This window comes from Brevibacterium sp. K11IcPPYGO002 (genome assembly GCF_050920635.1).
Classification (GTDB): domain Bacteria; phylum Actinomycetota; class Actinomycetes; order Actinomycetales; family Brevibacteriaceae; genus Brevibacterium.
This window is the reverse complement of the sequence record NZ_CP131929.1, coordinates 3215612-3273282: the sequence shown is the minus strand read 5'-3', so window position 1 is coordinate 3273282 and position 57671 is coordinate 3215612. Positions and strand designations below refer to the sequence as shown.

Here is a 57671-nt window from a genome sequence, read left to right as displayed (position 1 = left end):
CGCGTTCAACGCCGCCGCGGCCCGCGGTGTGGAGATCCATCTCATCTACGACGGCTTCGCCAACCTGTCGGTGCCCATCTCCTTCTACCGTCAGCTCTCCGAGCAGATCCGTGTGCTGCGCCTGCCGACGGTCGCGCGGAGGTTCTGGCGGGGCCCGTTGCGCCACTCTGGATTCAACCATTCGAAGATCCTCGTCATCGATGACGATGTGGCCTTCGTCGGTGGGTTCAACATCGGCTCTCTCTACGCCCGGCACTGGCGCGACACCCACCTGCGATCGGTCGGTCCCGGAACCTGGGGCCTGCGACAGGCCATCGCGGAAGTCTGGAACGAATTCCACGACACCGGCGAACAGATCGCCTGGGTTCCGCCCGCCGCCTGGGAATCGAAGCTGCGGGTCTCGGCGAATCTCCCGATCCACCTCGTCTATCCCATTCGCAGCATGTATCTCAACGCCTTCGCCCGTGCGCGGAAGCGGATCTGGCTGACGACACCCTATTTCATTCCCGACCAGCAGCTGCTGCACTCTCTCGTCGAGGCGGCGGAGCGTGGCGTGGACGTGCGGGTCATGGTTCCGCAGGAGTCGAACCACATCCTCGGTGATTGGCTCTCCCGCGGATTCTTCGAGCAGATGATCAATTCGAAGGTCACGGTTCTGCTCTATACCGCGAGCATGATCCATTCGAAGGTCGCGACCGTCGACGGCGAATGGTCGACGGTGGGCACGGCGAACATCGACCGGCTGTCGTTGACCTTCAACTACGAGACGAATGTCGAAGTCATCGACCGTGCATTCGCCGCCGAGATGGAGAAGGTGTTCGACAGCGACTCCACGCACTGTGTCGAACTCGGTTCGGACTGGCTCAACCGCCACCGGCTGACCAAACTCGCCGAACGCGCTCTTGTGCCGATGCGACCCTGGCTGTGACGACAATGCTCGACGTTCTCTCCGCCGCTGCCACCCGGCTCTTCGACTCGCAGGAGCCGCAGGATGTCGCCGTCGCGACGATCATCGCAACCGAAGGGTCGGTTCCGCGCCCGGCGGGAACCTCGATGCTCGTCGACGCCGCCGACGGAATCGTCGGCTCCCTCACCGGCGGCTGCGTCGAAGCAGCCGTGCTCGAGGCGTGCCGGGACGCGCTCGCCACCGGAGACGCCTCGGTGCAGGGTTTCGGCTACAGCGATGAGGATGCCTTTGCCGTCGGGCTCATGTGCGGTGGCCGCATCGACGTGCTCATCCAGCCCTTCCGCTCGGGCTGTCCCGTCCTGCGCTCGGACAGTGAACCGGCTGCCGTGGTGCTGAGGCTGCCCTCCGACGACGCCCGGGCCCCAGCGGCAGCTGTCTCCGCCGCCGCTGTGGACGGGAGTACCGGGCAGAGCACCGATTCGTTGGCCGTCAGCCTCGAGCCTCTGGTGCCTGACGCCGTGGTCGAGACCGCGGTCCAGCGCGTCGGGGCCTTCATCCGCAGCGGTCGCACCGGCAGGGTCCGGCTTGCTCCGCCGGAGGGCGGCCGCGAGCCGATCGAGCTGTTCGTCGAGACCCGCATCACCCCGGCCCATCTGCTCGTGGTCGGAGCCAACGCCTTCGGTCTCGCCCTCGTCGAGGCGGCCAGGCCCTTGGGACTGCGCATCACCGTGTGCGACCCCCGTCCGGCCTTCGCCGACCCGGCATCGTATCCCGGCGCCGAGGTGGTCCGGGCCTGGCCGCACCGATTCCTCGTCGAGGCAGCCGCCACCGGTGAGCTCGACGACCGGAGCATGATCTGCGTCCTCAGCCACGATCCGAAGGTCGACATCCCCACCCTGACCGCCGCGCTCGACCTCGACGTGGCCTATGTCGGGGCGATGGGTTCGCGTCGCAGCGACCGCGACCGCCGCGCGGCCCTGCGTGAAGCAGGAGTGGAGAGCCCGGCGCTGGCGCGGCTGCATTCGCCGATCGGTCTCGATCTCGAGACATTCACCCCCGCCGAGGTGGCTGTGTCGATTCTCGCGGAGATCCTCGCCGTCCGCGGCGGCCGTCGACAGGTCGTTCCGCTCAGCGGCGATGCCTGACGGCGGCCCGCAGCCGGTGCAGATCCGCCGGCACATCGACATCGGCACCGTCATCGAGATCGGAGCAGTCGATGAGGTCGACGACGGATCTGTGTGCTTCGAGCAGACCACGGGCACCGATGTCGCCGTGTGCGGCAGCCGCCGCCTGGCCCGTCCAACTCGCGTCGAAGAGCACGGGGTGACCGCGCCGAAGCTGCCCCTTCGAGTCTCGGTGGCCCGCAGCGGTGATCCTACCGGGACTGTGGGCAGCGATGACTCGGGCGACTTCGGCAGCACAGATGCCTGGACGGTCCACGGGCGTGACCATGACATCCGGTCCCGGCCCGATCGCCTGCAGACCCCGGCGCAGCGAGGTCCCCATTCCCGAAGGCCAGTCAGGATTGAAGGCGATGGACACGCGGTCACGCCCGGCAAGCGCACTCGCGACCTCCTCGCCACAGGCTCCGGTGACGACTGTGACATCCTGGCAGCCACCTTCGAGCAGGGCGAGGACGACCGACTCGATCAGGGTGAGGCCGTCATCGCACGGCAGCAGCGCCTTCGGCCCTCGGCCGAGGCGTCGCCCCGCACCGGCGGCGAGAACGAGACCTCTCGGAAGCTGGCCGGCGAAAGACTGACTCGGACGTGTCGCGTCGGCCCCGCCGTTCACGTGGGCAGGAACGCGTCGCCGAAGACCGGCAGATCGCGCACTCGCACTCCGGTGGCGTTGAAGGCGGCGTTCGCGATCGCGGCTGCGGCACCGACGATGCCGATCTCACCGATGCCGCGGGCACCGAGAGGACCGGCGTGCGGGTCCTCCTCATCGAGCCAATCCGCCTCGATGTCGGTGATGTCGGCGTTGACGGGCACATGATACTCCGCGAGGTCGTGGTTGACGACGTGACCGAAGCGGGGGTCGAGTTCGCCCTTCTCATGCAGTGCCATTCCCACGCCCATGGTCATGCCGCCGACGAACTGTGAGCGTGCGGTGCTCGGGTTGACGATCCGCCCGGCGGAGAACATGCCGAACATGCGTCGCAGCCGGATCTCACCGGTGGTCGGCTGGATGCGGACCTCAGCGAAATGGGCGCCGAAGGAGTGCAGGGCGAACTTCTCCGCCGCGGGATTGGCCTCGGCCTCACCGTGGGCCTCAGCGCCGACGGCGGGATCGGCTCCGTGCTCGGTACGGAGCGCCTGCGCTGCGGCGACGATTGCGGTACTCCAACTCGCCAGGCCCGTGGATCCGCCGGCCACGGTCGCATTCGGCAGCGCGGTGTCGCCGATTCGCAGCTCCACCTGCCCGAAGGGGACGCCGAGGGCGTCCGCGGCAGCCTGAGACAGAGCCGTCCACGTCCCGGTGCCCAGGTCGGCGGCACCGATCGAGACCTCGAAGCCCTCGGGCGTGCGGCGGATCCGCGCAACGGAGCCCGGCTGCCGGCCGGCCGGATAGGTCGACGAAGCCACCCCCATGCCGATGAGCCACCCGTTCTCCCAGCGAGTGCGCGGCTGCGGATTCCGCTGCTCCCAACCGAAGCGGTCCGCACCTTTCCGCAGGCAGTCGATGAGGCGGCGCTGGTTGAATGGCAGCCCGGTGTCCGGGTCGGTGGTCGGCTCATTGCGCACCCGCAGCTCAATGGGGTCGAGCCCGGCGGCCGCGGCGAGTTCGTCCATGGCGATCTCGAGTCCGACCATGCCCGGCGCCTCACCGGGCGCACGCATCCATGACGGCACCGGCACGTCGAACGGAACCACCCGCTGGGTGAGGCGGCGGTTGTCGCCGGCGTACATCATGCGGCCCGGCTTCGTCGCCTCCTCGGGGAACTCCTTGGTCTGCGAGGACATGGAGACCGCATCATAGGCGAAGGCCGTGAGCGTGCCGTCGGCTCGTGCTCCCAAGCGGATGTGCTGCAGGGTCGGAGCCCGATAGCCGGTGATCGAGAACATCTGCTGCCGGGTCACGGCGTATTTCACCGGCCGGCCCGGCACCGCCTGCGCGGCCAGGGCCGCAAGCATCATATCCGCATGGGGGACGCCCTTGGAGCCGAAGCCCCCGCCGACGTGCGGGGAGATGATGCGGATCTTCTCCTGCTCCACTCCGAGGATCGGCGCCAATGTCGCGCGAGCGGGATGCACCCCCTGCGTCGAGGTCCACAGGGTCAGTTCGTCTCCGTCCCAGCGGGCGACGGTGGTGTGCGGTTCCATGGGGTTGTTGTGCTCCATTGGAGTGCTGTAGCGCGCATCGACGCCCACGGCCGCCTCGGCGAGGGCCGCGTCGACATCGCCGGCGCGCACATCTCCGCTGCCCGACTCCGGTTCCCGGGAATCAGGATGATCTTCTCGCAGTTCGACATCGTGATCGTCCTGCACATAGGTGATCTCGACGAGGCCCGCCGCGTGGCGGGCCTGCTCGGGGGTGGTGGCGATGACGGCACCGAGGTACTGGCCGCGGAACCCGATCTCAGCAGAGCGCAGGATCGCGAGCTCACCGTCATCCGTGTTCGCCAGCTCGGGGGCGTTGTCGTGGGTGAGCACATGCTCCACCCCCTCCGCAGCTTCGGCTGCCGAGAGGTCGATGTGCGCTGCCCGCCCGCGGGCGATCTGCGCCTGCAGCGGGTGGAGGAAGAGCGGATCGTCGAGAGGGTGCTCGTAGGCGTAGGGGGCGAGGCCGCGGACCTTGTCGGGGCCGTCGAGGCGGACCTGATGGGTGCCGACGGCTGTGGTCGTGAGCAGGTCACTCATGAGTGTCCTCCGTGGTCGCTTCCGCCGTCGTCGCCGAGGCTCCGCTGAGCTCGGCGAGCACGGTGCTGATGGTGCCGCGAGTCATCTGGACTTTGAAGCGGTTGCCGGCGAGGGGTTCGGCCGCCTCGAGCTCGGCGTCGGCTGCTGCCAGGAACATCTCCTGGTTCGGTTCCGCGCCGCGCAGCACCGCCTCGGCGGCACGGGCCCGCCAGGGTTTGTGGGCGACGCCGCCGAGGGCGATCGCGGCCTCACGGATGACCGGTGCGGGCGCTGCCGTGTCGACGTCGACTCGGGCCGCGACGGAGACGAGAGCGAAAGCGTAGGAGGCGCGGTCGCGGATCTTCCGATATGTCGAGGCCCCGGGGCGCGGAGGAGGGAGCTCGAGGGCGGTGATGAGCTCGCCGTGTTCGAGGACCGTGTCCTGCTCGGGGCGATCCCCGGGCAGCCGATGGAGCTCGGTGACCGGGATACGGCGCTCACCGGTCGCACCGAGGATGACGACCGTGGCATCGAGTACGGTCAGAGCGACGGCCATATCCGAGGGATGCGTGGCCACGCAGTCCGCTGAGACACCGAGGATCGCGTGGTAGCGGGTGTAGCCGCCGATGGCCGAGCAGCCGGATCCGGGTTCGCGTTTGTTGCAGGGGGTCGTCGTGTCCTGGAAGTACACGCACCGGGTGCGCTGCAGCAGGTTCCCGCCCATCGTGGCCGCGTTGCGCAGCTGACCGGAGGCACCGGAGAGCAGGGCACGCGAGAGCATCGGGTAGTCGCGTCGGATGCGCGGGTCGGCGGCGGCGTCGCTGTTGCGCACCATCGCACCGATCCGCAGGCCCCCGTCGTCGAGTGCCTCGACCTCCGTGAGCTCGAGCCGGTTGATGTCGACGACGAGGTCCGGTTCTGCGACTCCGAGTTTGAGATGATCGACGAGGTTCGTGCCTCCCGCCAGGAACACCGCTTCGGGACGGTCGGTGACAGTCGTGACGGCGCCGGCGGCATCGGCGGCGCGTTCGTAGTCGAAGGGATTCATCGTGACTCCTCTGCGGCTCGGCTCACGGCCGCGACGATGTTGACATAGGCTCCGCAGCGGCAGAGGTTGCCGCTCATCCGTTCGCGGATCTCCTCCTCGGACAGCTCGACCGGTCCCTCGAGGTCATCGGTGACCACGCTCGGTGCGTCGTCGGCGGCTTCGGCCAGCATGCCGGCGGCCGAGCAGACCTGGCCCGGTGTGCAGTACCCGCACTGGAACGCGTCGTGGGCGAGGAATGCCCGATGCAGAGTGGAGAGCTCACCCTCGGGGGCCAGACCGTCGGCCGTCGTGACTTCGGCGCCGTCGTGGGTGAGCGCGAGCGCCAGGCAGGAGTTGAGCCGACGGCCGTCGACGAGGACGGTGCAGGCCCCGCACTGGCCGTGGTCGCAGCCCTTCTTCGCAGACATCACCCCCAACCGGTCCCGCAGCGCATCGAGAAGAGTGGTTCTAGAATCCACGACCAGAGTGTGCTCCTGGCCGTCGACGGTGAAGTGCAGCGAATGTCCCATGTGGGAGCCTCCAGACAGCATTGTCGACGTCCGCCAAACCTAACCCCGTTCGGAAGCCGCGACAAGAGGGGTCAGCTTTTGCCATCGCGGGGTCGGACTCCCACAGCGGCGATGGTCGGGCGCTCTCGCACCCCCTGTTGCCTATGACTGTCTCCGACTACCGTGAAAGGACGATCTTGGGTATGAGCCCGAACGGTGCACAGGAGGAGGTGCCCAGTGGCACGCCGCGAGCAGAAGGTCACAGCCGAGGGCCATCGGCTGACATTGAGCAATCTGGACAAGGTCCTCTACCCGGAGACCGGCACGACGAAGGGCGAGATCCTCGACTACTGCGCCAGGATCGCCCCGCACCTCATCCGCCATGCCCGGGACCGGATCGCCACGCGCAAACGCTGGGTCGACGGCGTCGGCACTCCCGATGACCCCGGAGAAGTGTTCTTCGAGAAGAACCTCCCGGACTCCGCCCCGTCGTGGATCCGCTCTCGCGCGATCCGGCACTCCACCGGCACCAAACGTTATCCCCTGGTCAACGATCTCGCGACTCTGACGTACCTCACGCAGATGGCCGCGCTCGAGATCCATGTGCCCCAGTGGAGGGTGAGCGCCGGAGCGAAGGACCCCGGCACGATCGGCTCGGAGACCCGCTTCCCCGACCGGATGGTCTTCGACCTCGACCCCGGCCCCGGGCGCGGCCTGGCCGACTGCATCGAGGTGGCCCAGCTCGTGCGCGAAGTGCTCGAGGGCATGGACCTCGAGATCTACCCGGTGACCAGCGGATCGAAAGGCGTCCACCTGTATGCACCGCTGGACGGTTCGGTGAGCTCTCAGCACGTCTCCGACGTCGCTCATGAGCTCGCCCGCAGCCTGGAAACCGACCACACGAAGCTCATCGTCTCGGCGATGAAGAAGACGCTGCGGGAGAACAAGGTCCTCATCGACTGGTCGCAGAACTCGGCGTCGAAGACCACGGTGGCTCCGTATTCTCTGCGCGGACGCTTCACCCCCATGGTCGCCGCACCGCGCAGGTGGGACGAATTCGACGACCCGGCCGCCGTCGAGCAGGTGCGCTTCGAGGAGATCCTCGACCGGATCGACGATGTCGGGGACCTCCTCGAACCACTCGCCGAGTCGGTCGGAGGAACCGCCTCGGCGCCGGAGTCGAGGTCCGATTCGGGGTCCCGAGCCGACCCGAAGTCGGACGAGGACCCGGAAGCCGAGCCCGACCGACTGGAGGTCTACCGCTCCAAACGGAACCCGAAACGCACGAGCGAACCCGTCCCAGCGAAACAGGGAACGAGCGGGGACGAACTGACCTTCGTCATCCAGGAACACCATGCGAGGAGCCTCCACTGGGACTTCCGACTCGAACACGACGGTGTGCTGGTCTCCTGGGCGCTGCCGAAGGGGCCGCCGACGGACCCGGGGAAGAACCACCTGGCGGTCCAGACCGAGGATCACCCCCTCGAATACGGCAGCTTCGCAGGCACGATCCCGAAAGGGGAGTACGGAGCCGGCGACGTCGAGATCTGGGACTCCGGAACCTGCGACATCGAGAAGTGGAGCGAGGGCAAGGAGATCATCGCGGTCCTCCACGGGCGTGAGAACGGCGGCCTCGGGGGAGTGCGGCGGTTCGCCCTGTTCAACACCGGGAGCCACGGTCCGAACAAGGACCCGGAGAAGAACTGGATGATCCACCTCATGGAGGACGAGCCGAAGAAGCAGTCGGCGCCAGCGGATCTGTCCCCGATGCTCGCGAGCATAGGAGACATCGATTCCGTGCGCAGGGAAGCCGAGGACTGGGCCTTCGAGATGAAGTGGGACGGCATCCGTGCCCTGGCCAGGGTGCAGCCGGGTGACGGGGACCGAAGCAGCATCGAGCTGACCAGCCGCAACGGCCACGATATGACGAGCACCTATCCGGAGCTTCGCGAACTGACCGACTGCGTCGATGTCGACTGCGTCCTCGACGGGGAGATCGTCGCCCTCGGGCAGGGCGGCAGACCGGATTTCGGGAGACTTCAGCGCAGAATGGGACTGAGCCGGGAGCGTGACGTCGAACGAGAACGGCGACGCACCCCCGTCTACCTCATGCTCTTCGACGTCCTCCTCGCCGACGGGACCTCGCTGCTCCGCGACCCCTACACGGAACGGCGCGAACGTCTGTTCGAACTCGTGACCGAGAGCGAGCACATCCATGTTCCCGACGCCTTCGAAGGAAGCGTCGACGCCGCCTTCGAGTCCAGCCGGAAGCTTCGCCTCGAAGGGGTGATGGCGAAGCGGACCGACAGCGTCTATCTCCCCGGAAAACGCACCCGCACCTGGGCCAAGCTCAAGCACGCTTCGACGCGTGATGTCATCATCGTCGGCTGGCGGACCGGAGAAGGCGAACGCTCGGACAGCTTCGCCTCACTGCTGGTCGCCGCCCATGACGACGACGGGCTCCACTACCTGGGCCGCGTGGGCACCGGGTTCGACGAGGCGGCCCTGCGGAGTCTGCGCTCCAGCCTCGACCGCCGGTCGCGGAAGACGGCGGCACTCACGGTGCCGGCCGCCGAGTCGCGAGATGCCCACTGGGTGCGACCCGACCTCGTCGGAGAGGTCCGGTTCTCGGGCCTGACCGAGGCCGGACGCCTGCGGCACCCGGTCTGGCGCGGCCTGCGCTCCGACATCGACGCAGAGGATGTCCGCGTCTGAGCTGCCTCGGCTGAAGTGCGGTCGCTCAGACCGAACGGAACGTTCCCGAATCGGCCCTGGACCAGTCGCTGCTCCAGGACTCGGGCGGCTGCGCCAGCAGCTCTCCTGGTTCGAGCCAGTCGTAGAGCTCGCCGTACGACAGGTGTTCGTTGCGGCCGATGTTGCGGTGGAGCTGCTGTGGGGAGAGCTCGGTGGGATCGCTGACGCCCATCGAGGCCATGATCTCCACGGCCTGCTGTACGGTCGCCTCCTGATAGTTCCGCACCCGTTCGCTCTTGTCACCCACGTGCAGCGCCCTCTGCCGCTTGGGGTCCTGGGTGGTGACACCGACCGGGCACTGTCCGGTATGGCAGATCTGCGCCTGAATGCAGCCGACAGCCATCATCATGGCGCGGGCCGAGTTCGTATAGTCTGCCCCCTGGATGAGGCGTTTGACGATGTCGTTGCCAGCGGCGACCTTCCCGCTGGCGCCGATGCGGATCCGATCTCGCAGGCCTGTTCCGACCAGCGCATTGTGGACGGTGAGCAGGCCGTCGGTCAGCGGAGTGCCCACGTGATCCTCGTACTCCAGGGGAGCGGCACCCGTGCCGCCCTCGGAACCGTCGACGATGATGAAGTCGGGTGCGGTCCCGACCTCGAGCATCGCCTTGCAGATCGCGAGCACATCCGTGCGGGATCCCACGCAGAGTTTGAATCCCGCAGGCTTGCCGCCCGAGAGCTCGCGCATCCGGGCGATGAACTCGATGAGTTCGACCGGGGTGCTGAAGACGTTGTGGGCGGCCGGGCTCACGCACTTCTCTCCCTGCGGGACGCCTCGGGTCCGGGCGATCTCGGCGTTGACCTTCGCCGCGGGCAGCACGCCTCCGATTCCGGGCTTCGCGCCCTGGCTCAGTTTGAGCAAGACGCACTTGACCTGGTCGCGGGAGCTTTGGTCGGCGAACTGGGCGGGGTCGAAGTCGCCGCTGTCGGCCCTCGCGCCGAAATAGCCCGACCCGATCTCCCAGACGAGGTCGCCGCCGTTCTCGAGGTGGTAGTCGGAGATCCCGCCCTCGCCGGTGTCGTGGGCGAAGCCGCCGAGGCCGGCACCGCGGTTGAGCGCCCTGACCGCGTTGGGCGACAAGGATCCGAAGCTCATGGCCGAGACGTTGAGCAGCGCCATGCTGTAGGGCTTGGCACAGTCGGGTCCGCCCACTTGCACGCGAGGCGTCTGGTGGGGAACCGCGACGGGTGCGGTGGAGTGGATGAGGAACTCATAGCCGACGGCGTTGACGTCCCGTTCGGTGCCGAAGGCCAGCTCTCCGTGGATTCCCTTCGCGCGTTCGTAGACGAGGGAGCGGATGTCTCGGTCGAAGGGCCGTCCGTCCCAGTTGCGTTCGATGAAGTACTGCTGGAGTTCGGGTCGGAGAGTCTCCAACAGGAATCGCAGGTGACCGACGACCGGATAGTTGCGCAGAATCGAGTGCTTGCGCTGCAGCAGGTCGTACGCGGCCACGCCGACGATGGCGAGCACCACCGCACCGAGAACCCACCACGCCCACGGTCCGACGGCTGCCGCCCAGGCCGCGGCCACCAGTCCGATCAGCGCTGACGTGATCGCCAGGAAACGCCCCATGGAAAACTCCTCACTCCGAGTACTGAGTCGAGGTCGAGACGACCCCGTCTCCCTCACTCCATCGTGGACCTCTTGAGAGCACTTGGGAAATGAACGGGAGCATCAGCGGGAAGCCTGCTTGTCTTCGGTGTCGTCGGTGCCGTTGTCGTTGAAGCCGATGAGGTCATAGCCCATCTCGGCGAGTTCCTCGTCCTCGGAACCGGGTGGAGTCGTGCCGTCTATGGGACGGCCGGCTGTCTCGTTGAAGAAGTGGATGCCGATGAGCCCGATGACTCCGGCGGCGACGAGGTAGACGGCGGGGAAGAGTTCGAAACCGGTCTTCTGGATGACGAAGGTGTTGACCGCCGCGGTCGTGCCGCCGAAGATCGCCGTGGAGATGTTGTAGCCGATGGCGAACCCGGAGAAGCGCACCTGCGTGGGGAAGATCGCCGGCAGTGTCGCCGAGACGCAGGATTGGAGCATGACCTGGAGCAGGGCGATGATGCCCAATCCCAGGACCTGCAGGCCGGTGCCTTCGGCCTGGATGAGCAGGAACGCGGGAACAGAGAGGATGATGAACCCGATCGCCGAGGTGTAGAGGACCGGTTTGCGCCCGATGGTGTCGGTCAGCCGGCCCAGCGGAGTGATGACGACCATCATCGACGCCAGCACGATGACGAGCGTGAAGTTGCTCTCGACCTCCGAATGGCCCAATGTGCTGCTGAGGTAGGTGGGCATGTATGTGAGCACCATGTACTGACCGATGTTGAGCAGAACCACGAAGGCCATGAGCATGGTGATCTGCTTCGAGTAACCGCGGAAGAGATCTCGGAAGGGCTTCTTCGTCGTCTGCTGCCGAGTCGTCGCCGCGGAGAAGGCTTCGGGCTCATCGAGCTTCATCCGCAGCCACAGTGCGATCCCGCCGAGCGGGAGCGTGAGCAGGAACGGCAGCCGCCACCAGCCGGCGTCCATACCGTCGCTGCCGACGAAGACGAGCAGAACGGTGCAGACCAGTGCCGCCGAGGCGGTTCCGGCCAAGGTGCCGAGCTCGAGGAACGAACCGCAGAAGCCTCGGCGCTTGTCCGGTGCCGACTCTGCCATGTAGACGGCCGCACCACCGTACTCTCCACCCGTGGAGAAGCCCTGGACCATCCGGCACAGCAGCAGGAGCACGGGAGCGAACGCACCCAGGGTGGCATAAGTCGGCAGGATGCCGATCAGCGTCGTCGGGATGGTCATCATGATGATGGTGAGGACCATGATGTGCTGTCGCCCTACCTTGTCGCCGAGGGGGCCGAGGACGAACCCGCCCAAGGGCCGGAAGACGAACGAGAGGGCGAGGAAGGCGAAAGTCAGCGCCACACCCCACTCGCCGGGGAAGAACGCATTGGCGATGTAGACGGAGACGTAGGAGTAGACACCGTAGTCGAACCATTCGACGGCATTGCCGAGGGCGGACCCGCTGATGGCTCGTCTGAGTGTGCGTCTGTCTCGGGCCGGCATCGTCTTGATGTCGATGCCGTCGGGCGTGGGGATCTTCTCATCGGATTCGTTCACGGCGTCTGTCCTCCCGTCTGTGGTTGTCTCAGTTCCGTGGTCTCTCAACGGATTCTGACCGGCAGGTTAGCACTGCGACCAGGGCGTCTGCGCCCCCTTACGGGAACGGGGCAACTGCGTTAGTCTCGGGGGCCTGTTTCCAGGGCGCGCTCGGGCTCGCAGGCAAGGAGCAGGGCGTTGACACGTCGAAGTTCGTCGTCAACTCGCAGGTCGGGATCGGTAAGGAGGGTGAGAGCTTCGGCCTGTCGGTGAGACTCAATGCCGCCCGTGGCACCATCCCCGTCGAGGTCGTCGTGGTCGGAGCCCGCCTGAGGACTTCATCCCTCCTCGCTGTCACGTCTGCATGGCTTCGACAGTGCCGATGCCTGTCACCGGCGCAGCACGGTCGACACCGAGTGCTCAGGTGTCGGTACGTGACCACACACGGTGTTCGGCCAACGATGCCGCGATGTAGTCGACGACCTCACCCAGCTCCGATCCGAAGCAGACCCCGGCGGCGGTGCGCTCGAAGTCGCAGTCGTCCAACAGAGTGCAGGCGTCGCCGTATGCGCCGATGGGCTTGAGATGTCGCCACGATTCCGAGACGAGCAGAGCGATCTCCGTGGTCGGCTCTACTCCATCGGCGAGGATGATGGAGTCGAACTCCACCGACCTCATCGTCGAATAGGTGCGTTCGACACGGATAGCTGAGTCCCCGGTTCCATAGTGGCCCCCGGACGGCGCGACGAGCAGCGGGAGCATCTTCTTCTCTCTGACGAGACTGTGGACGCGTTGGATTCCGTCGATCGGCGTGTCCGTGCCGACGACGAGTCCGACTCTCCGGCCGGCGATGGGCCATCGCCGGCCGACCTGCGACAGTGCCGGGCTGGGTGCGACGTCGGACGGAGCCGAGTGCTGCGGTGGATCGAGGCCCAGTCCCGCTGCCACGTCCGCGCACAGTCGAGCGTCGACCGCTGCGAGCACGCGGAGCTGACGCTTCCGAATCGTTTCCTCATAGCATTTCCCGAGTTCGAAGACGAAGGCATCGACCACGTGCTCTCTTTCGGTCTCGGACAGGCTCAGCCAGAACATTCGCGGTTGGCTGAAGTGATCATCGAACGATTCGGGTGATCTGCGTTCCCTGACCGACTCCGGCACTGTCTGCGGAATGTCGTTGAGGGCGTGCGCATCGGTCGCCGAGGTGGGATTGCCGCCGTCGAGCGAGTTGGGCTTGTACGGCGCCGCACCGGTGTGCACGGCCGACTGGTGCATGCCGTCGCGGAGCATATCGTTGACCGGGCAGCGCGGTCGATTGATCGGCAGCTGGGAGAAGTTCGGCCCTCCGAGGCGGGAGATCTGTGTGTCGAGGTAGGAGAAGAGGCGGCCCTGCAAGAGCGGATCGTCGGTGACATCGATTCCCGGCACGAGGTGTCCCGGGTGGAACGCAACCTGCTCCGTTTCGGCGAAGTAGTTCTTCGGATTGCGATCCAGGGTGAGGAGTCCGACAGTGTGGACCGGAGCGAGTTCTTCGGGGACCAGCTTCGTCGGGTCGAGGAGGTCGATGCCTTCGAACGTCTGGTCGTCGGTATCGGGCATGATCTGCAGGCCCAGTTCCCATCTCGGGCAGTCGCCGCTTTCGATGGCGTCGGCAAGATCGCGTCGGTGGAAATCGGGGTCGAATCCGTTGACCAGCTGCGCTTCTTCCCAGAGCAGCGAGTGCACGCCGTTCTCGGGCTTCCAATGGAACTTCACCAAAGATGTCTCACCAGCGGCGTTCTCCATTCGGAAGGTGTTGACCCCGAACCCCTCCATCATTCGGAATGATCGGGGGATCGCCCTGTCGGACATCTGCCACATCGTGTGGTGCGTCGCCTCAGTGTGCAGCGACACGAAGTCCCAGAAGGTGTCGTGGGCGCTCTGAGCCTGCGGGATCTCGCGGTCAGGCTGCGGTTTGGCCGCGTGGATGATGTCGGGGAACTTCAGCGCGTCCTGGATGAAGAAGACGGGGAAGTTGTTTCCCACGAGGTCGAAGACACCGTCGGAGGTGTAGAACTTCGTCGCGAATCCGCGCGTATCGCGTGCGACGTCGGCCGAGCCGCGTGATCCGACGACCGTGGAGAAGCGGGTGAACACTTCGGTCACCGCATCTTTCTGCAGGAATGTGGCTTTCGTCACCGCCTCGGCTCCGTCGTAGGCGCGGAAGAACCCGTGCGCGGCGGCGCCGCGGGCGTGAACGACGCGTTCCGGGATGCGCTCATGGTCGAAGTGAGTGATCTTCTCCCGCAGGTGGTGGTCTTGCATCAGCACGGGCCCGCGAGGCCCTGCCTTGAGCGAGTGGTTGGTATCGCGTAGACGACCGCCTTGGGCGGTGGTGTGGTAGTCGCCCTGTTGAGCCTGCCCCGAACCGGCGTCGTTGCTCTTCGCGCCTGTCGGCGTCGTCGGTTGGGGCCCGCGCTGGTCCGGCTTCGTCTCAGGCGGGCCCTGCGGGGTCGTGGGCTCCTCGAGGTTCGGGGTCTGTGATGTGGGTTTGCCGGGAACTATCGGAGTTTCGGATGACATGGCACCTGTCCTCATCGTTGAGTGATTCTTGTCCACGTGGTCACCGTATTTCCACGGGGGAAGACGAACAATCCCCCTTACGAAAGCCGGTTCCTTCGGCTATGGTGTTGGGGCTTGTGCTGGTTGGGTGGGAATGGTCCGATCACAATTCGGAACCTGCCGATCGCAGATCCGGACAGACCGGAGCCCCGGCGGACCGGGGATCCGCCTGCTCCAACTTTGCTGGCTGCAGACCGGCCCGCGGACGACGGGACTCATCTCCGCATGGCGGGCTCGCGATTCCCCTTATGGGCGGATCGCCCTTTCCTCGTTGCCGTGTCCGGGAGTGAGATCACCCAACTGTGATGGCCGCAGGGGAGTGAAGCCGTCCGCGACCTCCACCGAAGACACACGTGCCGTAGTGCAGACGTGATCGCCTCCGTCGTCAAGCATCGCGACTCGTTCGACGAGGAGGCGATTCGGAAGGTCTGCGAGCAGTGGAACGCCGTCGTCGGAGAGAGCGAAGTCCAGTCCGGTGAATTTGTCCATGTCCGATCCGGAACGCGACCCGAAGTACCGCGCCAGTTCGCGGTCGGCGGTGGTGGGGAAATGGACGGCGAAGTGATCGGCTCGCAGCGCCACCCGGTAGGTGTGGTTGGCCTTCGACAGCCAGAAGCAGTAGTGCTCCGGATCGATGCTCGCCTGCGAATGGAAACCGACCAGACAGCCGGCCCGTTCACCCTCCGCCGAGGTGGTGACGACGATGAGCGGGGAATCGACCGATCCCATGAGGTCGTCGAGAGCGGTGCTCATAACCGTCCGTCCTCCGGCGTCTTCGACTCATAGCGGAGGAAGAGGGTGTCGTCGGCGACCATCGTCGATTTCAGCGAGAAGTCTGCGATGCCGGCTCCCGGCGGCGCGACGCTCACGGGCAGCGGATCGCCTCCCATCATCGGTGAGATCGACAGGCACAGTTCGTCGAGGCGGTCGGCGGCGACGAGCTCTCCGAGCCATCGTGGCCCGCCTTCGCAGAGCACGACCTGGTAGCCGAGACCGGCCAGGGCCTGCAGGGCCTTCGCCGGTTCGACGCGATCTTCGCCGGCGATGATGATCGTGGCGGCCTGTTCCGCGGCGGCCAGCTGCTCGGGATCGGCCTTCGCACAGGTGATGACGATGGTGCGTGCGTGCTCCGGGGCTCCGGCGAAGACCGGTGAGGACCAGTCGAGGTCGAGGCTGCGACTGACCACCGCCACCGGCGGCATCTCGGACTGGCCCCGATCTCGGCGCTGCGCTCGGGCGGACTCGCTCAGCCGCATCGGCGCATAGCCTTCGCTGCGGACCGTCTGCGCGCCGACCATGACGACATCGGCGATCTGCCGCATCCGCCGAAACAGGTTCTGATCCGGTTCTGTCGACAGCGCGCCGACGCGTCCGTTGATGGCGGCCGTGCCGTCGAGACCGGCCACCATGTGTCCGGTCACCCAGCATTCGTGCCGCGGCTGGGTGCGGTCGACCTCGAGATAGGGTGTCAGCGGGTCCGGGAGCGGGGCGCTGCGTTCGAGTGGCTCCATCCGTGCAGTCTACTGAAGGTCGCAGTCACCGGAGCCGCCGATTTTCTCACTCTCACCCGGAGCCGCTGACTACCCGTTGGTCGAGGGACTCAGTTCGTCCAGGCGTCGTCGGTGAAGTAGCCGTCGATGAATCCGGGCAGTCGGTGCCCGTCCTTCGCGGTCTCGAGCGTATAGGGAGCGACGTGGAACCCGGCCTTGTCGAGCTCGCGCATCTTGTTCGTCGGCAGGTTCTTGCTCGGCCCGACCCATTCGATTCCGGCGTCCCTGATCTCGGCCGGTGATTCCTTCGGCATGGTCGACCCCATGAGGTAGAGCGAGGTGTAGCCGCGGTCGGCGATCGCCTTCGCCGCGTCGAAGTCGAACGACTGGACGACGAGGGAGTCCTTGAGCCCGCGTTCGTCGAATTCGTCGAGGACGCGGTCGACCTCGTCGGGGGTGGCTCCGGGCTTGATCTCGGGCACCATGACGACCTCGCCGCCCATTTCGTCGAGGAGTTCGTCGAGGGTGACGGTGGCGGCTTCTTCTCCGCCGGTCGGATGCTTGATGGTGGCGGAGTCCCATTCCTCACGGCTGAGGTCCCGGATGGGCCCGGTTGCGCCGCTGAGGGTGCGGTCGGCGGTGTCGTCGTGGATGAGGACGGGGGTGCCGTCTGCGAGGAACTGGATGTCCATCTCGGGGAGGAATCCGTCCTTCGCCGAGGCGGTGAACCCTTCCATGGATTCCTCCGGGTAGACCTCGGCGCCGCCTCGGTGGGAGATCGTGGTCGGGAAGTCGAGGTCGGCGACCCTGTCAGGGGCAGTGTAATCGCCTGCGGAGCCGAGCCCCGGAGCGTCACCGGCGGAGCCGAGCCCGGTAGCCGCCGCCGGGGCGAGACCGGCACCGACGGTGGCCGAGGCCGCGAGAACCGCAGCGGCGAGAATCGTGAACGGACGGGTGCGTGTGGATGTCTCTGTCTGTGTCTTCACGTCCGCGACGCTACGAAGCCCAAGTGATCGAGGGGCGACGACGCCGTGAACGTCATCGGCCCAGTGGGCGAACGGGTGGGAAATGAAGACCTGCGCCGAGGCGGCCGCCCCGTCAGGTCACCTCGTCACATCCACTTCTTGACGCGGAAGACGACATAGAGCACGACGCCCAGCCCGAGCATGAGCCCCAGCGCCATCGGATAGCCGAAGGCCCAATGCAGCTCGGGCATATCGTCGAAGTTCATACCGTAGATCGCTCCGACGAGGGTGGGCGCGAAGAGGATCGCCGCCCACCCGGAGATCTTCTTCATATCCTCGTTCTGCCGCTGCGCGACGAGGGTGGAGTTGACGTTGAGGATCTGCGACAGGGACTCTCGCAGCTCGCCCGCCTCGGCGAGAACCCGGGTGAGGTGGTCGGTGACGTCATCGAGATAGGCGCGCAGCTCATCGGGGATCGCGTACTTGGCTGCACCATTGCCCAGTGCCTGCGTCAGGCGATTGAGATGGGTCGAATTGTGGAGGACATCGATGACCTCTTGGCTGAGGAGGTAGATGCGCTCGGCTGCGGCGGTGTCCCCGCTGAACACCTGACGTTCGATTCCGTCCTTGTCATCCTGCAGTCCGTCGAGGACGGGGAAGTACCCATCGACTGCGGTATCGAGCAGGCGGTAGATGAGAGCCTCGGGGCCGAGGGCGAGCAGCTCGCGGTCTTTCGTCCAGCTGCGCTTCTCGTTCGTGAAGTACTCCTGGATTCCATCTGTGTCCGGCGGAATCGGAGTGCCGTCGATGAACCGGTCTCCCTGGCAGATGATGACGAGAACGTCGTCCTTCATCAGCAAGTGGAACTCGTTGAAATCGACTTCCTCTTTCGCGTCGATGTAGACCGCCGATTTGAGGACGACGAAGAGCACATCACCGTATCGCTCGACCTTGGCCCGCTGGTTCGCATGGAAGAGGTCATCGACGAGAACCGGATGCAGGTCCCACGTCGAGGCGACCTCCGCGAACAGCCCGGGAGCGGGCCTGGGGATGACGATCTGCGTGATCGAACCGGGAACGGACGAGCCGGAGCCGTCCGGGGCATGTGCAGACAGCGCGTCGGCGAAGGACCGGACGACGTTCATCTCCCGCGGTTCACTGTCGATGATGCGGCGGCTGAACAGCGTCGGTGCCTCGGTGGACTTCGCTTCTGACCCGACCGCCGGTCGCTTGCGCAGTGACGGTCGTGCGGGCTTGTCTCTGCGGACTCTTGCCATTGTGCTCCCTTTCCTCTGACAGCTCCTCAACGGTACTGCACACCTATGTCGTCCTCAGGACGCAGCAAGTGGGAGGCGAAATGCTTTATCGTCGAATTCTCAGACCGGGTGCGGTGCCTGCGCCAAATCTCTGACTGCGCCCGTGCGCAGATGGGGTTAGAGTGGCAACCGGTCGGCATCGTCGCGGACCGGAAGCCCACCACGAGGAGCATGAGAGCACGGAGCCGTAGATCATGCCACGAATATTCCTCCGCCTTTGGCGCCGCTACCGGGATACAGCACTCTTCTTGAAGATGACGGCCGGGTTCGTCCTCGGACTCATCGTTGCCTTCGTCTTCGGAGAGAAGGCGCAGGCGCTGTCACCGATCGGTGACATCCTGCTCAACCTCCTCCAGCTGATCGTCATCCCGATCATCATGGTGACGCTGATCGACGCGGTCAACAGCACGCGCCCCGGAAACCTCGTCAGGGTCGCCTTCAAGACCTTCGCCTTCTACATCCTCACGACGATCGCCGCCGTCGTCATCAGCCTGTCCCTGGCGCTTCTGGTCAAACCGGGGACCGGGCTCCAGCGCCCTGAAAAGGGCGCAGAGACACCCGAGGCCCCCTCATTCGTCGACCAGCTCGTCGGCATATTCCCCGAGAACATCTTCAAGGCTCTGGTCGACGGCAACATCCTCGCTCTGATATTCGTGGCCATGATCGTCGGCCTCACGATGGCAGGCATGCGCCGCTCGTCCGATTCGACGATCTCCGGCTTCGGGAAGCTCGTGTACGACCTCGTACTCGCGGCCAAGGAGATGACGTTCCGCATCCTTGCAGGGATACTCCAATTTGCGCCGTTCGGTATCGCAGCCCTGGTGGCGAGCGATATCGGCAGCCAAGGACTCGATGCACTGGCGGCCCTGGGCAAACTGACCGGCGTCGTCTACACCGGTCTGGCAGCGCAGATCCTCCTCGTCTATATTCCGCTGCTGCTGCTCAATCGGATTCCGGTCGGCGGATTCTTCCGCGTCGCCGGTGCGCCGATGGCCACGGCGTTCACGACTCAGAGCAGCTCAGGGACGATCCCTGTGTCGCTGGAGGCGACGAGGAAAGCAAACATCCGCCAAGAGGTCGCAGGCTTCGTCATCCCATTGGGTGCGACCATCAACATGGACGGGGCGGTCATCCGTCTGGGGGCGTCGGTGGTGCTGGCTGCCAATATCGTCGGCCATGACATGTCCGTGCTCGAACTCGGCGCGATCGTCCTCACGGCCACGTTCGTCTCGATCGGCACCGCAGGAGTCCCCGGCGCCGGACTCATCGGATTGACGATCCTGTTGCAGCAAGCCGGTCTCCCGCTCGAGACCGTCGCTCTGGTCGCCGGTGTCGACGTTCTGCTCGGAATGGGGGCGACGATGATCAACATCACCGGCGACCTCGTCGGAGTCCACCTCATCGACAAGAGTGAGAAGCGGATCAGCCAGGGCAGCCGAGGATTGTAGCCCTTTCACTCGAATCACGGGAGGGGTAGCGAAGGCTCCGTCATTCTGAAAGCGTGAGGGCACAGTCCGCACACGTGCTCACCCGAAGATACGGCGAGGAGGAGCTGCTCATGGACTACACCCGACTCGGGAACTCAGGCCTGCGCGTCTCACGGCTGGCTCTGGGGACCATTCCCTTCGGATCCGGTGGCGGATTCGAGAGGATCGCAGGGGTCTGCGGAGATGACGCTCGACGCCAGTTCCGCGAAGCCCTGGACCGTGGAGTGAACTTCATCGATACAGCCAACCTCTACTCGGCCGGGGACGCGGAAAGAGTCCTCGGCGAGATCATGGGCGACAAACGCGATGAAGTCATCCTCACCTCCAAGGCGCGGATGCCCACCGGAGAAGGCCCGAACGACTCCGGGGCAAGCAGACAGCATCTGATGCGAGCAGTCGAGGACAGTCTCGAACGACTGCGCACCGATCATCTCGATCTGCTCTACATCCACCAATGGGACGGGCAGACGCCGATCACGGAGACCATCGCCACCGCCAACGAGATGATCCGGGCCGGGAAGATCCGGTATTGGGGAGTCTCGAACTTCAGTGCCTGGCAGCTGACGAAGACCGTCTACGAAGCGCAGCTGGCGGGCCTCGAAGGTCCGATCTCCCAGCAGGTGTACTACACCCCCGAGGCACGCGAGATCGAATACGAGATGATCCCGGCTGCCCGTGACCTGGACGTGGCGACCTTCGGCTGGAGCCCGCTGGGGGAAGGTCTCCTCAATGGGAAGGTCAGACGAGGCCGGCAGACGCCCTCGGACACCCGTCAGGGTACCGGTTGGCCGGAGCCCCACGTCACTGATGAGAAGCGGGCCTATGATCTCATCGAACTCTTCGCTCAGATTGCGAACGAGCTGGACTGGTCGATCCCGCAGGTCGTGATCTCCTGGATCCTTGATCGCCCGGGTGTGGACGGCACGGTGATCGCGGCCCGGAAGTTCGACCATCTCACCGAGGATCTGGATGCCGCGGAGCTGACGCTTCCGGCCGAAGCCCGGGATCGGATCACCGTGGCGTCTCAGCTGCCTGCGTATTATCCGCATTGGCACAGAATGATGACAGCGCAGGACCGGCCCGAGCCCGCCGAGGCTGAGTTCCACGCCGAGCAGCGTCGCCATGTCTTCGGGGACGAGCAATAGTTCAACGCGACAACACAGATACGAATCACAGATGAAGGAGAAACACCGATGACCACACGTGACGAACTTCGTGCAGAGAAGGCCCTGCAGGGGATGGAATTCCCCGCTTCGAAGACCGAGCTCATCGACTATGCGACCGAACGCTCGGCCACGGCGAAGACGCTTCAGGCTCTGCGGGTTCTGCCGGATCGGCAGTTCGAGAACAAGGACGATGTCGTCGAGGCCGTGCCGCAGGAGCCCGAAGGCGACGCACCCGGAGGTGTGCACCGATGAGATCGGCCAGCGCACTGACGAAGTGACAGAAGACAGCGAATCGGAAGAAGGTGTTTGAATATGCGCAGTGATGAGTTCCTCAACCACGTCACCGAGATCGGCGGACCCAGCGATCCGGAAAGTGCTGCCGTCGTAACTCGGACGGTATTGGATAACCTCGGGAAACAGCTCAAAGGCGGAGAGGCGGCCGATCTGGCCGCCCAGCTTCCTGCCGAACTGCAGGAGCCGCTCCAACGGCACGGTTCGGAAGCCCCGCTGACCGACGACGTCGATGATTTCCTCCGGCGTCTGGCTGACCAGCTGGGCGAGGGGGTCGATCCTGAAACCGCCCGTGTCTATGCGCGTGCGGTGCTCTCGACGCTTGACGCCGCGGTCTCAGAGGGCGAGGTCGACGATCTCCGCTCACAGCTGCCCGCGGGCTTCGCACCGCTGTTCGAAGCCTGATCTCTGCTTCGCCCCTCACTCTGGTGAAGGCACGGTCTTCGCCGGAGTGAGGGGCGATCTGTCTCCGGCGTGATGGCCGCCTATGAAGCCGCCGCCGCCAACACCGGCGAGACGAACGAATCACAGGGCCCAGTGGCAGCGCACAGCGGGCGGATTCCATCCGATTTGTCGAGGGCTGCGAATACGTGAGTATGGACGAGGGCATTCAGCCAAGAGGGGCGAAGCTGGCCGAGGTAATTGACTACTGGAAGCTGTCCCTCGACGGAGTCTGGCTGCACAGCGTCAGCTTGGGCAGTGACCTGAGCGAGTTGGAAATCGATGCCTATCTACACGGAGTCTTCGGACTCTCCGGCCATCAGCACGACATCATTGCGCAAGCCGTCAACGAACTCATCGACATGCTTCCGGATCCGCCTCGGGCCTCCTTCAGCAGCGAACCCGACCTCGACGAGGTTGAGCCTCTCGCTCCGGATGACGACTTCGGGGCGTAGCTCTCACTCTGAGGCCTCGTCGGGTTGCGCCTGTGATACAGAGCTCTGCTCTATACGCCCGGTGCAGACAAGCCGCACGGTCTGGGCTGATCGTGCGGCTGACCGCAATCAAGCCGGGGTGCAGGCGGATTTCAGGAGGAGCACATGTAGGCATGCACAATAGTGGGCATGACCTTCCTACCGGCAGATCTGCCGCATACCGCAGTCCGTGGTGCCTCCTTTGCGCAGTCAGTAGCCAAGCTCGCCGCGCGAAGACTTCGTGAACGCGTTCGTGAGTCTCGGCTGCCCGAGGACTTCAACCCGCAGGACGACGACGCATTCGTTGTGGCCGCGTACTTCGCCGGGGACCTCAGCTCGGTCTACCAACTCGAACAGTGGCTGTGGCCGTTCGAACAGCTCGAGTCCCGACTGAAAGACCTCGGCTACGGGGATCGTCCCTTCGGCATCATCGTCCGGAATTCGCTCGTCGCCAGACACCTCAAGGGTGTCACCTCTTTTCCCGTCCGCTTCTCACGCCTGACGAAGGGACTCGACGAGTTCATGCAGGCACCGAGTCTGCGGGCCGTGTTCTATGTCAACCAGGGCACAAGCAACTTTCAGGCCCTGCGCTATCCCGAACCGGCTCATGTGCACCTCAGCCATGGTGAGAGTGAGAAGATCTCGATGATCTCCAATCAGCTCAAGGGCTACGACTACGTATTCACAGCCGGGCAGGCGGCACGAGAGCGGATCGAGCAGACTCTGTACGGCATGAGCGATGATCGCATGTTCGACGTAGGGCGGCCCCAACTGGATCGTCCGCGATCGGTTCCGCCCGAGTGGGAAGAGTTCAAGGCCGAAAACACCGACGGCAAGGCGGTCTTCTACGCCCCGACGTGGGAAGGCGACTCTCCGTCGATGGCATATGGAACCATCGCCTACAACGGAGAGGAGATCGTCACCTCCCTGCTCGACGCCGGGTACCGTGTGATCTTCCGACCCCATCCGCGGACGGGGGTGATGCGTCACGAGTTCGAAAAGGCAGTGGAGAACGTCGCGGAGATCGTCGAGGCCGATCCACGAGGATTCCTCGATGAGAGTCCGGACGTGTCGTGGCAGCTGGATGAGGCCGACCTGGCCGTGGTCGAGATGACATCGGTGGCCTTCGACTGGCTTGCGTCCGGCAAACCGCTGGTGATGGTCAAGCCCCAGCAGCCGGAAGCAGAAGTGCTCGAGGGAGGTCTGCTCGACCGGTGTCCGGCCGTGGATCCGGCGAGTCGGGAAAGCGTCGTCGACCTCATCGGCGAAGCCGTCTCTCGAACCGGCTCGGTCGCCGAACTGGCTCAGTTCTATCTGGGCGACACCGCGGCGGGAGCGCAGACCGCTCGCTTCATCCGATCGAGCGAAAAAGTGATCAGCAACCGGTCCGAAGAACGCCGCTTGAAGCACCACGAGTGAGCCGTGTAACACTTCCTTAACCGGAAGTAACAAAATGATAAACTAACGCGGAACTTATTCTGCGGCTCACGAGGTGAGCTTCGACCTCTGAACGGAATCAGTCATGAAACGAGTCATCACGTACGGAACATTCGACCTGCTCCATTACGGGCATATTCGACTGCTCCAACGTTGCAAAGACCAGGGAGACTACCTGGTCGTTGCGCTCTCGAGCGACGAATTCAACGCCGGCAAGGGAAAGAAGTCGTACTTCTCCTACGAAGAGCGCAAGCACATGCTCGAAGCCATCCGCTACGTCGATCTCGTCGTTCCCGAAGACAACTGGGAGCAGAAGTCGACCGACGTCGACAAGTACCACATCGACACCTTTGTCATGGGCGATGACTGGACAGGGGAATTCGACTTCCTCAAGGACAAATGCGAAGTCGTCTACCTGCCGCGGACTCCTGAGATCTCGACGACGCGGATCAAGAGCGAGCTGGGCAAGTCCTGACTGCACTGGCGGGGACCCCGCGCTATCGTGACTGGACATCATCATGGATCTGAGAGGAACGGACGTGCCCGGAAAGTCTTCGGCGAACCATCCGACGCTGTCGGAGCTTCGGGCCAAGGCACAGCCGCCGGAAGTCCGCAGCCGCAAGAATGCCGAGCATTGGACGGCGCAGCTCTACCTCCGTCATATCTCGATCTACTTCACGATGCTCCTCGTTCGCACGAGGATCAGCGCCAATGGAGTCACCGGCCTGATGATCCTGGCCGGATGGTGCATCGCTGCGAGTCTGCTCATCCCCGGGATCTGGGGAGCGGTCCTCGCTGTGTTCTTCTCACAGGTGCAGATGTACATCGACTGCTGCGACGGTGAGGTCGCACGGTGGCGGGGAACCAGCGGAGCGAAAGGCGTATTCCTCGACAAAGTCGGTCACTACACGACTGAAGGTCTGGTGGCGGTCGCACTCGGCGTGCGGGCCGTGGGGGAGTGGAACACCCTCATCGACGACCCTGCGGGTTCGTATCCGTTCCTGCTTGCCGGGACCGTCCTGGCCGGATTGGTGCTGCTGAACAAAGCACTCAACGACATGGTCCACGTCTCCCGTGCCTTCAACGGACTCGACAAACTCGCGGATTCGAAGGAAGCGACAGCGCTCCACCCGGGTGCCATCGCCACTCTCAAACGGATGGCGCGTTTCGTTCCGTTCCACCGTATCTTCCACTCGGTCGAGATGTCTCTGATGGCATTGGCCTCGAGCATCGTCACTGCGATCGCCGTATCGGCAGGAGCCGACCCGCTGTTCGGGGAGCGCTGGCTCATCCTCATCATGGCACCGCTGTGCCTGCTGTCGGTCATCGGCCATTTCCTGTCGATCATGGCGTCGAGGAGGCTGTCATGAGCGAATCCTCGCGCATACTCTCTCAGCACTTCGACGACAATCGACGCTACACGTTCGGCGTCGTGGTCCTCAGCCAGGGAAAGCGGTTGGAGGACCTCAACCGGGGATTCGAGTCGCTGCTCGCACAGAAAGGCGTCGACCTCGACATCGTCTGTGTGGGCAACGGGTGGGAGCCGGAAGGCATCCCGGGCCAGGTCAAGAAATTGGGACTGCCGGAGAATCTCGGCATTCCGGCCGGGCGCAATGCAGGCGTCCCCCATGTCGACGGTGAGTTCCTGTTCTTCCTCGACGATGACGCATGGCTGCCGGATGACACTTCGCTCATGCGCATGGCCCAGCTGATGCGCACGAAGCCGCAGATCGGTCTGATTCAGCCGAGGGTCGAAGAACCTGGCGGGCCGGACGCGCCGAAACGGTGGATTCCCAGACTCAAGAAGGGAAGCGCCGACCACTCATCGAATGTGTTCTCCGTGTGGGAGGGCGCAGTCTGCATGCAACGCCGGGCATTCGACGAGTGCGGTGGATGGCCGGCACCGTTCTGGTACGCGCATGAGGGCATCGAACTCGCCTGGCGAGTCTGGGACGCCGGTTACATCGTCTGGTATATGGGCGACCTCGCCGTCGCCCACCCGGTGATCGACCCGAGACGCCATGATGATTACTTCTACATGAACGCGAGGAACCGAGTCTGGCTGGCCAGGCGCAACCTGCCCTGGCCCTTCAGCTGGGCCTATGTGGGCTCCTGGACATTGATGCAGTTCATCAAGTGGGCCAACAAGCCTCACCAGCTCAATGCGTGGATGGAAGGGTGGCGCGCCGGATGGCGTCTCGACCCGTGGGGTCAAGACGAAGACAGGCAGAAACTGTCGAGGAGGGGCGTTCTTCGAATGTCCCGGCACGGCCGGCCGCCGATCGTGTAACGTCACGCCGCCATGGCGAACGATGTGCGTCATGACAGCAGAAATCAGACCGGGGAGTCCCCGGAGAGCATGCTGTCGGCCGCGCACGACGGAAATGAGCAATGACAGCGACCGCAGTCGGGTCCGAACCAACCGACTGAGAAACCAAGTGGAGCCTTTTGATGCAGTCGACAGCAACCGTTGCTGAGAACTCCCAGCGAAGTACTCCTCCCCAACCCTCGGGTTTTCGTTCCGATATCCAGGGGCTTCGAGCACTGGCTGTGGGCATCGTGCTCCTCTACCACCTGTGGCCCGACCGCTTCGTCGGCGGGTTCGTCGGAGTGGACGTCTTCTTCGTCATCTCCGGCTTCCTCATCACCAGCCACCTCATCAAGTCCCCTCCGCGCAGCTGGGGCGATGTGGCAAAGTTCTGGGCGCGACGAGTCCGGCGACTGCTGCCGGCGTCACTGCTCGTCCTCTTCCTCGTCGGAATCGCAACCTTCCTCGTTGCTCCACAATCTGTCTGGGCCGATACCGGACGCCAGATCCTCTCCGCAGGGCTCTACGTCGTCAACTGGGACTTCGCCGTATCCAGCGTCGACTACCTGGCTGCGGACAATGCTCCGTCGCCGGTCCAGCATTTCTGGTCACTGTCCGTCGAGGAACAGTTCTACTTCGTCTGGCCGATGATCATCGGTCTGGCGTTCCTCGCCGGGACGAAGCTCGGCCGGTCCAAGAAGATCGTCGGTTTCACCGTTCTCGGGATCTTCCTCGCCTCACTCATCTTCTCCATCGTCTACACGGCCGACGAACCGGCGATGGCCTACTTCATCACCCCGACCAGGATGTGGGAGCTGGCCATGGGCGGGCTGGTTGCCGTCTTCGTCATCTACGTTCGACCTGAGCGCCTCCCGTTCAGCTCTCTGCTCGGGTGGGTCGGACTCGCCGGAATTGTGGCCGCCACCTTCCTCATCCGCGCAGACATGCCGTTCCCCGGCTACATTGCGCTGGTCCCGGTGCTCTCGACGGCACTCGTCATCCTCGCTGACTCGCGGGGCCGGGCCTCCGTGCTTCCGCTGCTGTCATTGCGGCCCGTTCGTTTCCTCGGCGATATCTCGTACTCCGTCTATCTCTGGCATTGGCCGCTCATCGTTCTCGTGCCCTATCTTTCGGCCAAACTGGGACGCTCGGAGAGCCTGGGCGTACTGGACAATATCGCGATCATTCTGGTCTCGATCATTGCCGCGTGGGCGTCGACGACGTGGGTCGAGAACCGGTTCCGCAAGTCGTCGTTCTTCAGCAGCTCGAAGAAGACCTTCACGTTTGCGGCACTTGCCATGGTTCTCGTCGCGGTTCTGGGGCTCAGCCAGATGGTCGTCGCCAACACCATCGTCGAGCAGAACGAGGACAAGCTGCAGGCCCAGCTGGATGACCCCGATTCCTGCCTCGGCGCAGGCATTCTCCTTCCCGATGCAGAGGACAACCCCAACTGCGAAGACAAGGATTCGCTGCAGATGGAACCCGCTGCGGCGAAGAAGGACAAGTCCAAAGCCTATGCCGACGGCTGTTGGGCCAGCGCACCATATGCGAGCAAACCGGAATGCACCTACGGAGACGGGTCGAAGCATGTCGCACTCGTCGGAAACTCGCATGCCGGACATTGGCTGCCGACGCTCGAGAGATTGGCCGACGAGCATGATCTGACGATCACCACGTTCCTCGCCTCGAACTGCAGCATTTCGACCCTGCCTCAGGACCTGTCGACGCCGGAGGAAACAAAGGGATGTCAGGACTACGCCGATTGGGTCTCGAAGAGAACGACCGAAGGCGGCTTCGACGCAGTGATCACCTCGGAACGGCAATCCACGCCGCTGGAAGGCATGGACTGGGAAGAGACCGAGAAGAAGGCACCCGCAGGGCACCATGAGATCCTGCAGCGCTGGGTCGATGCTGATTTGGACGTTGTGGTCATTCGGGACACCCCATACCCCGGTGGAGCCGATATCACCGTGCCGGATTGCGTCGCCAAGCATGAAGACGACCTCGAGCAGTGCTCCGGAACCCCGGAGTCTTGGCATTGGATGGACCCGCTGGCCGCCTCGGCGAGGAGTATGGACTCGAAGCGGCTGTCGATCATCTACCCGCAGGACTGGTTCTGCCCTGAGGGGCGCTGCGAGCCGGTCATCGGCGGAGTCATCACCTATTTCGATACCGCCCATATCACTGCGACCTATGCGCAGACGCTTGCCCCGCAATTCGACGCGAGCCTGCGCAGAACAGGACTCGGCACCTTCGACTGAGACTGCTGCGGTTCATCGAACTGACAGTCAAGTCGGATACCGTGTGCCTGATTGCCCTGACCGCCGACTGCTACGAACGACCGATACCTCTGCAAAGGACTGAACGAGTGACCACTGGACGAAACGCCGCCGACAGATACTTCAGCAAGGGACGAGAACTGGTCAAACCCGTCGTCCACGGAATCGCCCGACGTGCCCTGCCTGTGGTGGAACGAGCATCGGGGACGAAGTACGTGCGCGAACGAGCCGCCGGAGGGCCCGGAGCTGGGAAGTCTGTCGGATCGGCGAAGACGATCGCGACGGACACCGCTCGCGCGTATCGAAAGCTGGCCTCAGGACTGAGAGGCAAGACAGCCGAAGACACGGACGGCTGGACGGTTGCGCCCTCGACTCGAGAGGTCGACGCAAAATCACGCCAACTGGCACAGGTCAAGGCTCATGCGACGCTCTCGGAAGCTCTGGCACAGGGTGAGGCTCTCGGAGAATCGGTGGTCGATGCGGGACGGGTTCTCGTCGCAGAAGGGAACCTGGCGGAGGCTGTGTCCATCGGTCTGAACCTCCGCAGCGGTGCGTCGACCGAGGAAGCCGGCAGAGTGATCCTCGGACTGGCGTATCAGCGGTCATCGGACCCGGACGTGGCGTGGGCAGAATTTGCGAAGATCGACGACCGCAACATCATCGTCGCTGCGGCCGAAGAATACTTCCCAACTGCGATCGACACCCTCGGGCAGGAAGCCCTGCCGCTGCTCGACCGCTCAAATGACGCAGGCGAAACCGACCGTTGGAGCGACAAGGCAGTGCTGCGCACCGCTGAATCGGCCTTCTGCATCGGGGCCTTCGACCATGTGCGCACCCTCATCGAGTCGCGTCTCGAGAGGCCGTCGGGCCAGATCGATACGGCGGTGCGCTACGAACTCAACCGCATGCTCGATTGGCTTCCAGGCGGAAAGCATCTCGAGCCTCTTCCGACCACACCCAGCAAACGCAACTTCGGTGTGCTCAGCTATGACCAGCCGGGGATCCGGTCCCGCAACATCGGCGACTACATCCAGACGATTGCCTCCATCGGCCATCTGCTGCGCTACGAAAACCTCAGCTTCTCGGGCGACGCGGGCCTGACCGAACTCTTCACGAAGCTCCGCAAGACGGTCAAAGACGAACGAAAGTACGCGGGCCCTGAGGCTGAACTCAACCTCGTCGAGGTCTACAGGGACGGCAACGTCTATCAGGATATTCCGGAAGACACCTGGTACATCGCCTTCGGCTGGTACATGCACGACATCTTCGGCAAGTCGTTCAACATTCCGTTCCACCCGAACCTGCGGCCGATTCTGCTCTCCGTCTTCGTCCGCTACCCGGAGATGCTCACCCCCGATGCCATCGCCTACCTGAAGAAGTACGGTCCGGTCGGGTGCCGTGACTGGCAGTCGGTCGCCGTGCTCAGAGCTGTCGGTGTTCCGGCGTTCTTCTCCGGGTGCCTCACCACGACGGTCGATACCCTGTTTCCTGCTCCGTCGTCTGACCGCCGGTCCGGCACGGTGCGAATCGATTGGACCAAGGGCGGAAAAGGGCCGAAGAAGAAACAGACGGTCACCGCGATCCGCGACAAGACCTTCCCGGAGAACCTGGAACTGGCCCGCAACTGGGTCGCCGACTACGCCTACAAGTACAAGCGAGTTCTCACCTCGCGACTGCATGCGAACCTGCCCGCGCGGTCGGTGGGCGCCGAGGTCGAATTCGAACCGAAGAACAAATCGGATTCACGATTCGGTGGGCTGATCGGCATCGATGAAACCGAGTTCGACGCCATTCGGGGCGGGATCTTGGACAAACTCTCAGTGCTCCTGCCGCTCATCGCGACGGGCGCATCCGATGACGAGATCTACTCGAAGTGGGTCGAGATCACTGCCGATGACATGGCTGCGGCCGATGAGTATCTCGCCACTGCCACGCTGCCGAGCGCAGAGAGCACAACCATTTCCGCCGCCGTGAACATGACCGACCGACCGGTTCCGGAAGAACAGGTCACAGACGTCTTCATGACTGTCGAGAAGGGCGAAGAGTCGCTGGTTGCAACGGCCATCAGGACCATCGACGCCCACGCCTCCGGCCGGTATCGCATCTGGCTGCCGTCCGGAGAAGTGAGCGCGGAAGCCGCCGATGAGATCCAGGCACAGCTGTCGCTCGGCATAGTCGGGAGATTGGGACCGGTGTCCTATGCTGACATCGCGAACGAGAATGACCTGGTGCAGGCGCTGCTTCCGGTGCTGTTCCCCGACCATGAGCGCCTCGTCGTCGTTCCCGCAGCCGGCGAGTTCTCTGCCGACATCGTCGAGCTTTCGAGGGCCGAACTCGGGAGTACATTGCTCGCCGCGAAACATGATGTGAGGAAGAACCGCTCCAGCGGTCTCACGCTGATGAGGAGGATCGCGAGCTCATTCGGCGACGATCATGTCGGCGCACTCAACTTCGTCTTCGCAAGTCATGCCGGCCTCACCGAGGACTTCGTTCCCTTCGACCCGCAGACTGCTGTCCTCAACCTCAGCGGAATGCGCAACGAAGGCCTCGTCAACAAGATCATCGGTCTGATGCAGGAGCTCAAACTCAGTTACGTTGACGCAATGCAGACGATCGTCGGCGGACGGTACTCCGACATCGGCGACGAGTGGAACGTCCGAGCCCAGTGGGAGACGTCGGACAGCCCCAAGATCGTCAACTGGCGGCGCCAGACACGCTACTTCGGTCGCATGACACTGACACGTTGATCAGTGCCGCTGAGACCGCCGCACGAGAAAAGCTGAGAAGGATGCCACCAGTGAGTTTCATGGCTCGACGTACGCATGACGTCAACGACAAGACTCAGGTTCAGAACGAGCCCGACCAGAAACTCGGGACAGATGAAGTGCACGTCTACAACGTCCTGTGGTGGATCCCCGAATCGATGGGCGGAATGACGACTGCGGCACTCCGCCGGATTCGGAGCTTTCAGAAATTCGGCAGGCCGCTGTCGCAGACCATCCTGACGTTCAGCCCTCGAATGGACACAGACGAGATTCGAGATCGTTTGGTCTCGTCGGGACGTATGAGTGACGACGTCGAGCTGGTGAACATCTGGCAGGACCTGCGGAAAAGATCTGAGCACGAACTTGCGCAGCTCGAAGGCGAACGGCCGCGGAACCCGATTCCGGACATCGACGGTGACATCGAGAACATCACTGCCTTCTATGATGTCGTCCGAAATGCGCGCAGCGGCAAGATCATCCGCCGCAACTATTTCCGGGAAGGCGGTAGCCTGCTGGTCGCGGACGTCCGGGATCCGAAACTGGGCAGAAGATTCATCCTCCATTCTGCGAACGGAACGCCGATGGCGGAATGGCGACGCCCGCGAGATTTCTACAACGCCTGGATCAAGGCAGCTGTGAATCAGGAACCCGCTGTCGTCATCGTCGATGACAAAAAGGTCAGTGAGTTCATCCACGAGATCTCGGCTCGGAGGTTCGCACTCATCTTGTTCCTCCACGGGACTCACCTACGCTATCCGTGGAATGGCAATCACGGCCAGGTGCTGCCCCGCAGACTGGACACCGTACGCAATTTGGACCGCTTCGACGTGGTCGGTGTGCAGACAGGTCAGCAGGCGGAGGCCGTTCGAGCTCGCGGATTCACTGAAGACAACATCAGGCTTCTGACCGGCGAGCTGCCGGCCGGATCGGTGCTGACTGAGGCTGCGGAAGAACGGTCGATGGGTAAGGCCGTGATGATCGCCAACCTCATTGAGCTCAAACGCGTGGACCATCCGATTCGGGCAGTGGCGAAACTGCGGGACCGCGGCATTGACGTCTCTCTGACGATCCTGGGGGAGGGGCCCGAACGGCCCAAACTGGAGAAGCTCATCGACGCTCTTGACGTTCGTGATCGAGTGGAGCTGCCCGGCTATGTCAATGATGTCTCAGACAGGTTGAAATCGGCCTCATTCTCCATGCTGACGAGCACCAGCGAAGGATTGCCGTTGTCGATGATGGAATCGATGGGTGCCGGCTGCATTCCGATCGTCTACGACATCACATATGGCCCGCGCGACCTGATCGAACAGGGACAGAACGGATTCATCACTTCGCGGAACGATGTCGACGCACTGGCCGATCAGATCGAGGAGTTTCTCTCTCTGGGCGCGGAATCTGTTGCGGCGATGCGCAGTTCTGCCTTGGACACGGTTGAGCACTATCTGCCGGAGGCCGGATACCGGCGCTGGAAGTCAGTCATCGAGGCTCTGCCTGCCGCACACGTGCATGATGACCGCATCGAGACGTCGGGTGCCCCTGTCGAGGTGAAACGCGCCAAGTGCGAGGCTTTGCCGGATGGGTGCCGCATCGAACTCGAGTTCGCTCATCTCCACACAGAGGTCATCGAAAGACTGGAGCTGGTCGTCTCCGCGCGCGAGGTCAATACATTCTTCGTCTGCGGAAACTCATCGACCTCATCCCGTCGGTTTGTCCGGCGACATGTGGCGACTTTCGACGTGGATTTTGAACGCTTCTCCGAGTCTCCCAATGAGACCTTCGATGTCTATCTGCGACTGCCTCGCGATCTGTGGACGACGAAGCGGAGGATTCGCCTGCCGAGGATGCGCAGTGCAATGCAGACTGGGACGTGGGAATGGTACTCCACGAAGCATGGGAACCTCTCGGTACGTCCCTTGAGAACCCCATAGGGCCGGTGTACGAAAGCAGGACATCACCAACGAGTGATGTCCTGCACCGGATGATCACTCGCGGTCGGATTCGTCCTCGGATTCAGCATTGATGCTGTCGTCGGAATGGAAGTGCTCCAGATCGGCAGCACGAGCGGAGATCAGGTTCGAGACCGCGTCGGTGAAGAGGACAGTCGACGTCCCCTTTCCCCCCTCGCCGAAGTAGTGTCGACGAAGGTCGAGCCGAGCTTCGGCCGCTGAGTCCTCAGACAGCATCTCCTGGAACATCTGCTCCAGGCTGCCGACCGTCGAACGGTCGATGATCGGAGTGGCACGGCTGATCGGTGCGTCTGCGTTGAGAGCAGCCGAGTCGTTCCGGCGATCAGTCAGCACGAGCGGCTTCTCCGGATGCAGGTAGAGGAAGTCGAGTCCGACACTGGAGATATCGGTGATGAGCAGGTCGACAGTATCGAACATGGCGAGGATATCGCCCTGCATCAGCACCTGATGCTGCATGGATTCGTCCGAGATCGATTCATTGGCCACTTCGAGGAGAGCGAAGATCTGAGTGTTCGCCTCAGTCATCGCCGGGTCGTTGGATGTCTCGACACGTGGATGCGGTTTGTAGATCACTCGGGTATTGGGAATCTGCAGCACGGCTTCGATGATCTGCGGTCCGAACAGGTCGACCGACGTGTAGTTGTTGGACTCGTTCTCACCCTCCCAGGTGGGCGCATACATGAAGGTCCGTGCAGCAGAGGGTTCGAGTTCCAGAGGTCGCTCGATGTCGAGCTGAGGCCGTCCGATCTTGACGAGAGAGGACTCGTCGAAATCGATGAGCGCTCTGCGGTGCCGTTCAATTGCGGCATCACCGGCGACGAACACTTTGTCATAGGACTTGGCCTGGTTTGAGACCATGCTCAGTTTGTCTGACTCGCCGTGATTGACGTGCACGTGCACCATCGGTGCGAATGCCAGCGATTGGAAGTTCGTCATCCCGTTGTTGACGTAGAGAGCCAATTTGAAGTCATTGGCGTGAAAGAAGGTGTGCAACGGGTCGAATCGACGTTTAAACACCACCGGGAGATGAGTGGTCTCGAGCGTGCGAAGCAGGGCAGAGCCTTTACGCATGACCAAGACGACCCTATGGGTTTTGTGGAGTTCTTCGAGCACGGGAATCCACTGCTCAAGCTGATAGAACTTCGAGCTCCGATCGCCAAAGTAGACCACCACCTCGGCCTTCACGTAGCTGCCGTCGTATTCGTCCTCAAGTCGGTTCCACCTTTCGGTGCCCCTGATCCACTTGCTTATGTTCTTCCAGGCCCTTGATTGCAGTGCGCTGCGAGCGATTGAACGGACGGGGTTCATCACGGGTCGAACTCCTCGTGGTCTCATGGTCTCGGAAGTGTTGGTGGGACACCTTGGGCACGGCCCACGCTCCCGAGTAAGAATAGCCCCTCGGCCTCAACATCGAGCTCAGGTTCTCTGCTTCCGTCTGCTTGACAGCCGCCGTGTCGGAGAGTTTCAGCGGCTCCAATGACAACTGCTAGGCTAACTACGTTAACCAAAGGTAAATGAGAAATGTCGGTTGTGTGTAGCCGGTTCGGTAAGGGGAATCTGTGGTAGACGATCTGACAATTGAAGGAATCTCGTGGGAACGTGTGATTCTGACATTTGTCGTCAGGTTTCCCGGCGGTGCTCCCGACTCGTTCTTTCTGACCCCCAACTCCAGGCCGTATGAGGTCGAGCTGCCCATTCGTGCTGAGCCGCTGGGCGATGAGCGTTTTCGACTGACCATCAACGTCACGCAGTTCAACCGTCGGGCCCAAGTTCCGAACGGGACCTACTATCTCGTCGCTCGACGCGGGGAGGTTGTCTACCCGGCCTCATATCCGCTTGGACGGGCCGACGAGCTGGGCGATGCCTCACGCGCGTTCGTCTACAACAAGAATTTCTCCGCCTACACAGTCACCTTCGGCATCTCCGATGACGAATCCGCGCCATTCTTCCTTATGCGCACCTACTCCTTCGGGCGCTCGGGAAAGAAGCCGTCGTCGACAGTGGCACGATTGAAGTCGAAAGCCAAAAAGAAGTGGACGTCGACCAAGCGCAGGGCACTGCGGAGCGTCTTCGCCCTGTCATCGTTCCGGCGGCCCACCGATGGCAGCAATATCCTCTTCGCGTCTGAAGCTCGTCCGAACATGCAGGGCAACCTCAAGGCAGTCCACGACCGCATGCTCGAACGCGGACTCGATTCCGACTTCAACTTCGGCTATTCGTTCCGCACGGGTCGGACGAGCAGTCGTCAAAGCGCATTCGCCCTCGCCTGGGAGATGGGCAAGGCGAACACCATCCTCATCGACGACTACTTCGCCATTCTCAAAGACCTGGGGAACCGAGACGAGCAGAAGATCATCCAGCTCTGGCACGCCGGCAGCGGCTTCAAGTCCGTGGGGTACAGCCGTTTCGGTCAGTACGGCTCGCCGAATCTTCGCAACGCTCACCGCCTGTACTCGTATGCGATCTGCGGTTCTCAGCATCTGCGAGACGTCTATAGCGAAGCCTTCGGAATCGAGCGGGAAGCCGTCATCGCTACGGGCCTTCCACGTATCGATGGGTTCTTGCGTGATGGCCGTGCAGAGGAGGTGCTCGTCGACTTCGACGAGCAGTTCCCCCTGGCGAAAGGCAAGCGGAAGATCCTCTTCGCCCCTACGTTCCGCGGGCGCGGTTCTGGGGATGCACACTACGACTACGACCAGATCGATTTCCGCGAACTCTACGAATCATGTGGACCCGATACGGTCATCCTGTTCCGCCAGCATCACTTCGTTCCGGATCCCGCCCCGATTCCCCCGGAGTTCGCAGATCGACTGATCGATGTCGCGTCGTACCCGGATACCAACGATCTGATGTTGATCTCCGATGTGCTCATCACGGACTATTCTTCTGTCATCTACGAATACGCGCTTCTTGAGCGTCCGATGATCTTCTTCGCCTATGACCTCGATACGTATTCGGCGACTCGCGGAATGCACAAGGACTATCGGGAAGCGGCACCAGGAAGCATTGCCACGACCTTCGATCAGCTGGTCGAACTCATCCGCATGCCTGAGTTGAGCAATGCGATGACGAAGGAATTCGTCAAAGAGAACTTCGACTATGTCGATACTCACAACTCGGATCGAGTCATCGACTCGTTGATCCTCAGCGAGCCTGTCAGCGGATTCGAATCGGCAGACTCAGTGGTCGGTGACGAGCTCTCCAACCGCGTGGGTGAGGAAGATCCTGGAGCACCCGGTCAAGAGGATCAGCTCAACGAGCCCACAGACGATTACACCGACAGCGGCGATAAGAACGAAGCAGAGGACGAGGAGAACCAATGGCAAACATCGCAGTAGTCTTCGCTGGGGGCGTCGGCGCCCGAATGGCGCACAGTTCCCGTCCCAAGCAGTTCCTTGAGATCCACGGCCGTCCGGTGATCGTGCACACTCTCGACGTATTCGAGCAGCACTCGGAGATCGATGCAATCGCTGTGGCTATCCTGCCTCAGTATCGGGAGCACCTCGAGAGGCTCGTGAAACGATACGAACTGACCAAGGTGAAATGGATAGTCGACGGCGGATCCACCGGACAGGAGTCACGGCATAACGCGCTCAAAGTCGTTGCCGAACACCACGAACCGGACAGCATCGTGCTCATCCACGACGGTGTTCGTCCTCTGATCGACGCTGACCTCGTTTCCCGGAACATCGAGAGCGCGCGTGAATTCGGTTCGGCCGTCACCTGCACAAAGATGACTGAGACGGTTGTCGTCGAAGAAGGATCAGGAATCAAAGAAGTCATTCCCCGCGACCCGTTGTGGACAGCTCAGGCTCCCCAGACATTCCCCCTCAAAGATGTCTTGGCAGGCTATGATCGTGCAGTCGCTGAAGGCGAGAATGATTCCATTGATACATGCACACTGATGAACGGCTTCGGGTATCAGGTTCATCGGGTTGAGGGTCCACGGACGAACATCAAGATCACCACTGCCTCGGACTACTATGTCTGCCGCACATTCCTCACCCTGATCGAAGACAGGGAGGCCTTCGGTGGCGAATGAGGACCGGTCGGTCGACTCAGGTTCGGAAGCCACTGACGTCGTTCTCTTCGATACGCCGGTGTTCTCCGAGGATGTCGCACGCATCTCCGCGGCTCGGTTGCCGTGGGAGCAGTATCGGAATGCGGAGATTCTCGTCACCGGTGCCTCCGGCATGATTCCCATGTACATAGTCGGTTCGCTGCTGGCAGCGAACGATGCCTACGACCTCGGACTTCATGTCACGGGAATGGTGCGCAACCGAGAAAAGGCCGAACAGAGATTCGGCTCCGCACTCAAACGCTGCGATTTCACTCTGCTGGCGGGTGATGTCATCGACACGAAGAGTTTCGAGCAGAACTTCTCGACGATCTTCCACGGTGCTTCGCCAGCTCGGCCGAGTCTGCATAAGTCGTCGCCTGTCACGACACTGAAAGCGAACACCTTCGGGACGATCAATCTCCTCGACGCGCTTGTCGAAGCAGGCGGGAAGTCATTTGTCCTCCTGTCCTCGTCGGAGGTTTACGGCGCGGTCCAGGGAAGCGAACTCATCAGCGAAGATGACGAAGGAACACTGCAGCACTTCGCCCCGCGGGCCAGTTATTCGGAAGGCAAGCGAATCGCCGAGACCGCGCTGGCAGCATATGCAGACGAGTTCGGTATCAGAGGGCTCAGTCTGCGCTTCGGGCACATCTACGGTCCGGGAATGGCCCTCGACGACGGCCGGGTGCAGGCCGATTTCCTCGCCGACGTCGTTCGCGGTCGCAATGTGCGGATGATGAGCGCGGGTGCCGCGACCCGGACCTATACCTATGTCGCTGACGCAGTGGAGGGGCTGTTGTTTGCCTGCCTCCAGGGGGAGGATCAAGTCTACAATGTCGCCGATCCCGACGGGAATATCAGCATTCGAGAGCTCGCCGAAACCTTCGCTGGGGCTCGGCCTGAGATGAAACTCGAACTGGACTTCGTCAATCCAGAAGACGGTCGTTCCTTCTCTCCGGTGGCCTCGCTTGGTTTGGACGCGCGTCGACTCACGGAGCTTGGATGGAACGCGGCGACGCCATTGTCCGAAGGCGTCTCCCGGACAATCAGATCATTTGAGGATGGCCCCCTCGTCCGCAGATGAGCGCGAGGGCGCACGGTCCGGACTTTGGACGGCAATTCATGCCACAATCTCGACTATGGCGAAGTTCGCCGCGGCGATGAGGAGACCTGAATCACAATGAGCCCCACTCGAATCCTTCTTCTGACGAATCGTGATTCCGACAATGTCGGCGATCAGATCATCGAGGCCACAGTGATTTCGATCGTCAAGGGGGTGATGAAGAATCTCGGATTCTCCTCGGATGACTTTGTGATCTCCAGTCGCGCTGCCGGAATCATCTCGAAGAGATATATGAAGACCCGAGATGAAGAGCTGCTCAAACCGGCTCGAGACGCAATCTCCGCTGCCGATCTGATCATTTTCGGCGGCGCCCCACTGTTCAATTACAAGTATCAGAATTTCTATCTGCGCACCATCAGGACTCTTGAGCTGGCGCAGGAATACAGTGTGCCGGTGATCTTCTCGAGCATTGGTGTCGAGGCGTTCGACCCGACCAACAAGAAATGCAATGCGCTCAAAGAAGCTTTGGCGCTCCCTGTCGTTCGACAGATCACCACCCGAGACGACGTCGAGTCATTGCGAAAATACGTGGAAGGCACGGATACTCCGGTCGCGCATGTGGCCGACCCTGCAGTCCTGGCCGATATCGTCTATCGGAAGAAGCCGGAACCAGTTCCGGCACCGAAAGCGGCGCCATCAATTCCAGTGCGAGCGAAACGCAAACTCAGGAGAATCGTCCGGCGTGTGATCAAAGCAGTGAAGCCGGCTTCTCCGGAACCTGTTCGTGTCGTCAGCAATTCGAAGCCGGCTTCGCCGGCAGTCGTGACAGAGAAGCCGAAGAGGATCGGGCTCGTGGTCACCAGAGCAGGAATCTTCGCCGATAACGGAATCGAGTTCTCGGAATCGGATCAGCGCAGTTTCTGGTTGGACACAATTGCAATGTTGGAGCATCGCGGTTACGACTACAAGCTCTTCACAACCGGCCACTTTTCCGACGAGGTATTCCTCGACTCGCTCGTGAAAGACAAAGGCATTCCGGCCGCGCACGCTGCGGTAACAGTGAACACCCCTGACGAGCTGTTAAGGGAACTGAGAGCTTGTGACGGGGTGATCGCCTATAGGCTGCACGCCAGCATTACTTCCTTTGCGCTGGGTATTCCATCGGTCGGACTGTCGTGGAACTTCAAGGTGCCGTACTTCTATGACTCCGTCGATTATCCTGAGCGGGCGATCGAAGCGGAACGCTGGACGGCGGCTGAGGTCGTACCTGTGCTCGAAACAGCCATGGCCGAGGGGGTCCAGAAGGACTATGAGTTCCTCAAGTCGGTCTACGACACGCTCTTCAGCGGAATCGGCAGTGTGGTTGCTCCGGATTCCGGAGCCGAACCATTTGTGTTTGACGATCTCTGGGAGGGTCTGCCTCGGCAGGTCGCAATCGGTCCGAAGGGCTATCGGGAGAGAGTCAATCGCAAATTCCGTCGTACTTACGAGAACTATCAGAAACTCTCGCTCAAAGCCCAGAAGTCCTGAATCCTGTCGCTGCAAGAAAGTGAGTCCGTTCCAATGCCCAACACTGAAGTGCTGCTGCTGACCAATCGCGACTCGGACAATATCGGTGATCAGATCATCGAAGCGTCGGTGATCAGCTTGCTGAAAGCGGTCGGGAGCAACCTGGGAATCGACCCGAAGTCGCTGACAATTCGGAGCCGAGCCGCGAGCATTATCAGCCGCAAGTATATGAGCACTCGAGATGAGTCGCTCCTCGAACCCGCGAGGCGCGCTATTTCCCGCGCAGATGTGATTGTCTTCGGGGGCGCTCCTCTATTCAACTATCGATACCAGAGTTTCTATCTTCGGACGATTCGAACTCTGGAGCTTGCTTCTGAGTACGATGTTCCCGTGCTCTTCTCGAGCATCGGTGTGGAACCGTACTCGGACACTGACGAACGCTCACAGCAATTGAAGAAAGCTCTCCGTCTGCCCGTAGTGCGGCAGCTGACGACTCGCGATGACCTGGCATCGGCGACAAAATACGTCGAGGGTACCCAGACTCCCACGGCGCTCGTTTCTGATCCTGCGGTGTTGGCGGACTCGGTTTTCGGCGTCGAATCCCGGCCTGCCGAAGGCTCTCAGACGGATTCGGGCCGGTGTATCGGGCTGGTCGTTACCCGAGCTGGCATCTTCAAAGACAACGGCATCGATTTCAATGAAGCAGATCAGCGTCGCTTCTGGCTCGATGTCATCGGGCAGCTGGAGGCCCGCGGAGACGATTATAGGATCTTCACCACAGGGCACTTCTCTGACGAGATGTTTCTCGATTCACTCGTTCGGCATCATGGTGTGCCGAATAAGAAGGCAGCTGTCACGCTCAATGCTCCCGAGGAGCTGATCTCCGAACTGCAGAAGTGCGACGGAGTGATCGCCTACCGACTGCACGCCAGCATCACATCATTTGCTCTCGGAATTCCTTCGATCGGTCTGACCTGGAACTTCAAAGTGCCCGATTTCTATCGGTCAATGGGATACCCCGAACGTGCGCTCGAGGACTCAGATTGGAACGCCGCTACAGTTCTCCATGCGTTGGATACTGCCATGAGCGAAGGAGTTTCGAAAGATCCGGATACGCTCATGTCCGTCTACAGGACACTGTTCACTGGCATGAAAGACATCATTGCCCCGGATTCCGAGGCTGATGCCTATTCGCTTTCTGAATTGAGAGAGGAGATGCCGACATATACCGGCACATCTCGGAAACAGTACCAAGAGAAGATGCGACGCAAGCTGCGTCGTTCTTATGAGTACTTCCAACAACGAATCAGCATGGATGTTGCGAAGGCAGGGGACGTTGGGCCCGCGAGCGAAAACAGTCGTTCCGGGCTTAGGCGGATGAAGTCTCGTGTCAGGCGTGCTCTGAATAGATAGGGCGGTAATGGCCCCGATACTGATTTCGGTAGCATTGCCGCAAGCTTGGCCGAACGATGAACTATTGCTGCGAAGTCTGCGAATGCTTCTCTCCTCGGGAGGGAAATCGTCCACGATTGCGATAGCTGATTCGCTGCGTGACGAATGTGCAGTGAATTCTGATCGAGTAGAATCAGGGGTTTCATTGAGTAGCCGCTGCACAGTCAACCGCTGGTGAGACTAGCGGTTGACATCAATCGAGGGTACGGTAATCTCGTTTCCTGCCTTGTCGGTCAGTTGTAAGGCCCAGCCCTGGCGTTTCGTCAGTGTTCGAGAAACCACAATGGATGCTTGCGATGTCGAATGTAAGACAAGTTCAGCCGGTTTCTCTTTTGCATTTCCACTCAAGCGAATGGAAGCGGTGGCCAAGTGTTCGCAGCGACCGTTGAGAACTAGGACGGCAGATCGTCCGACTTGGAAATGATCGATGATCTGCAGTTCGCTGCTTTTCACAGGATCGAGGTGCTTTTCGGTCGGTCCGATATCAACGGCGAGGATGTCGTTTCGTGTGAAGAAGGCGATCGCTTCTATAGGGTCGCCTATGAGCAATGGGGAGGAATTCAAAGCCTTCGATCGCAATTCTCCAAATGGTTGGCGGAACACGACCGAAGACCAGCTGGCTTTGATGATTGCTTCCCAAACACCGGAGTCGTTGAACTTCGATGAGTCGACTCTTGTCGAAAACCGTGCCCAAACACCAAAGCTGCGGCTGTAGCTTCGGGAAACGTTGAGCTTGAAAATCACCTTGGTCCCGAGCTTCCGATTGCGAAAAATCAGCTGGGCGCTGTCCGGCGCAGCATTTACACCTGGTATCCCGATCTCTCCGCGGATTTTGAGTGAGCGACCTACCGATGAGATTGTCTCAAGGGTCGGTTCAGGTTTAATATTCAAGTCGCCAATAGGACCACCTTTGCTCGGATGGTAGACAAACTGTTTGTGATCTCTATCGAGAGTCAGTGGCAAGGGTCTTTTATCAAGCAGCAGTCGACTCACGGATTCGATTTCGTCGAGATCATTGCGTATTGCCAGGTCTACGAGTATTTGAGACACGGGCAAGCCGTGGTCGCGGATAGCGGGATTCCACAGTGGTTCGACAAGATCGCGAAACTCGTTGAGCATCGCTTCACGTTCCGTGCGGTTGTGCGCGGGAAGCATCTTCTTTCCGAATACCGATATAACTCCCGCTGAACCGACGATCGGTCGTCGTAGCAGCTTGTCGCGCAGCTCGCTGGGCTCGGTGTTGTCGACGATCGTTCTGATGAGCGTCAGGATTCGCTTTAGATGTTTGCGGGGAGGTTGACCAGCGCTGGTGACATTGGTTCCATCTCCTCGGCCGCGAGCCCAGTAGTAAACTTTGTCGGCGAGAATTGAAACGTGAGGGCTGTGGAGGTATGCCTGCATTGTAAATGCCTGGTCCTCCCCAACGACAAAGCCCAGAGGAAAGCGCACGTTGTGCTCTTTGATGATTGAAGTCCGAAAGAGCTTCAATGCGCCTAGCGTGGACGCGGCTCGTGACTCGATGAAATCGACAGCGAACTTGGTCGCGCCGAACGCCGCCGAGGGAACGTTGCCAGCTCTTTTCCCGGCACCGAATTCTCCCATCTTGCAGAGGACTACCCCCGATTCGGTTTCGTCCGCTGTATTGACGGTTCTGCGCAAAGTGTCAGGAGCCAATTTGTCATCGGCATCAAGGAAGAATATGTACCGGCCTCGTGCTTCGTCCACTCCAAGATTTCGGGGAGCTGCCGCAGAGCCGCTATTCGGGATCGAAAATACTCGCAAATCCGATTCGCCGACTGCGAGGCGATCAAGGGTGTCGAGCGAGCCATCGGTTGATCCGTCGTCAACTGCGATGATCTCATAGCGCCCGTCGCCGATATCCTGATCACGTACTGAGCCGATCGTTTCGTCGAGGTATCGCTCACAATTGTAAACAGGTATAACCACGCTGACGTCGACCTGAGGTTCGTCAGTTGTGATCGCTGTTGGGGACGTATGGGAATTCAATTGCGGCTCCGGGCTATCTGAGAATTTGTGTTGCTGACTAGACAGGCTACATCTGAAGTTGCTTCCGCGGGGGGAGGCGCGCGTTGGCAAAACATCTCGGTCAATGGGGGCGTGATCGGAGGGTTCTCAACTACCCAATATGCCAGTAAGTATTGCCAAAATCGCAACTTGTGTGCAGACTGTACAGGTGGTCACGACAAGCGAAGGTGCGGACAGCACACAGAATTCCCTGGTGCTCCGTGTCCGCAACGCCATCAAAGACGCGGGAATCAACCACAGCGAAGTCGCCCGACGGATCGGGCTCGACGCCTCCAAACTCTCGAAATCCCTGGCCGGGACCCGCAAGTTCCGGGTCGAGGAGATCTCAGGCATCTCCGAACTCACCGGAGTCACCACCGACTGGCTCACGACCGGTCGCAGGGCGGGGGCGCCTCGGCGGGTGATGGTCACCGACGCACCCGCCCAGCACCGTGAAGTACCGGACGTAGTCGATGACGGGGCGCGCGCTGACGCACACGCTGCCGGGGGAGCGGCCGCCGGTCCGGCGCCGACGAAGGAGTGGATGTCGAAGGGCACCCGAAATCGCGTGACGATCATCGTCGCCGCATGGGAGCTCTATGCCGACCTCGGCATCGACAAAGTCCGCACCGAAGATGTCGCGGACGCGGCCGGGGTGACCGCCTCGGCGGTGAACTACCACTTCCGGACGAAAGACCAGCTGCTGCAGGCGGCACTGCGCTACTCGCTCGACATCATCGCCGAGACCCGGCACCTCAACGATGCATCCGACCCCATTTCTGTCCTCCGCCACTTCGCACGGCTCCACGCTGGCGTCGACTCGAAGATCCGCCGCGTCTGGTCGATCTGGCTCCAATGCTGGGCCCGAGCCTCCACCGATGAAGGAGCCCGGGCGAACCTCACCGCCGTCTACGGCGAATGGCTCGACATGATCAAGGCGGTCATCGACGCCGGACAGCGATCGGGCGCGATCCGCACCGGCGACAGCGCTCTCATGGTCAAGGCACTGGCGATCTTCATCGACGGACTCGGCGTCGCACGCACGACCGAACACATGCCTCTGACCGATGACGAAGCGCTGACCATGCTCGAGAACTACTTGGCCGCGCACATCCTCACCGACACCCGAACCCCGAAGTCAGAACGAGTCGCCGCAGCCGGCGGACCCGTACCGACGTCCTAGGAAGAAGGCACATGAGAACACCGAACCGAAGACAAGCGCTGGGTGCAGGCCTTGCCGTGGCCGGAGTGGCGGGCTTGAGCGCCTGCGGCGGCGCGGAAGTCGGTGCCGCCGACGCCGGCAAGCCCGTCAAGGGCGGGACCCTGCGCGTCGGTGTCACCGGCGGCAACTCCGCGGACACCGTCGACGCCCACATCCCCGTCAACAACGGCGATGTCTGCCGTGCCGTCAACCTCTACAACGCCCTGTACGGCTGGGACGACGACTCTCAGGTCGTGCCGTTGCTGGCCGAATCGATCAAGGCCAACTCCGACTCCACCGTGTGGACGTGCACGCTGAAGGAGGGCATCAAGTTCTCCGACGGCAAGCCGATCACCTCCGAAGACGTCGTTTTCACCTTCGAGCGGATCAACGACCCCGACGATCCGAAGACTGCGGCCGCGAACTTCTCCATGCTGGAGAAAGTCGTCGCCAAGGATGAGCGCACCGTCGAGTTCCGACTCAGCGAACCCAACGGCCTGTTCAAGGACGCTGTCGCCGAATACACCGCCGCCATCGTCCCCGTCGGCTACGACCCGGAGAACCCGGTGTGCTCGGGACCGTTCAAACTCAAATCTTTCACCGCCGCCCAGTCGACGGTGCTCGTGCCCAACGAGCACTATTTCGACTTCGACAAGATGTACCTCGACGAGGTGGAGGTGCTCAACTTCAACGACGACGACGCCCTCATCAACGCCCTCCTGTCCACCCAGGTGGACGCGATCGCCGGCATCCCACTCGCCCTCGTCGAAGTCATCGCCGCCGATGAGCGCATGTCCATCCTCAACTCGAAGACAGGCATGTGGCTGCCCTTCACGATGCGCGTGGACAAGAAGCCCTTCGACGACGTCAAGGTCCGACAGGCCTTCCGGCTCGTCGTCGACCGCGAACAGATGATCGAACAGGTGCTCTCCGGCTACGGCACCCTGGGCAACGACATGTTCGGACCGTTGAGCGAGAACTACCCGGACTTCCCGCAACGCAAACGCGACATTCCGAAGGCCAAGAAGCTCCTCGCCGAGGCGGGCTATCCCGACGGGCTCGAGGTCGAACTCGTCACCGCCCCCATCCAGTCCGGTGCCGTCGAATCCGCGCAGGTCTTCGCCCAGCAGGCCGCCGACGCCGGAATCACGGTGAAGATCCGCAGGGTGGACGCGACGACGTTCTTCGGCGACGAATACCTCAAATGGGACTTCGCCCAGGACTTCTGGTACACCCGTGACTTCCTGCCGCAGGTCATCGCCTGTTCGCTCGAGGAGTCACCATTCAACGAAACCCACTGGGACGATCCGACATTCAACAAGGTCTTCGACGAGGTCCGGGCCATCCCGGAGGCGAATGACCGACGCGACCGTGAACACGAACTGCAGAAGATGCTCTACGACGACGGCGGCTACATCGTCTGGGGCTTCGCCAACCAAGTCGATGCCTTCCAGAAATACGTGGGCGGGCTCGTCCCGAACTCCACAGGGCGACCTCTGAGCGGGTGGAGATTCGACCGCGTGTGGATTGGAGAGGTGTGACATGTTCGGAAAAGTGATCGGAAAGCGGCTGCTCTTCTCCGCCTTCATCCTCATCGCGGTGTCTCTGCTCGTATTCGGCGCCACCCTGCTGCTGCCCGGTGACGCGGCACGCGCGATCCTCGGCCAGCAGGCCACGCCGGAGCGCATTGCGGCACTCAACGAACAGCTGGGACTCGACCAACCCGCCTGGCAGCGGTACCTCACCTGGCTGGGAGGCCTCTTCGTCGGTGACTTCGGCACCTCCTCGGCGAGTGGCGGCTCCGTGGCCGCACTCCTCGGTGATCGTGTGTGGGCGTCCTTCGTCCTCATGGGACTGGCCGCGGTCATTTCCGTGCCGTTGGGCATCGGACTCGGTGTCTTTCAGGCCCTGCATCGCGGGAAGCGGCGCGACCAGGCGATGACCGGCATCAGCCTGGTGCTTGCGGCCATGCCCGAGTTCGTCATCGGCATCGGACTCATCGCGATCTTCGCCACCTCGGTGTTCCAGATCCTGCCGGCCGTGACCCTGGCACCGCCGGGCGAACCCGTCTGGAACCGACCTCAGCAGCTCATTCTGCCGACCCTGACCCTCATCCTCGTCGTCACCCCCTACATCGTGCGGATGATGCGAGCGACGATGATCGAAGTCCTCGACTCCGGCTTCGTCGAAATGGCGCGACTCAAAGGCGTCCCGGAGAAACGCGTGATCATACGCCACGCCGTGCCGCACGCTCTCGGACCGGTCGCTCAGGTCGTCGCTATCCAGCTGGCCTGGCTGGCCGGCGGTGTGGTCGTCGTCGAGTTCCTCTTCCGCTACCCAGGACTCGGCCAAGCACTCATCGATGCGGTGACCTACCGTGACGTGCAGGTCGTCCAGGCGATCTCCATGCTCGTCGCCGCTGTCTACGTCGTGGTGAATCTGGCGGCTGATGTCGTCGGCATCCTCACCAACCCGAAACTCAGGAGCGCAGCATGAGCACCGACGCCAACAGTCTTGATGACCTCAAGTCCGCGGCCACCGATGCCGCCGAGGTGCCCAAGGAATCCCAGACCACCTATGTTCCCTTCTACAAGCGGGTGCTCGCGCAGAAACAGGGGAAGATCGGTCTGATCATCACCGTGGTCGTCGTCGCGCTCGCCCTGTGCGGTCCGCTGCTGCTGCCCTGGGCGACGGGCAACACCGCCACCGAATTCGTCACGAAGCCGTTCAGCCCCTACGGTCTGTTCGGCTCGGGCAACCTCGGCCGAGATGTTCTCTCCCGGTTCCTCGCCGGCGGTGTGACACTCATCGTCTACGGTGTGCTCGCCACGGCGCTCGGCATGGTCGTCGGCGCGATCATCGGCATGCTCGCCGCCTACGTCGGAGGAACCTTCGACGCCGTGATCATGCGGCTCAATGACGTCATCCTCGCCATCCCGCAGCTCGTGTTCGCCCTCCTGGCGATCACCGTGCTCGGACCGCAGGGATGGGTGCTCGTGACCGTCATCGGTCTCACCCACGCACCACGCATCGCCCGCGTCGCGAGGTCCGCGACCCTGGGAGTGATCACCGAGGACTACATCAAGGCCGCGGAGATGTACGCGATGCCCCGGTGGAAGGTGCTCATCCGTGAGCTGCTGCCCAACATCACCGGGCCCCTGAGCGTCGAGGCAGGCCTGCGCCTGACCTACTCCATCGGCTACATCGCCTCGCTGTCCTTCCTCGGACTCGGCCTGCAGCCGCCCGCGGCTGACTGGGGTCTGATGATCAACGAGAACCGCATCGCCCTGTCCATCCAACCCTGGGGTGTGCTGCTGCCGGTCATCGCGATCGCACTGCTGACCATCGGCACCAACCTGCTCGCGGACTCCTTCGCCCGAGCCACTGCATCAACATCCGTGGAGGCATGATGAGCCCGAAGACAGAGACCGTTCGCCACGATGATGCGAACGAACCGAACGAGAAGATCGTCCTGCGTGTGTCCGACCTGCGCGTCCTGACGAACGCCGGGGACGAAATCCTCCACGGAGTCGACTTCGCCCTGTCCCGAGGTGAGATCCTCGGACTCGTCGGCGAATCCGGTTCCGGTAAGACCACGGCAGGCCTGGCCTGCATGGGACACTTCCGGGAAGGTCTGAAGTTCGGATCCGGGTCAGTGAGCATCTGGCCGCGCGGTGATGCCTCCCATCTTGAGGTCGGCGACCTCGACGAGGTGGCCCTGCGAGACCTGCGCGGATCCCGAATCGCGTACATCCCGCAGGATCCGGCGCTCTCGCTCAACCCCGCCATGCGCGTGGGTGAGCAGATCCGGGAAGTCCTCGACATCCACGGCTTCGGAGCCTCCGATCGTGAGCGAGCCGATCGCGTCGCCGAGGTGCTCGTCGACGTCGGCCTGCCCGGGGATCGGGCCTATCAGCGACGGTGGCCCCATCAGCTCTCCGGCGGTCAACAGCAGCGCATCGGCATCGCCATGGCCTTCGCCATGTACCCCGACGTGCTCATCCTCGACGAACCGACGACCGGTCTGGACGTGTCCACCCAGTCGGTCGTGCTCGACACGATCCGGCAGATGACGGTGGCGAACAACGTCGCCGGTCTCTACATCACCCACGACCTCGCGGTGATCAAGGACATCTCCGACCGGGTCGCCGTGATGCTGCGCGGCAACCTCGTCGAAGAGGGGCCGGTGTCGGCAGTGCTCGAACGCCCGCAGCATGAGTACACGCAGATGCTCATGGCTGCGGTGCCCGACCTCGCCGGCCGTAAGACCATCGGCGACGGCGCCGCCGAGGCGAAGGCCGTCACCGAGTCCGACGAGAAGACGCACGTCCTCGTGTCGGCGGGGGAGAAGCCGGTTGAGACGGATCGGGATCGGATTGAGGCCGACGGGTCGGCCGCCTCGGCGGGAGATGGTGCTGCCGCGAACGCGCCTCTGCTCGAGGTCAGGGATGTGGCGCTGGCCTACGGAAAGGCGCAGATCCTCGACGGGATCAATATGGTCCTGGAACCGGGGGAGTGCACGATGCTGCTCGGCGAATCCGGATCGGGTAAGACGACCCTGTCGCAGTGCGTGGCCGGACTCAACGACGACTACAAGGGGTCTGTTCGACTGCGCGGCACGGAACTGGCACGGTCGACGCGCAAACGCACGAACGAGCAGCGCGTCGGCATCCAATACGTGTTCCAATCGCCGTTCTCCTCCCTCAACCCCAGGCGGTCGATCGGTCAGTCACTGACTGTGCCCTTGGAGATGAGCGGCCAGGGTACGGCCGCGAGTCGGAAAGCTACTGTCGAGGAAGCCCTCGATTCTGTGCGGCTGGGACGGTCGTTCTATCACCGACGTCCCGGTGACCTCTCCGGCGGTGAGCGGCAGAGGGCCGCGATCGCTCGTGCGCTCGTCAACGCGCCGTCGGTGATGGTCTGTGATGAGATCACCTCGGCCCTCGATGTCAGCGTCCAGGCTTCGATCGTCGCCCTGCTGCGGACCTTGCGGGAGGAGCGACAGCTGGCGATGCTCTTCGTCACCCACAACATCGCGCTTTCCCGGCACATCGCCGATAACCTCGCGGTGCTCAACAAGGGCAAGATCGTCGACTACGGGCCGACCGCGCAGGTGCTCGAGGACCCCTCGCACGAGTACACACGGGCGCTGATCGCCGACGTGCCGAAGTTCTGACGGGCAGCCTGTCCGGGCGGGCGGGGCGAGGTCAGCGCGGTACGGCCCCCGCCCGTTTTCTTGCTGAGGCAGTTGGTTGCTGCGTCTGAGGGGCGGGGACGACTGCACCGGGAGGGCGCAGTCAAACTGCGTCCCCTATGTCAGGGACGACAGATACAGTCGATCTATGGCACAGCAAAGACGCGCTGGCAGCGATTCGAGATGCTGCACCCGGCAAGATCCTCCCTTGATTTGGCGGGACTATGTTGATGATCTGCACCCCTCCGTTGTTGCAATGGACCGGTGGTTGGATGGCCTTGTTCCATTCGAGAGATTCCATCAAGAAGGGGAGAACGCCGAGCTGATGGAGGCGGCCGCGGCCGGGGAACTGTGGGACAGCGGCGACGAGACAGCCCGAATCAAGCCTATTTACAGTGATCCTGATGTCTACGAACTGCGGAGGCGGGCGCTGACCAAAGCACTGCGCTTCTATCACGCTGAACCAGTCGAACTGCCGACAGCATTGGTCTCACTGCACCGGCATATCAAGTCAGATTCTCCGAGCCGGCAGAGTGAGATCGATATTGCAGTAGAGCGCTACCGAGCTGGTGCGGGGAACGGTTGGCAACGGCGCTCCTCGCCACCTAACAACCCGTAAGTTGTTTCTGTATAATGAACGATATGACTGCCGCGCGGAAGAATGCTTTGTCGACCCTGAATCCAGAGCTCGTGCGAGCGCGCGCAAAAGTTCTTGCGCGTGAAGATCGGGAGCTCAAGGCAGAGTTGATCAGAATCCGCCAAGAGTCCGGTCTTACTCAGAAAGAGCTCGCCGACATCATGGGAGTGACGCAGCAGGCTATTCACAAACTTGAGCGCTACGACTCTGATCCGAAAGCGTCGACGTTGCGACGCTACGCTAATGCCCTCGGCGCGTTTTATGAACACCAGGTGCATAAGGATCAGGGACAGTCGGTGTGGCTTGCAGCCCGCCGCGAGTGGGAGACTGCGCGAACGACAACTGTTTCAGTGTCTTCGGCTGGTGGTGGAGGTGCACCTGCCGCTGGTAGATCATGGCGCACCGTCAAGCAGTCCGACTTCGGGCTTGCGAGGTGATCTTCCATGACATTTGAAGGCGACGACCCTCTTGATGAAGTTCGAGCTCTCATTGACCAGGTGCAACTTGAATCAGTGGAATTCCATGAAGTGTCTGCCCGCCGTTTCGACTCCGGTTCGGACGGGGAGGACGGGGAGATCTCGATCGAAGTGCAGATCAGAGAAGGGTCAGGCGGGTTCGGCGTTCGGTTGATAGCCACCGCAGAAGTGGCAATCGGCGAAGCCGTCGTCAGCGTGGCGGGCGAGTATTCGATGACTGAGGGCGCCGACCCCAGCAGTCGGACGATTAAGCAGTTCGTCAATGAAGTTGCTGTCATGACCGTGTTGCCCTACCTCCGTGAGGGGATGACCACGATCACCGCGAAAGTGTTCGGCAAGGCGCTGTACATACCGATGATTCCGCGTGGCGATATTGCCGTGGAGCTCGACGACGAGGACGCTGTGAGAGGCGATGCTCAAGTGTAGACGCAGCTGAAAGTGTGGCGGCGACAGTTATGGACCCCGCGCGGGCTCTGGCCGGCGACGTGTCGAAGTTCTAGCCGAAGTCGGCGTTGGGACCCTCATCGTCGGAGGGTTCGGCGTCCGGGTCCTCATCGCTGTCGTCATCGTCGTCGGCATCGTCGTGCCGACCGAACTCCTCGGGATCGACGTTGTCGAGGTAGGCCGCCGACGGCGCTCCACCGGCATCGTGGTCGAGATTCTCCGCAGCCTTGCGCATGCTGCCTGCGGTGCTGTCGTCAGTGCTGTTGTCTTCGGTCGACATGAAAGTCGCCTTTCGCTGGAAAGCGCGGGTGGAAAGTCAGTCTACGGGGTGGTCATGAGCGCGTCGACCGAACATTTCGACAATCCGGTGGAGGGCCGTGCACTCACTCGGTGAACGGCGTGATCGGCTCGGGTTGACCGAGTGAGTCGACGAGGTCACCGGCGAGCGTGCGCAGTTTGATATTGCGATGCGATGACGCCTTCTTGAGAATGGCGATAGCTTCCTCCTGGCTGCAGGCCGCCTGGGCCATGGTGATTCCGATGGCCACGTCGATGACGGTACGCGATTCCATCGCCCGCTGTCGGTGTTCGGCTGCTTCGGCGAAGCGCGCGGTTCGGACTGCCACGCGCAGTGACCTCTTCACTGGCTCCATGAATCTTTGCACTTTCGACAGCGTCGGCTCCCCGAGGCTGCGGGGTTGCATGGCGTAGAAGGTCATGACCGCTTGCGCAGTGTCATCGATGTCGAGCGGGACCGCCACCAAGCTTCGCAGGTCGTCAAGCACAGCGATGTCCATGAAGTCTCGCCAGCGCTTCTCTTCGTCGGCGTCATCGACACAGATGATCGTGCGGCTCTTCGTTGCCTCCACGCGCGGGCCGGCTCCGAGGTAGGTGTGGATGTCTTCGAATCGTCTCGCTGCGTCGTCGCTGCCGCCGACAATGGTGTTGCGTCTGTTGCGGACCAGCGTGATCCCGCACGAGACCGGAGAGTCCTGACCGATTTCGGCGGCGGCCATGATTGCGAGCTCATCCACGAAGGTGCCGAGCTCGTCTTCTGAGGCAAGGAGTCTGAGGAGGAGTTCTGCGGCCGATTCGCGGTGGGGGTCGGGCGCAGCAACGGTGTCCTTCAACGTCTGCGGTTCAGTTCTGAGCCGCTGGCGTTGATGATCCGCGCGAGAATCTGCGGGCAAAGGGGAAGGCGATACACAATCAGGGGTCCTCACATCTGGAGGCCGCCTGCTTGACCTTGCAATATCTTACGCAAGGCTGGTGCTGCGCCCAAAATCGGTTTCGGGCAATTGCTCAGGCGGTCAGGCTGGGACACGATCGGTGTACCGGGCAGCACCCCTACCGAGCTGCCTGAAACAGTGTCAGCATGGGTTCATGCACTCGATAGAGAAGGGATGATCGTGATGAGCGATTCCAGCGAAGACGAGAAGGACCTGACAAAGGTCCCCGAGGAAGCCAAAGACGATGTTGCGGAAAAACCCGGCACGGATTCCGCGTCGATGCAGCATAAAGACAACTTGGTCGATGAATGGGAGGAAGAGTCCTTCCCCGCAAGTGATCCGCCGGCGCACTACTGACACCCGTATTCGCAGGGCCCGGCACCGTTGCACAGGTGCCGGGCCCTGATTTGCCGCCGAGACGGAGCTCGAAGCCGCGGCGGCCCCGCCGCCAGCTCTGTGAGGGCTGCGTTTCGTTTACTCGTCCATTGTGAGTACGAGTTTTCCGGTTGTGCGATTGGTCTCGCCCTCTCGGTGGGCTTCTGCTGCCTCTGTGAGAGGGAACGTCCCGGCGATGGTGGCACGCAGTGCACCATCGTCGACGAGTCCGGAGACGATTTCCAGCGTGCTGCGCGAGGAGTCCACGAGCATTCGAAGAGCTCGCACTCCGAGCTGATCTGCTTCGCGAAGGAGATCAGCGGAGCCGACGGGGATGAGCGACACGAGACAGCCGCCTTTGCGAAGAGTGTGCAGGGAGCGCATCGCTGTGTCACCGCCGATCGTGTCGAGCACCGCGTCCACGTCTCGCACTCGATCGGCGAAGTCGTCCGTACGGTAGTCGATGACCTCATCGGCGCCGAGTTCGCGCAAGAAGCCGTGTTTCTCCGCGCTCGCGGTTCCGATCACGTATGCGCCCCGCGCCTTCGCGATCTGCACAGCGATGTGCCCGACGCCGCCTGCGGCCGCGTGGATCAGCACGCGCTGTCCCGACTGCACGTCCGCATTCTCGACGAGCGCTTGCCAGGCGGTCAGTGAGACGAGGGGGAGTGCTCCCGCCTGCACATGATCGACCGATCGGGGTTTCGATGCGAAGAATCTGGACGGGGCGGCGACGTATTCGGCGTGGGAGCCGAGTCCGAACGGGTACGACAGCATGCCGAACACCTCGTCTCCGGGTTTGAAAGTCGCGACGCCGATGCCGACATCTTCGACTACTCCAGAGACGTCCCAGCCGAGCACCAAGGGCAACGTGTCAATGAAGCCGCGGCCGGAACGGTGCTTCCAATCAGTGGGATTGAGGCCCGCCGCCTGAACTTTGACGAGGATTTCGTTGGGGCGGGGCTCCGGGCGCGGAATCTCGGTGATTTCGAGAACGTCGGCGCTGCCGAAAGTCTGCTGGCTGACGGCGCGCATCATCGCTTCGGTGTTCATGGCCCCATTGTGCCACTTCGGACATCGGAGCCGTCCTGGAGAGGTAAAGGGACTGGCACGGATTGTCAAGACTGTTTACAGGGGTCTGCGCACAATGCCAGGCTGAGAAGACCGCGCCCAGCGGTGGGTCCTGCGGGGTCCGGACAGATGAACACAGATGCTGAGGAGGAACAAGGGATGAACCACAGTCACTTGCGCACGGTCTACGAGAGCGGCGGTCCATATGCCACGGTCTACCTTGAGGGTCGTGCTCCTTCAGCGGATGCCGAGACTCAGCTGCGCCTGCGCTGGTCGGAGCTGCGAGACCAGCTGTCCGAAAGCGGGGCAGAGGAGTCGCTCCTCGAGCCCATTGACGCGATCATCCTCGTCGACGAACCCACCGAGGTGCACACGGACGGTCGGACCATCGTTGCGAACTCGGGGGGAGTTCTGCTTGACGAACACTGGGATGCGGCGTTGGGAGAAGGCGACGCGGCGCACTACGGAGACGTGCCCGAACTCGGAGCCTACCTCCGGCAGGAATGCAGGCAGTTCGACGTCGTGCTTGTCATCGCCGGACAGGATGGAGCGGCCGTGCGTGAACTGAGCGTGACTCCGGATCGTGAACGCACCGAAAACGAGTCGGTCCACGTGACCGGCGACAACGACGAAGACATCAACAAGCCGCGGCGAGGAGCATACTCACACAACCAGATCCGGCGTCGCGTCGACGAGATCATCAAAGACAACGCTCGCAGTGTCGCCGACTTCGTCGACCGTCTCATCACAGACCACGCGTCGGACGCACTCGTTCTGGCCGGAGAGGTGCAGGGCAGAACCGCCGTCAAGGCTGAGCTGTCGGCACGAGCCGAGGAGATGCTTCATGAGATCTCCGAGGGCGGCGATGAAGACGAAAGTGCCGAAGAGGCAATTGACGTGGCCATCAGGGCGTTGGTGACGAGGCTCGCCGAAGAACGAGAGGCTGAGAACTCGGAGCGTCTGGGCGAAAGCAAAGCACACGGCCGTGCGGTCGAAGGGCGAGCAGAAGTCGAAAAGGCAGTGGAACGCGGAGCGGTGGCGGTCCTTCTGCTCGATGATGCCGAGGCCTCAGCAGGAGAAGCGGAGATCGTCTCCGCGGCTATCCTGTCCTCAGCTGAGATCGGTCTCAGCCACGATCCGATGAGCGACGGCATTGCTGCGATCCTCCGCTACGACGTCGGCGCTGCGCTGGCGGACTGAGCAGCAGCTATACGATGGCCAACAGTATCTAACGGGTTACATGTGTATGGTTGGTCCGTGACAGCCGATCTCGGCAGGCCGGAAGGATCCCCTGATGAATCGCCCGACGGAACGCTCGACCCCGCCTGACCCGAAGTCGCTCGACGACGAAGTCATCCGCCAAACCCGCACCCCGCGGCGCGTGCTCGTGCTCGGGGCGACCGGTTACATCGGCGGTCGCCTTGTGCCGCGACTGCTGCAGGCCGGGCACCAGGTACGGGTCGGGGTACGGCGACCGGAGAAGCTCAAGCAGGTTCCATGGGCAGCCGACGTTGACGTGAGAACCGTCGACCTGGACACCGGTCGTGGACTGTCCGACAGCCTCACCGGCATCGACACGGCCTACTACCTGGTGCACTCCATGGGCTCTGGCGGGGACTTCGAAGCCGCGGAGTCCGCGGCGGCCACGCGTTTCGCCGACGAAGCCGCCGCGGCCGGTGTGGGCCGTGTCGTCTACCTCGGAGGGCTCCATCCGGAGGGACGTGAGCTCTCGAAGCACATGCGTTCACGAGCGAACGTCGGACGGATTCTGCTCGACTCCGAGGTCGACGCGATCGTCTTCAACGCCGGCATCATCATCGGCTCCGGATCGGCTTCGTTCGAGATGATCCGCCACCTCGCCACGACCCTGCGCTGGATGCCGGCACCGGACTGGGTGTCCAACCGCGTCGAGCCGCTGTCGGTTCGTGACGCTCTCTACTATCTTCTCTCCGCGGCCGATGTGCAGGAGGCGGTCAACCGGTCCTTCGATATCGGTTCACGTCAGATCCTCACTTATGCGAACGTGATGCGTACCTTTGCTGCCGTCGCAGGGCTCAAGCCCCGCCACGTCATCGCTTTGCCTCTTCCCGCACCGACGCTGTCAGGCATCTGGGTCGGGTTGGTCACCCCGCTGCCCTTCAGCCTCACCTTGCCCCTCGTCCAATCCCTGCAGGAAGACGCGGTGGCTTCGTCGCAAGAGGTTGATGAGGTCATTCCGCCGCCCGAGTCCGGGCTCATCGGGTTCGCCGACGCCGTCCGACTCGCCCTGCGCCGCGAAGTCGAAGGTGCCGTGGATACGAACTGGGACGCCGACGCCGGAGAGCTCGACGAGGCGGCCAGCCCGCTGCCGAATGACCCGCAGTGGGCGGGACGGCGCATCTGCACCGACGAACGCGCGGCAACGATTCCCGGTCTCTCGGCCGCCGATGTGTGGCCCGTGATCGAGGGCATCGGCGGGGCTCAAGGCTGGTACTCCTGGCCCCTGGCCTGGAAAGTCCGCGGAATCTGGGACAAAGCCGTCGGCGGCGCCGGCCTCAACCGAGGTCGACGGCTGCCCGATTCCCTGCGCATCGGCGATCCCGTCGATTGGTGGAGGGTCGAACAGCTGGAGCGGAACTCGCGTCTGCTGCTGCGCGCCGAGATGAAGGTCTCCGGTCATGCGTGGCTCGAATTCACGCTGACCGACTCAGCCGACGGCTGCGAGTACCACCAGACAGCGACCTTCATTCCCACCGGTGTGCGCGGCCGCCTCTACTGGGCCCTCGTCGCCCCGTTCCACCGATTCATCTTCCCCGCAATGGCGAAGAACATCGCCGCCGAGGCGCGCCGTCGGGTGCGAGCGTGAACGGTCCCCGATCTCGTTCGTGATCAGGCAGTTGCCGTCAGCATCGACGCGAAGCCGTCCCGGTAGGTGGGGTAGCCGAGTTCGCCCACAAGTGCGCGGAAGCGAGTTCCGTCGATCCGTTTGCCGCCCGGCTTCTCGTCCTCGACATGGCCGGGGACGGGCACGCCGAGGCGGTCGGCGATGAAGGCGGCGACCTCGCCCATCTGGGCAGGTTGGGAATCGACGGCATGGACCAGGTTCGGCGGCTCCGGGTCAAGGGCCAAGCGCTCCAGACCGTGCACCAGATCGTCCCGGTGGATGCGGTTCGTCCACCGCTGATGATTGAACTGCTGCCCGCGACGCACGGAGTCGATGAGACGAGTGCGGCCAGGTCCGTAGATGCCAGCCGGGCGCACGATCGTGACGTGGTCGAAGAGTTCGGCCGCTTCGGACTCGGCTGCCGCGAGCACCTCACCCGGCCCGGACTCCGGGGCGACTGGAGTGTCTTCGGTGGTCACACGTGTCGGGTCCTCAGCGAGGACACGCGTGGAGGAGACGAGGACGACTCGGCCCGGCTGTGACTCGAGCACGCGCGCGAGGCCTCTCAGCCCGTGGAGGTAGGACCGTTCGTATCCGGCCCGAGTCGGTCCGTCCGGAGTGAGGGTGATGACGACCGCGTCGAGTGCGTCCAGTCGTGGATCGCTGCGGACCGGGGCGTCGGCCCCGCCGCGCTCTGGCGCTCCGAGGTGGGAGAGGTCCATGCTGATCGTCTCGAAGGCATCGGGCAGTTCGGCGACGCGCCGGCGCAGTCCGATCACCTCGTGCCCCTGGTCGACCAACCGCAGTCCCAACCGTGCGCCTAAGTCTCCGCACCCGGCCAGGAGAATTCTGCGTCCGTTCGTCGTGCTCATTTCGCCTCGCTCTTCATCCGGTCATAGGCTGCCAGCGCCGCCTGGCGCGATGCCTTGAGATCGACGATCGGCTCGCGATCGCCGTGTGAA

49 protein-coding genes (2 of these 49 running past the window's edge) are annotated in these 57671 nt (G+C 62.6%); 31 read left to right on the top strand and 18 right to left on the bottom strand.

Annotation, left to right across the window (positions count from 1 at the left end):
- Together QYM46_RS15005 and QYM46_RS15000 are read left to right on the top strand one after the other, a co-directional pair.
- Positions 1-928, top strand: the 3' portion of a protein-coding gene (locus tag QYM46_RS15005) for a phospholipase D-like domain-containing protein (protein ID WP_432789601.1). 329 nt of this gene lie to the left of the window's left edge; 928 of the gene's 1257 nt are visible here — the last part of the coding sequence; the start codon falls outside the window, past its left edge; the stop codon is at positions 926-928.
- A gap of 5 nt (positions 929-933) precedes the next feature.
- Positions 934-2052: an XdhC family protein gene (locus QYM46_RS15000; protein ID WP_432791747.1), complete on the top strand. Its 1119-nt coding sequence runs from the start codon at positions 934-936 to the stop codon at positions 2050-2052.
- On the opposite strand, the gene QYM46_RS14995 is transcribed toward QYM46_RS15000, so the two are convergent.
- Genes QYM46_RS14995 through QYM46_RS14980 form a run of 4 tightly spaced genes read right to left on the bottom strand, consistent with a single transcriptional unit; the run spans position 2036 to position 6306 of the window.
- Complete coding sequence (locus QYM46_RS14995; protein ID WP_432789600.1) at positions 2036-2701, bottom strand: nucleotidyltransferase family protein; 666 nt, start codon at positions 2699-2701, stop codon at positions 2036-2038. The two genes, QYM46_RS15000 and QYM46_RS14995, sit on opposite strands and share 17 nt — an antisense overlap.
- Positions 2698-4770, bottom strand: a complete 2073-nt coding sequence (locus QYM46_RS14990; RefSeq protein ID WP_432789599.1) for a xanthine dehydrogenase family protein molybdopterin-binding subunit — start codon at positions 4768-4770, stop codon at positions 2698-2700. Before QYM46_RS14990 ends, QYM46_RS14995 begins: the two co-directional genes overlap by 4 nt.
- Entirely contained in the window at positions 4763-5797 is a 1035-nt protein-coding gene (locus tag QYM46_RS14985) for an FAD binding domain-containing protein (RefSeq protein WP_432789598.1), read from the bottom strand. Before QYM46_RS14985 ends, QYM46_RS14990 begins: the two co-directional genes overlap by 8 nt.
- A complete protein-coding gene (locus tag QYM46_RS14980) occupies positions 5794-6306 on the bottom strand; it encodes a (2Fe-2S)-binding protein (RefSeq protein WP_432789597.1) in 513 nt (170 codons plus the stop codon). Before QYM46_RS14980 ends, QYM46_RS14985 begins: the two co-directional genes overlap by 4 nt.
- Positions 6307-6522: 216 nt before the next feature.
- On the opposite strand from QYM46_RS14980, the gene QYM46_RS14975 reads away from it, so the two are divergent.
- On the top strand, positions 6523-9000 hold the full coding sequence (locus QYM46_RS14975) for an ATP-dependent DNA ligase (RefSeq protein ID WP_432789596.1): 2478 nt from the start codon (positions 6523-6525) through the stop codon (positions 8998-9000).
- 25 nt (positions 9001-9025) lie between these two features.
- Here the strand turns inward: QYM46_RS14975 and QYM46_RS14970 are convergent, their stop codons facing one another.
- From QYM46_RS14970 to QYM46_RS14940, 7 genes are all read right to left on the bottom strand, one after another.
- Positions 9026-10612: an FMN-binding glutamate synthase family protein gene (locus tag QYM46_RS14970; protein ID WP_432789595.1), complete on the bottom strand. Its 1587-nt coding sequence runs from the start codon at positions 10610-10612 to the stop codon at positions 9026-9028.
- A gap of 102 nt (positions 10613-10714) precedes the next feature.
- A complete protein-coding gene (locus tag QYM46_RS14965; protein WP_432789594.1) occupies positions 10715-12148 on the bottom strand; it encodes an MFS transporter in 1434 nt (477 codons plus the stop codon).
- A gap of 399 nt (positions 12149-12547) precedes the next feature.
- On the bottom strand, positions 12548-14686 hold the full coding sequence (locus tag QYM46_RS14960; protein WP_432789593.1) for a catalase: 2139 nt from the start codon (positions 14684-14686) through the stop codon (positions 12548-12550).
- 285 nt (positions 14687-14971) lie between these two features.
- A complete protein-coding gene (locus QYM46_RS14955) occupies positions 14972-15478 on the bottom strand; it encodes a flavin reductase family protein (RefSeq protein ID WP_432789592.1) in 507 nt (168 codons plus the stop codon).
- Complete coding sequence (locus QYM46_RS14950; RefSeq protein WP_432789591.1) at positions 15475-16236, bottom strand: pyrimidine reductase family protein; 762 nt, start codon at positions 16234-16236, stop codon at positions 15475-15477. The genes QYM46_RS14955 and QYM46_RS14950 overlap by 4 nt, the downstream gene beginning before the upstream one ends.
- 89 nt (positions 16237-16325) lie before the next feature.
- Positions 16326-17201, bottom strand: coding sequence for a glycerophosphodiester phosphodiesterase (locus QYM46_RS14945; protein ID WP_432789590.1), 876 nt, complete (start codon positions 17199-17201; stop codon positions 16326-16328).
- Between the two features lie 125 nt (positions 17202-17326).
- Positions 17327-18457 (bottom strand): magnesium and cobalt transport protein CorA, encoded by a 1131-nt coding sequence (locus QYM46_RS14940; protein ID WP_432789589.1) that lies wholly within the window; start codon positions 18455-18457, stop codon positions 17327-17329.
- Positions 18458-18750: 293 nt separating this feature from the next.
- On the opposite strand from QYM46_RS14940, the gene QYM46_RS14935 reads away from it, so the two are divergent.
- The 12 genes from QYM46_RS14935 to QYM46_RS14880 all read left to right on the top strand — a co-directional run bounded on the left by QYM46_RS14935 (position 18751) and on the right by QYM46_RS14880 (position 33071).
- Positions 18751-19944 (top strand): dicarboxylate/amino acid:cation symporter, encoded by a 1194-nt coding sequence (locus tag QYM46_RS14935; RefSeq protein ID WP_432791746.1) that lies wholly within the window; start codon positions 18751-18753, stop codon positions 19942-19944.
- Positions 19945-19997: 53 nt separating this feature from the next.
- On the top strand, positions 19998-21128 hold the full coding sequence (locus QYM46_RS14930) for an aldo/keto reductase (RefSeq protein WP_432789588.1): 1131 nt from the start codon (positions 19998-20000) through the stop codon (positions 21126-21128).
- Positions 21129-21176: 48 nt separating this feature from the next.
- Complete coding sequence (locus QYM46_RS14925; RefSeq protein ID WP_169253050.1) at positions 21177-21401, top strand: DUF2795 domain-containing protein; 225 nt, start codon at positions 21177-21179, stop codon at positions 21399-21401.
- 60 nt (positions 21402-21461) lie between these two features.
- Positions 21462-21845, top strand: a complete 384-nt coding sequence (locus QYM46_RS14920) for a DUF2267 domain-containing protein (RefSeq protein WP_169253049.1) — start codon at positions 21462-21464, stop codon at positions 21843-21845.
- 191 nt (positions 21846-22036) lie between these two features.
- Positions 22037-22336, top strand: coding sequence for a hypothetical protein (locus QYM46_RS14915; protein WP_432789586.1), 300 nt, complete (start codon positions 22037-22039; stop codon positions 22334-22336).
- A gap of 168 nt (positions 22337-22504) precedes the next feature.
- The gene (locus tag QYM46_RS14910) at positions 22505-23773 is read left to right on the top strand and encodes a CDP-glycerol glycerophosphotransferase family protein (RefSeq protein ID WP_432789585.1); all 1269 of its coding nucleotides are present in this window, start codon (positions 22505-22507) and stop codon (positions 23771-23773) included.
- 103 nt (positions 23774-23876) lie between these two features.
- The gene (tagD, locus tag QYM46_RS14905) at positions 23877-24266 is read left to right on the top strand and encodes a glycerol-3-phosphate cytidylyltransferase (RefSeq protein WP_025779216.1); all 390 of its coding nucleotides are present in this window, start codon (positions 23877-23879) and stop codon (positions 24264-24266) included.
- Between the two features lie 43 nt (positions 24267-24309).
- Positions 24310-25161 (top strand): CDP-alcohol phosphatidyltransferase family protein, encoded by an 852-nt coding sequence (locus QYM46_RS14900; RefSeq protein WP_432789583.1) that lies wholly within the window; start codon positions 24310-24312, stop codon positions 25159-25161.
- Positions 25158-26081, top strand: a complete 924-nt coding sequence (locus QYM46_RS14895) for a glycosyltransferase family 2 protein (protein ID WP_432789582.1) — start codon at positions 25158-25160, stop codon at positions 26079-26081. Before QYM46_RS14900 ends, QYM46_RS14895 begins: the two co-directional genes overlap by 4 nt.
- Before the next feature lie 260 nt (positions 26082-26341).
- Positions 26342-28360, top strand: coding sequence for an acyltransferase family protein (locus QYM46_RS14890; protein WP_432789581.1), 2019 nt, complete (start codon positions 26342-26344; stop codon positions 28358-28360).
- A gap of 107 nt (positions 28361-28467) precedes the next feature.
- A complete protein-coding gene (locus tag QYM46_RS14885; RefSeq protein ID WP_432789580.1) occupies positions 28468-31125 on the top strand; it encodes a hypothetical protein in 2658 nt (885 codons plus the stop codon).
- Positions 31044-33071, top strand: coding sequence for a glycosyltransferase (locus QYM46_RS14880; RefSeq protein WP_432789579.1), 2028 nt, complete (start codon positions 31044-31046; stop codon positions 33069-33071). Before QYM46_RS14885 ends, QYM46_RS14880 begins: the two co-directional genes overlap by 82 nt.
- 54 nt (positions 33072-33125) lie before the next feature.
- Here the strand turns inward: QYM46_RS14880 and QYM46_RS14875 are convergent, their stop codons facing one another.
- Entirely contained in the window at positions 33126-34418 is a 1293-nt protein-coding gene (locus tag QYM46_RS14875) for a CDP-glycerol glycerophosphotransferase family protein (RefSeq protein ID WP_432791745.1), read from the bottom strand.
- A gap of 293 nt (positions 34419-34711) precedes the next feature.
- On the opposite strand from QYM46_RS14875, the gene QYM46_RS14870 reads away from it, so the two are divergent.
- The 5 genes from QYM46_RS14870 (at position 34712) to QYM46_RS14850 (ending at position 41155) form a co-directional block, all read left to right on the top strand.
- Entirely contained in the window at positions 34712-36448 is a 1737-nt protein-coding gene (locus QYM46_RS14870; protein ID WP_432789578.1) for a CDP-glycerol glycerophosphotransferase family protein, read from the top strand.
- Positions 36430-37152: an IspD/TarI family cytidylyltransferase gene (locus QYM46_RS14865; protein WP_432789577.1), complete on the top strand. Its 723-nt coding sequence runs from the start codon at positions 36430-36432 to the stop codon at positions 37150-37152. The genes QYM46_RS14870 and QYM46_RS14865 overlap by 19 nt, the downstream gene beginning before the upstream one ends.
- Entirely contained in the window at positions 37142-38254 is a 1113-nt protein-coding gene (locus tag QYM46_RS14860; RefSeq protein WP_432789576.1) for an NAD-dependent epimerase/dehydratase family protein, read from the top strand. The genes QYM46_RS14865 and QYM46_RS14860 overlap by 11 nt, the downstream gene beginning before the upstream one ends.
- A gap of 96 nt (positions 38255-38350) precedes the next feature.
- A complete protein-coding gene (locus QYM46_RS14855) occupies positions 38351-39763 on the top strand; it encodes a polysaccharide pyruvyl transferase family protein (protein WP_432789575.1) in 1413 nt (470 codons plus the stop codon).
- A gap of 33 nt (positions 39764-39796) precedes the next feature.
- Positions 39797-41155, top strand: coding sequence for a polysaccharide pyruvyl transferase family protein (locus QYM46_RS14850; RefSeq protein ID WP_432789574.1), 1359 nt, complete (start codon positions 39797-39799; stop codon positions 41153-41155).
- A 219-nt stretch (positions 41156-41374) separates the two neighbouring features.
- On the opposite strand, the gene QYM46_RS14845 is transcribed toward QYM46_RS14850, so the two are convergent.
- Positions 41375-43201 carry a glycosyltransferase family 2 protein gene (locus QYM46_RS14845; RefSeq protein ID WP_432789573.1) on the bottom strand — a complete coding sequence of 609 codons (1827 nt, stop codon included), beginning with the start codon at positions 43199-43201 and terminating at the stop codon, positions 41375-41377.
- Positions 43202-43388: 187 nt separating this feature from the next.
- On the opposite strand from QYM46_RS14845, the gene QYM46_RS14840 reads away from it, so the two are divergent.
- From QYM46_RS14840 to QYM46_RS14805, 8 genes are all read left to right on the top strand, one after another.
- Entirely contained in the window at positions 43389-44402 is a 1014-nt protein-coding gene (locus tag QYM46_RS14840; RefSeq protein ID WP_432789572.1) for a TetR family transcriptional regulator C-terminal domain-containing protein, read from the top strand.
- Between the two features lie 11 nt (positions 44403-44413).
- Entirely contained in the window at positions 44414-45961 is a 1548-nt protein-coding gene (locus QYM46_RS14835) for an ABC transporter substrate-binding protein (protein ID WP_169253037.1), read from the top strand.
- Between the two features lies 1 nt (position 45962).
- On the top strand, positions 45963-46916 hold the full coding sequence (locus QYM46_RS14830; protein WP_025779240.1) for an ABC transporter permease: 954 nt from the start codon (positions 45963-45965) through the stop codon (positions 46914-46916).
- A complete protein-coding gene (locus QYM46_RS14825; RefSeq protein ID WP_432789571.1) occupies positions 46913-47830 on the top strand; it encodes an ABC transporter permease in 918 nt (305 codons plus the stop codon). The genes QYM46_RS14830 and QYM46_RS14825 overlap by 4 nt, the downstream gene beginning before the upstream one ends.
- Entirely contained in the window at positions 47830-49596 is a 1767-nt protein-coding gene (locus QYM46_RS14820) for an ABC transporter ATP-binding protein (RefSeq protein ID WP_432789570.1), read from the top strand. The genes QYM46_RS14825 and QYM46_RS14820 overlap by 1 nt, the downstream gene beginning before the upstream one ends.
- Before the next feature lie 166 nt (positions 49597-49762).
- Complete coding sequence (locus QYM46_RS14815; protein WP_432789569.1) at positions 49763-50233, top strand: hypothetical protein; 471 nt, start codon at positions 49763-49765, stop codon at positions 50231-50233.
- A gap of 23 nt (positions 50234-50256) precedes the next feature.
- Positions 50257-50688, top strand: a complete 432-nt coding sequence (locus tag QYM46_RS14810; RefSeq protein ID WP_101594310.1) for a helix-turn-helix domain-containing protein — start codon at positions 50257-50259, stop codon at positions 50686-50688.
- Positions 50689-50694: 6 nt separating this feature from the next.
- Positions 50695-51153 (top strand): hypothetical protein, encoded by a 459-nt coding sequence (locus QYM46_RS14805; RefSeq protein WP_432789568.1) that lies wholly within the window; start codon positions 50695-50697, stop codon positions 51151-51153.
- A 70-nt stretch (positions 51154-51223) separates the two neighbouring features.
- Here QYM46_RS14805 and QYM46_RS14800 read toward each other — a convergent pair whose 3' ends face one another.
- Together QYM46_RS14800 and QYM46_RS14795 are read right to left on the bottom strand one after the other, a co-directional pair.
- Complete coding sequence (locus tag QYM46_RS14800) at positions 51224-51451, bottom strand: hypothetical protein (RefSeq protein WP_432789567.1); 228 nt, start codon at positions 51449-51451, stop codon at positions 51224-51226.
- A 103-nt stretch (positions 51452-51554) separates the two neighbouring features.
- Positions 51555-52301, bottom strand: coding sequence for a GAF and ANTAR domain-containing protein (locus QYM46_RS14795; protein WP_432789566.1), 747 nt, complete (start codon positions 52299-52301; stop codon positions 51555-51557).
- Between the two features lie 282 nt (positions 52302-52583).
- Between QYM46_RS14795 and QYM46_RS14790 the strand changes: the two genes are divergently transcribed.
- Positions 52584-52757, top strand: coding sequence for a hypothetical protein (locus tag QYM46_RS14790; RefSeq protein WP_432789564.1), 174 nt, complete (start codon positions 52584-52586; stop codon positions 52755-52757).
- A 117-nt stretch (positions 52758-52874) separates the two neighbouring features.
- On the opposite strand, the gene QYM46_RS14785 is transcribed toward QYM46_RS14790, so the two are convergent.
- Entirely contained in the window at positions 52875-53828 is a 954-nt protein-coding gene (locus QYM46_RS14785; protein ID WP_432789563.1) for an NADP-dependent oxidoreductase, read from the bottom strand.
- A 177-nt stretch (positions 53829-54005) separates the two neighbouring features.
- On the opposite strand from QYM46_RS14785, the gene QYM46_RS14780 reads away from it, so the two are divergent.
- Entirely contained in the window at positions 54006-55046 is a 1041-nt protein-coding gene (locus QYM46_RS14780; protein ID WP_432789562.1) for a Vms1/Ankzf1 family peptidyl-tRNA hydrolase, read from the top strand.
- 94 nt (positions 55047-55140) lie between these two features.
- Positions 55141-56691: an SDR family oxidoreductase gene (locus tag QYM46_RS14775; RefSeq protein WP_432789561.1), complete on the top strand. Its 1551-nt coding sequence runs from the start codon at positions 55141-55143 to the stop codon at positions 56689-56691.
- Positions 56692-56714: 23 nt separating this feature from the next.
- On the opposite strand, the gene QYM46_RS14770 is transcribed toward QYM46_RS14775, so the two are convergent.
- Together QYM46_RS14770 and QYM46_RS14765 are read right to left on the bottom strand one after the other, a co-directional pair.
- A complete protein-coding gene (locus QYM46_RS14770; RefSeq protein WP_432789560.1) occupies positions 56715-57581 on the bottom strand; it encodes an NAD-dependent dehydratase in 867 nt (288 codons plus the stop codon).
- A protein-coding gene (locus QYM46_RS14765) for a cryptochrome/photolyase family protein (protein ID WP_432789559.1) crosses the window boundary here: on the bottom strand, positions 57578-57671 show its 3' portion. 1373 nt of this gene lie beyond the right edge of the window; 94 of the gene's 1467 nt are visible here — the last part of the coding sequence; its start codon lies off the right edge, out of view; the stop codon is at positions 57578-57580. The genes QYM46_RS14770 and QYM46_RS14765 overlap by 4 nt, the downstream gene beginning before the upstream one ends.

What these genes read in the sequence shown, in the direction of transcription:
- QYM46_RS15000 (WP_432791747.1), top strand. Translation starts at nt 934, where the DNA reads ATGCTCGACGTTCTCTCCGCCGCTGCCACCCGGCTCTTCGACTCGCAG.
- QYM46_RS14990 (WP_432789599.1), bottom strand. Translation starts at nt 4,770, where the DNA reads ATGAGTGACCTGCTCACGACCACAGCCGTCGGCACCCATCAGGTCCGC.
- QYM46_RS14985 (WP_432789598.1), bottom strand. Translation starts at nt 5,797, where the DNA reads ATGAATCCCTTCGACTACGAACGCGCCGCCGATGCCGCCGGCGCCGTC.
- QYM46_RS14980 (WP_432789597.1), bottom strand. Translation starts at nt 6,306, where the DNA reads ATGGGACATTCGCTGCACTTCACCGTCGACGGCCAGGAGCACACTCTG.
- QYM46_RS14970 (WP_432789595.1), bottom strand. Translation starts at nt 10,612, where the DNA reads ATGGGGCGTTTCCTGGCGATCACGTCAGCGCTGATCGGACTGGTGGCC.
- QYM46_RS14960 (WP_432789593.1), bottom strand. Translation starts at nt 14,686, where the DNA reads ATGTCATCCGAAACTCCGATAGTTCCCGGCAAACCCACATCACAGACC.
- QYM46_RS14955 (WP_432789592.1), bottom strand. Translation starts at nt 15,478, where the DNA reads ATGAGCACCGCTCTCGACGACCTCATGGGATCGGTCGATTCCCCGCTC.
- QYM46_RS14950 (WP_432789591.1), bottom strand. Translation starts at nt 16,236, where the DNA reads ATGGAGCCACTCGAACGCAGCGCCCCGCTCCCGGACCCGCTGACACCC.
- QYM46_RS14940 (WP_432789589.1), bottom strand. Translation starts at nt 18,457, where the DNA reads ATGGCAAGAGTCCGCAGAGACAAGCCCGCACGACCGTCACTGCGCAAG.
- QYM46_RS14935 (WP_432791746.1), top strand. Translation starts at nt 18,751, where the DNA reads ATGACGGCCGGGTTCGTCCTCGGACTCATCGTTGCCTTCGTCTTCGGA.
- QYM46_RS14925 (WP_169253050.1), top strand. Translation starts at nt 21,177, where the DNA reads ATGACCACACGTGACGAACTTCGTGCAGAGAAGGCCCTGCAGGGGATG.
- QYM46_RS14920 (WP_169253049.1), top strand. Translation starts at nt 21,462, where the DNA reads ATGCGCAGTGATGAGTTCCTCAACCACGTCACCGAGATCGGCGGACCC.
- QYM46_RS14915 (WP_432789586.1), top strand. Translation starts at nt 22,037, where the DNA reads ATGGACGAGGGCATTCAGCCAAGAGGGGCGAAGCTGGCCGAGGTAATT.
- QYM46_RS14910 (WP_432789585.1), top strand. Translation starts at nt 22,505, where the DNA reads ATGACCTTCCTACCGGCAGATCTGCCGCATACCGCAGTCCGTGGTGCC.
- tagD (WP_025779216.1), top strand. Translation starts at nt 23,877, where the DNA reads ATGAAACGAGTCATCACGTACGGAACATTCGACCTGCTCCATTACGGG.
- QYM46_RS14900 (WP_432789583.1), top strand. Translation starts at nt 24,310, where the DNA reads ATGGATCTGAGAGGAACGGACGTGCCCGGAAAGTCTTCGGCGAACCAT.
- QYM46_RS14895 (WP_432789582.1), top strand. Translation starts at nt 25,158, where the DNA reads ATGAGCGAATCCTCGCGCATACTCTCTCAGCACTTCGACGACAATCGA.
- QYM46_RS14875 (WP_432791745.1), bottom strand. Translation starts at nt 34,418, where the DNA reads ATGAACCCCGTCCGTTCAATCGCTCGCAGCGCACTGCAATCAAGGGCC.
- QYM46_RS14865 (WP_432789577.1), top strand. Translation starts at nt 36,430, where the DNA reads ATGGCAAACATCGCAGTAGTCTTCGCTGGGGGCGTCGGCGCCCGAATG.
- QYM46_RS14855 (WP_432789575.1), top strand. Translation starts at nt 38,351, where the DNA reads ATGAGCCCCACTCGAATCCTTCTTCTGACGAATCGTGATTCCGACAAT.
- QYM46_RS14850 (WP_432789574.1), top strand. Translation starts at nt 39,797, where the DNA reads ATGCCCAACACTGAAGTGCTGCTGCTGACCAATCGCGACTCGGACAAT.
- QYM46_RS14835 (WP_169253037.1), top strand. Translation starts at nt 44,414, where the DNA reads ATGAGAACACCGAACCGAAGACAAGCGCTGGGTGCAGGCCTTGCCGTG.
- QYM46_RS14830 (WP_025779240.1), top strand. Translation starts at nt 45,963, where the DNA reads ATGTTCGGAAAAGTGATCGGAAAGCGGCTGCTCTTCTCCGCCTTCATC.
- QYM46_RS14825 (WP_432789571.1), top strand. Translation starts at nt 46,913, where the DNA reads ATGAGCACCGACGCCAACAGTCTTGATGACCTCAAGTCCGCGGCCACC.
- QYM46_RS14820 (WP_432789570.1), top strand. Translation starts at nt 47,830, where the DNA reads ATGAGCCCGAAGACAGAGACCGTTCGCCACGATGATGCGAACGAACCG.
- QYM46_RS14815 (WP_432789569.1), top strand. Translation starts at nt 49,763, where the DNA reads ATGGCACAGCAAAGACGCGCTGGCAGCGATTCGAGATGCTGCACCCGG.
- QYM46_RS14810 (WP_101594310.1), top strand. Translation starts at nt 50,257, where the DNA reads ATGACTGCCGCGCGGAAGAATGCTTTGTCGACCCTGAATCCAGAGCTC.
- QYM46_RS14805 (WP_432789568.1), top strand. Translation starts at nt 50,695, where the DNA reads ATGACATTTGAAGGCGACGACCCTCTTGATGAAGTTCGAGCTCTCATT.
- QYM46_RS14800 (WP_432789567.1), bottom strand. Translation starts at nt 51,451, where the DNA reads ATGTCGACCGAAGACAACAGCACTGACGACAGCACCGCAGGCAGCATG.
- QYM46_RS14790 (WP_432789564.1), top strand. Translation starts at nt 52,584, where the DNA reads ATGAGCGATTCCAGCGAAGACGAGAAGGACCTGACAAAGGTCCCCGAG.
- QYM46_RS14785 (WP_432789563.1), bottom strand. Translation starts at nt 53,828, where the DNA reads ATGAACACCGAAGCGATGATGCGCGCCGTCAGCCAGCAGACTTTCGGC.
- QYM46_RS14780 (WP_432789562.1), top strand. Translation starts at nt 54,006, where the DNA reads ATGAACCACAGTCACTTGCGCACGGTCTACGAGAGCGGCGGTCCATAT.
- QYM46_RS14775 (WP_432789561.1), top strand. Translation starts at nt 55,141, where the DNA reads ATGAATCGCCCGACGGAACGCTCGACCCCGCCTGACCCGAAGTCGCTC.
- QYM46_RS14770 (WP_432789560.1), bottom strand. Translation starts at nt 57,581, where the DNA reads ATGAGCACGACGAACGGACGCAGAATTCTCCTGGCCGGGTGCGGAGAC.